A 47,145-nucleotide genomic window follows, 5' to 3' on the forward strand; every position below is an offset into this window, starting at 1 on the left:
TCTACACCGTGGAGCTGTCCGTGCTGATCCTGACCATGATGACCGCCCTCTTGGGGCCGTCGGCGCAGGGCGAGCGGGCGTTCCGGCTGCTGCGTTGGATGGCCAACCGGCCCGAACCTCTAGCCCCGCCAAACGACAGAGACCTACCACACCTTTGTGGGCGCGAAGACTGCGCCTCGCCCGCACCATCCGCAGTGCGCTCGCGGACGGTCGAAAGCCCCAGTCCGGCTCTCCGGTCCCGAACGCGGCCCCAGCCGCCATCTGGCCCGTGATCGCATAGAACATGCGCTCTGTCCGGTACCCGCGATCGCTGGGCCGCAGGTCAGCGTGATGGGGGCTCCCAAGCCACCATTCCGGTCATCTTCGGACGGGCGACGGCTGCCGAAACGGGCCTGCCACCCAAGGTCCTGACCTGCGGCAACGATCTACCTTGGGGCTGGGGCCACGTTCGGGAACGGGACGCCGTAACGAAGTGACGCTGCCGGCCGTCCGGAGCCGCGGACGCCGCCGAGATATCGCACTCAGGCAGCGCCGCGCTCGTTGAGCCCGTTATCCGTCCTGGTGAGGATCATCGGCAGGCCCGCCACGACGGCGATCGCGACGACTGGCGCCAGGACGTGCAGCGCCAGCCCTCCGAGACTGAACGCGTCGTCGACCCAGGGCAGGTGGGGCCAGCCACAAAGCATGAGCATCGCCGCGAGAAAGAACCGCTCGATCCGTATCAGCTTCGGCGAGCGGATCGGCTGACCGCGCGTGATCAGGTAGACGCGGGCGCCGAACACAGCCAGCACGAGCAGCGACACCGCCGGCCCGATCAGCCACCCGGTCACCCACTCGCGCGTCCAAGGGGCGGACCCATCTGGCCCCCCACTCGGGTCCGTGTCATCAGCCGCAAAGTAGCTCTGAGTAACTGTCATTACTTTGTGTGGTCGCGAGGTTGGTCATCTCAGTGTCGAATAACGGTCGTTACTCGACACTGAGACGATCAATCTCATAATCACAAAAAGTAGCGGCGATTACGCAGCGCGACTTTGCGGCTGGGTGACGCGGACTCGAGTGGGGCTTAGGACGCTGCCATCGCGTCGCCCTCCACCACGAACCCGAGTCCGGGGTCGCTGAACTCCACCAACCCAGCACCGCGCAGGATGATCCAACGCCGTGATCGAACCGAGACGTCAGTCGGACGACGCTCCGTTATCGCAGGTCACGCGCTACTTCGTTGGAAATTTCTTCATTGCTACCGGGACCCCGTCAGGTGACAGTCGTATCTCGCCCGGCGGTCCGGCGGTGTTCCGAAAGCCGATCCCCCACCGGAACACCCGCTGGCCGAGACAGCGCCCCAGGTCGGGGTGTCCCGTATAGGTGTTCCGCGAACTGTTCCGGTGAAGGCTCCCTATCCGGAACACTTCAGAGCGTGAACGGAGCACGTGTCGGCTACGCCCGCTGCAGCACCGACGAACAAGACGTCATCATCCAGACCGAGCAGCTTCTCGCACTCGGCGTCCCCGAGGACCGCATCTACATCGATCGCGGCTTCTCCGGCACCACCCGTCGCAACCGGAACGGCCTCGACCAGGCCCTCGCAGCCGTCTGGGACGGCACCGTGTTCACCGTCACAAAATTCGACCGCTTTGCCCGCAACATGGCCGAAGCCAACGACATCCTCACCGACCTGTCCGACCGCGGGGTGCTGTTCGGGTTGAGCGCCTCCGTCTACGACTGGAACGACCCGTTCGGGCGCCTGTTCCTGCAGACCCTCGCCATGGTCGCCGAGTTCGAAGCAAACATCGGGCACCAGCGCACCCGCGAGGGCATGGCGTTGGCCAAGAGAAGGGGCAAGCTCAAGGGCAAGCAGCCCAAGCTGCCCGAACCGGCACGGCGTTCCATCCGCCGCCGCTACGCCGAAGGCGAGGTCTCCCTGGCCGACCTGGCCGCTGAATACAGCGTCGGCCGGTCCACCATCCACCGCATCATCCACGGAGCTCCAGAAACCCCCAGTTAGATAGCGGATCTACGCCCACCTCGCTACACGCCGTAGCCATAGGAACTCCAGGCCTCCCTGGGCAGGATCATCCGAATGGGGCCTGTGACCCGCGCCCATGAGCGGTCGCATCCAAACGACCAGTGGCGATAGCCCGAGCCCCCACGGGCTCGCTAACGCCACTGGCCGATTGGTTGCTGCTCAAGGGCCGTATGCACGCAACGTATGACCGACCGGTACGTCCGAGCCGTGATCGCGACGTAGCGAACCTGAGACGCAACTCTAAGTTACATTGCCACCGTCTCAAGCTGGCTTCCATGCCTGCGAGCCACTCGAACCACGATTACGCAGAGCTACTTTGCCCCTGGTGACGGCGACCCGAGCGCCGGGCCCTCTTGAGCGCGTGGTACACCGAGCCCGACGTGGCGGTGGACCACTCGTGCGCGCCTCACGACTCCAGATCCGCGCGGACCTGGCGAACGGGCCGCACTGGCGCTCGCCGAGGAGGGCACCCGGCTCGCCGACGCGCACCACGGCGTCTCCGACGAGACCTGGGCCGAAGTGCGCAAGCACTACGACGACGACCAGGTCGCCACGCTGGTCTGCCTGATCGCCCAGATCAACGCGGCCAACCGGCTCGGCGTGATGCTGCGCAATCCGGGCGGTTCCTACAAGGCCGGTACGTTCGCCAGCATGTCGAACTGATCCGCGGGCCCGGCCCTGATCACCCGATCCGGGCCGGGCCGCCCGGGTTCGGGTGAGCCGGTTGGGGGTTGGGCCGTCGCAGGCCTGGGCCACTCTTGATCTGTGGGCGCTGGGGCGCGCTCCGAGTGAGATCGGCGAGTCCTTCAGAGAGGCCCGGAACAATCACCGGCGGTGTCCACGAACTTCGTGCGGCCGCCGCCATGACCGTGTGACGCGGTTGCAGCCGGACCCGCCGGAAAGCCCGTGCAAGGGGGGCGAGTCCGTTCACTCTGGCAGGCGCGGCCGTCAGCCGGTGGCCTCTCTTCCTTACCGCTGTCGTCGTGGTGCCGCGCCGGTGTCCTCTTGTCGGTGGGGCCTGCGATCATCAGCGCAGTACTTGGGAAGGGCGATGCGCCCTGCATCGGCGGGAAGGGCCTTGATGTCTACCGATCTGTTCGGCGTGCGCGTCCTGGATGTCGACCGCGAGCGGCGACGCGTGCGTATCCGGGTTTTCGTCGTCTACTACGAGCCGTCCTGGGGGACGGACGATCTGCTGCCGAACGACGCGAGCTTCTTCTTCCGGGTGCTGTGGGAGGGCGCGGACGACGCTCGCGGGCACGATGGCGGGCCGCTGGCCGACCTGGTCGGGCTCGATGAGTTCCTCGACGAGGAGTGGGTCGACCGCCACACCCGCTTGTTCGTCGCGGGCGTGGAACGCGTGGTCACCCGCAACCACCCCCTGGACGACGACGCCTGGGACCGCCTGGCGATGTTCTACTACGAGCATGACGGCGGCTGGCAGGACGAGGACCTGCTCGCCCAGGGCGACTACGACGTCGAGGTCACCGATCCCCGCTGTCTGACCCCGCTGCGGCTCGGCCAGAGCTGGGGCTCCACGTCGTACGTGAGCAAGGCCGTGGAGGCGGTGGACGTCGAAAAGGAGTACGCCGCTCTGGCCGCGGGCGGGGACACACGTGCCGCGTTCGTCCTCGGCTGGTTCCGCCAGAAAGCGGGCGACGCCGCAGGCGCCGCCACGGCCTACCGGCTGGCGGCCGGCACGCAGGACCCGGACGAACGGATGAAAGCGCTGCTCTACCTCGGAGACCTGTACGCCGAGCAGGGCGACCCGCAGGCGGCCCGGGCGGCGTACGCGGAGAGCGTCGCCTGCCGGCCCGTCCCGGGAGACGGGCGATATGTCTCCCGGGTGGCTCTCAAGCTCGGCGTCCTCCTGCGGGCGAGCGGCGCGGAGGAGGAGGCGCGGGCCATGTTCACGCTCGCCGAACAGTCGGGCGGCATCGACCTGGTCCGGGAGGCCCGCCGGCTGGCCGGCACGGAGACCTGGGCCGAGCGGACCTGCCGCGCCCTCCGGGACACCGACCAGGACACGGCGTCGCGGGCGCTCACCGATGCCTGCGGGTCCGCCGCGGTGGCTCGGTTCGGCACGATACTGGCGCAACGGCAGTCCGATCGCGCCCGAGCCGCGCTGGCCTGTCTCACCGAACCCGCCGACTTGGAACGCGCCGCCGGTTTCGGCCTCGACCTCGCCACCGTCTGGACGCGCGAGAACGATGACTACGCCGTGAACATGGTCATCGACGTGGTGGTGGCGACCGGCAGGCCGGCCGAGGGATACCGCTTAGCCCTCGCCGAGGGCCTCATCGAGGCCGGGTCGGGACGCACGTCCTGCTCGGAGAAGGTCGCCTTCCAGCTGTTGCGCCTGCTGAAGGACAACAACGACCTCGACGGCCTCGCCCGGCTGGTACTGACGGCCGAACAGGCGCACCCGAGAGTGGCGGCGAACGCCTGCCACTTCCTCGGCCTCGCCGGCAAGGAAAGCAAGGACCTTCAGACGGCCGCCACCTGGCTGCGGCGCGGAGCCGCCCTCACCGAGCCCGACGAGGACGCGGCGGCGGGCCCCGCCTACGACCTCGGCATCGTCCGCGCGGAACAGGGCGACCTGGACGGCGCTCGCGCGGCGTTCAGCCAGGCCGAGAGGGGGTTCGTCTATCTCGGTGACCGCGTGCGGGCGGCGCTGAGCCTGGCGGGGTTGCTGGACGGGCGGGGCGAACACGTCGCGGCGGGCGCGGCCTGGACGCGGGCCGCGTTCCACCAGGCATGGCTCGACCTCGATATAGTGCAGGCTCAGTGGTCGATCCGCAGGCTCGGGGACCTTCTCGCCGGGGCCGGTGAGGAGGAGGCCGCGCGGACGGCGTACGAGCTGGCGGGCGAATCCCGGGAGCCGAGCACCGCGCCCGGAGCCGACGCCTGTGCCGCCTATCACTACGCCCGCTGGACCGTGGCCAGGGGCAACCGTGATTCGGCGCGCGCCATGCTGCGGACGATCGCCGATGGCGCCGGGCCGTACGCGGCGCGGGCAGCGGCGGTTCTCCGCAAGGCCGCGCGTTGACGGTTCGGCCCGGGCGAGCCGGTCAGTAGCCCGAACGCCCCACTCGGCCCAGCCCGCGGCGTGGCCCATGGCTGGTTCAATATCCACTCATGCAGACCCACGATGTGCAGATCGACGGCGACCTGGTGCGCAAACGCTTCATCGACGGCAAGCCTGGCGGCGCCGAACGGGAATGGCGGGCGCTGCAGCTGCTCGCGGAGCACGCGCCCGGGCTCGCGCCCTCACCCGTGGAGTACGGGACCGATCTGGTGGTGATGTCGCGCATCGAGGGCACGCCGCTCTTCCTGCTGCCTGCCGTACCGGAGAAGGAACTGGTGGAGGCGGTGGATCGGCTGCATAGCGCCGTGCCCCGGCAGGTACTCGACCAAGTACCGCAGCGGTTGTGGCCGGTGGAGCGGATCAGGGATCAATTGCTCGCGTGGGCCGGGCGATGGCAGCCGAAGAACGAGCTGGCAGACCAGGCCGTCAGAGAGGGCGCGCGGTGGCTGTCCGGGTGGGAGCCGGGCGAGCGTGGGGTTCGGCCGGTGTTCGGGGCCAGTGATGGCAACACGGCGAACTTCCTGTGGGACGGCGTGCGCGTCAGGATTGTCGATTTCGAGGAGTCGGGGCGCAGCGATCGGGCGACCGAGGTCGCGGAGATGGCGGAGCACGTGTCGTGCTGGGTCCATGGCGAGAGCGAGGTGTGTTTCGAACTCGACTCCGCCGAGGAGCGCAGGCTGTTGGAATGTCGCAGGCTGTTTGCGTTGCTGTGGGTCTTCCTGCTGAAGGACGAGGGGCCGAGAAATCCGCCCGGTACGTTCATGCGAGCGGTCGGGCGGGCTTTAGATCGCCTCGGTCGCCCAGGTAGGGGTCCCAGTAGCAATGGAGCAGAATCCAACGGTGTGCTGCTGACCTGCGGGAACTCCTTGAGAAACACGATCATGGGACGGCGGGCCCAGAGCCCATCCATGCAGGTCAGACCCATATCCGTTGGATTTTCCGCGATTGCTACTGGGGCCCCCTCCGAGCTGGCCTTCGGCGTCTTCCGGCTGCTGGGCTGGCAGTTCTCCCCACGGCTGGCCGATGTCGGCAGCGCCACCTTGTACCGGGCCGATCCGACCGCCTTCTACGGCCGTCTCAACACGATGATCAAAACCCGGGTGAACATCGGCCTCATCAACGACCACTGGGACGACCTGCTGCGCGTGGCCGGTTCGCTGCAGACCGGCAAGGTCCGCCCGGCCGAGCTGTTTCGCTACCTGACCGGCGGCGGCACCCCGACCCCGATCGGCCGCGCCCTGATAGAGCTGGGCAAACTGGATCGTTCGGTCTACCTGGCCTCCTACTTCAACGACGAACTGCTGCGCCGCCGGGTCAACACCCAGCTGAACCGGCAAGAAGCCCGCCACACCCTGGCCCGCAAGATCTTCCACGGGCAGAAGGGCGAACTGCGGCAGAAGTACAAGGAAGGCCAGGAAGATCAACTAGGGGCTTTGGGTTTGATGACCAACGTCTGCATTCTGTGGAACACGGTCTACACGGCCCGGGCGCTGGAGCAGATCCGTGCCGAGGGCAAGAAGATCGCCACCGCCGACATCGCCCGCCTGTCCCCGCTGGGCTTCGAGTGGCTCAACTTCCTGGGCCGCTATAACTTCTCCCTGCCCGAGACGGTCCGCGAGGGGAACTTCCGGCCGCTGCGCATCCCCGGCCAGCATTAATCCGAGGTCAAGGAGGAAGCCGTCCGCACGGTGGCGGACGTTATCTTGGGTGGCTCTCAGCGGTCAGGCATGTAAGGCATGTTGGCGTGTCCGAACGTACCTGACCGATATCTATGGGTTGTCAGGCATGTTGGTTCCGCACGAGACCCCTCCATGGGCACGTTCTCTCGTGCGGAATGGCAGCGCCTCGTCGCAGGCATTCTCGGATCCGCGTGTGCTCGTTTGCCGCCGTGTCTGCGGCGGGAGGGCGAGACTAGACCCATACGGAGCCCCGCCTTGTGTGTCGAACTGTCCTGAACGACTCGCGCACCGCAGGTGCCTCACACGGGCGGGCCCGCCTTGACGCGCCGCACCAGCCATTCCATCGACCCTCGGTGGCTGTGGAGGTGCTCCAGCCACCACGTGGCGCCGGCATCGGCGTAGGCCTGGACCGACGAGCCCGGCTCGCTTACCCCGATGACCGCCACCTCGAGGTCGCCTGCGTTTGCCCGGTACCGGCGCAGCTCACCGGCCTGGGTGGTCAGGGAGTCGGGTGAAAGCGTCATGCGGCCTTCCCGGTCGTCGCCGGCGACGATCCAGCCGTCCCAGCGCGCAGCACGCTGAAGCGCGCCCGGAGCCGTGCCGCCGATCCACACCGGCACCCGGGGCCGCTGGAGCGGCAGCGGCGCGAGCCGCACCCCGTCGACGGTGTAATAAGCGCCCCGGTGGTGCACCTCCTCACCGGACCAGAGCGAGGTCATCACGTCGAGTGCTTCGTCGAGCACGACCCGGCCGGGACGGGCTGAGCCAAAGGCGGTGAACTCCTGCTCCACGCCGCCCAGCCCGGCGCCCAGGATCGCGCGGCCGCCGCTCAGCCTGTCGAGCGTCGCCACCGTCTGGGCCAGACTTTCCGGACGATGCCGGGATACGGCCGTCACCGCCGTGCCGAGCCTGATGTGCGAGGTCACCTGCGCCGCCGCGGCCAGCGTCACCCACGGGTCGACCGATGGCATACCCCAGGTGAAGGCCAAGTGGTCCCACACCAGCACGGCGTCCCACCCAGCAGCCTCGGCCTCTCGGGCGAGAGTGACCAGGTGGGCCGGCTCCGCGAGGTCACCGAGGATCGCGACGTCGATGCCATAACGCATGAGGCCACCCAAGCACCCGGCACCGACAGTTTCTGGGGCCGCGATCGCGCACGCACCGAGTTCGACCCCATGACTGTCACACCGAGCGAGCTGCAGGTCGATCTACTTGCCGAACCTGCCTTACTGAGCTGACCAGCGGGAACGCTCAAAGACCCAAGATAACGATGGGCCCGCGCATGGCGGCCCCGATGGTATGGGAGCCTTCGGGTCAGTCGGCGGCTTGTTGGCGGTGGCGCAGCCAGTCCAGCTCTGACAGCCTCTGAAGCTCCCTCGGAGGCGATCAAACCCTATGTGAGCATTTCGTATATCGGTCTAGTGACCGACGCTCTGGTAGTGGTCAAGCTGACGCCTCCAAATAAGGTACGCCAGCGTGATCAGGACCACGCCCAGCAGCGGGCCGGCCAGCGCCCACGGGCTATCCAGCTTGCCCAGGACGACGCCGGCGGGCACGTAGGCCACGAAGGCGACCGGCAGCACGAAGGTGAGCAGCCACTCGGTCACGCCGCCGAACACCTTCATCGGATAGGAGCCGAACCTGCTGAAGACGTCGTCGACGAACACCCGCAGGGCGGAGGTGTCAACCATGCGCAGCGACAGTGCCGACAGTGCGAGGAAGAACGCTGCCTCGATGAGCGCGCCGCCCACGACGGCCACCACGCAGTAGGCGACCAACCAGGCGTTCCAGCCGACGGGCACGTTCCGGGCGGCGATGCTGAGCAGTGTCACGCCCACGAGCAGGTCGCCGAGTTGGCCCATGCCCATCTTATTGCCCATGAGCTGGACCAGGGGGTTGAGCGGGCGCAGGAGGAACCGGTCGAACTCCCCGTTGCGCACGACCCAGTGGATGTCGTGCACGCTGATCATGGGGATCATGGCCAGCGCGTGGGCCGTGAGGCGCAGGCCGTACAGGAAGGCGATCTCCGCCAGGCCCCAGCCCGCCAGTGAGGGGAAGGTGTTCATCACCACCCAGATGAAGGCGAATCCGGTGCCCTGCCAGAGCGCTCCGCTGAGGATGCCGATCCCGGTGTTCATCCGGTACTGCATGACACTGCGGGCGGAGGCCTGCTGGAGCAGGACGTACAGGCGCAGGGAACGCACGATATCAACCACCCTGGATCACCACCCTCCGATGCGCCCGGGACCAGGTCAGCGCAAGCAAGCCGCTCAGCGCAGCGATCCAGGCGACTTCGATCAGAACAGGGCCAGAGACGTCGGAGATGTGTCCGACGTAGATGGCCGCTGGCACGTAGCCCAGGTACTTGAAGGGCAGGATGTCGGCCAGCACGCCGAGGAAGCCGGGGAAGAAGGCGAGCGGCACCATCGTCCCGGCGAAGAACTGGTTGACCAGCCGGTAGAGCAGCGAGATTGCACCGGTCTCCATCGTCCAGAAGCCGATCAGGCTGATCAGCAGCGCCAATTGCACGGCGATCACGTATCCAAGCGCCAGCGTGATCAAGTAACCGAGCCCGTTGACCGGCACGGTGATCGAGCCGACCAGGAGGATCACCGGGATCACCGGGGCGAGCAGCAGCAGCCCGCCCAGGGTGTTGCCGACCTGGAAGGCGGCCATCTGTCTGAGGTAGCCGACAGGGCGGGCCAGGTCGAAGAAGACCATGCCGGTGCGGATGCGGTCGTGGATCGTCCGGGACACGAGAGTGTGGGTAGCAAAGGCTTGCAGGTTGGCCAGGGTGAGGTAGGCCAGCAGCGCCTCCAGCGTGAGTCCGGCGACGGCGGGGCGCGAGCCGTACACCGAGGTCCAGATCATGTGCAGCAGGAAGACCTGGGCGACCAGCGTCACGCAGGTCATGATGATGTTGCTGCGGTAGGCCAGGGCGAGGCGGAAGCCGATGCGCGTCATCGGGAGTAGATCCCTTTGATCACGCTCTCCAGGTCGGGTTCCACGATGGACAGGTCGCGGATGCTGTGTTCGGCGGAGATCGCGGCGATCATGCCGGGCAGGTCGTCGTGGATGTCGAAGACATAGCGTCCCTCGGTGTCCCGTGGCACGCCGCGCACCTCCTGCGGCTCGGATTCGAGCGTGACCATCAGCCGCCGGGGCTCGTTGACCAGAGCGTCGATAGCGCCGTCGAAGAGCACCTTGCCGTGGTCGATGAGGATGATCCGCTTGCAGAGCGCTTCGACGTCGGCCAGGTCGTGCGTGGTCAGGATGACGGTGGTGTGCTCGGTTCGGTTGGTCTCGACGATGAATTCGCGCACGGCCTCCTTGGCCAGCACGTCCAGCCCGACGGTCGGCTCGTCCAGATAGATCAGCCGCGGTTCGTATAACACGGCGGCGGCCAGGTCGCCGCGCATCCGCTGGCCCAGGCTGAGCTGGCGCACCGGCGTGTCGAGGAAGTCGTCCAGCGCGAGCAGGTCGCGCAGCTTCCTCAGCGACGTCTCGAACCGCGCGGCGGGAACGTCGTAGAGCGAGCCCACGAGCCGAAGCGACTCGATCAACGGCAGGTCCCACCACAACTGGCTGCGCTGGCCGAAGACGACGCCTACGTTGCGCGCGTTGGCCGAGCGGTCGCGCCACGGCACCAGGCCGCCGACCTCCACGGTGCCTCTCGTCGGGGTGAGGATGCCGGTGAGCATCTTGATCGTGGTGGACTTGCCGGCGCCGTTCGGTCCCAGGTAGCCGATCACTTCGCCCTCGTCGATCGCGAAGCTGACGTCCTCGACGGCGGTCTTCTCCTCGTACTGGCGGGTGACCAGCGTGTGCAACGCCCCCAGCGGACCGGAGAAGGTGCGTGGCCGACGGAAGACCTTGGTTAACCCCTCGACTCGGATCATGCAGAGATTCTTTTCTAAAGGGCACGCGCGATGTCAGTCATTTTCACGACCTTCCGGCCGGACTGAAGGGGTCGGCTCCTCTGTGGCCTTCCCCACTCGTGTCGCAAACGGACGCAATGTAGCGCTGGGTAGCCACTGGACTGCGCGTTCTCATAAATGATCTATTGCCAGAGAAGATCACCAGACGGCCCAGGAGGCCGGTTCCGATCGCCGGAGAGGGCCGATTTCTTCTCAGAACTCGTTCTCATGCAAGTCAGCCGATCGCCGGATTCCGGGAAATGTTTTTGAGAAAATCTGCGGCATGCCCCACGCCTCGAAACGTGCGGAAAGCGCCGAATCCACCTTGCCGTCCGATATCGGCGAGGAAATCACCCGCGACGCGGATGACGTCGAGCGTCATCCGTGCCCGCGATTCGCCGTCGCGGCCGGTTCGCCGTGCCGGTCGCGTTCGGGCGCGGTGGCCGGCACCTACCACACGGGCCGATTCACGAAAGTCGCCCGGCTGGCAAAGCTGCTGCGGGTTCTGACTCCGGCCAACCGCAACCCGGGCCAGCCGTGGCGGCCGGGTACCCCGCCGCCTCCGCCGCTCACCGACGACCGGCCGTCGGCGGACATCCGGATCGGCTACGCCCGCTGCTCCGCCCTCACCCAGGAACTGCAGTCACAGCTGGACGCGCTGGCCGCGCACGGGATCGGTCGCGAGAAGATCTTCTCCGAGAAGATCTCGACCCGGGTCAAGGTACGCCCGCAGTTCGAGGCGGCGCTCGCGCTGGCCCGGCAGATCAAGGCGCACGCCCCGCACTGCCGGGTCATCCTGACGGTGTATGAGATGAAGCGGCTGGGCCGCGACGCCGCCGAGCTGACCGCGCTGGCCGACCACCTGACCGCGCACGGCCTGGTGCTGGAGATGCTCGCCGGGCCACTGGCTGGCATCTACGATCCGGCTGGGCCGGGCCGGATGCTGTTCGCGTTCTTCGCCGCGATGGCCGAAACCGAACGCGAAGCCATCCGCGAGGCCACCCTGGAGGGCCTGGACGCCGCCGCCCGCAAGGGCAGGCACGGCGGCCGACCTGCGGTGATCACCGACGACATGCTGCACACCGTGCTGCGCCGCAAGGCCGCCGGGGAACGCGTCGAAGACATCCGCACGGACCTGATCATCCCCACCGGGAGGCGCAAGGGCGAGAACCCGTCGCTGGCCAGCATCTACCGGGCCCTGGCCGAGCACGACAAGATGCAGGCCTACCCCGAGGCCGTTGAGGCCGCCCACGCCGACTTCGCCGCCTTGCACGCCGCCGGTCGACCGAGGTGACGCCGTGAGGCCCTGGTGAGCCCGCTGGTGAGGCCATCTCCGCCCGGCGGGTGTGTGGTGCCCGGAAGATGGCTGGGAAATGCGGTGGCTGCGAAACCGGGCAGGACCGTAGCGTCTCATGATGTGGTTACTCAGGAAGAACATGATCTACGCCAGCTGGTGGAGTGGTTAGCCCGCATCGACCGCTGGCAGCACCTGACGGGCGAGCAGCCGGATGCCTGGCGGGTCGACCCGCGTAGCGCGTTGGCCGGCGACGACGCCAAGACCGACCCGTACCAGGTCTCGCACGCGGCCTGGCATGCGCTCACCGTGGCCGTCGATCACCTGGGCTGCCTGAAGTCCTCGCTGCTGGGCGACGTGAACGGGGAGCGCGCCGAGGTGCGCATCCACACCCACGCCCAGTCCTCACTGATCCGCGGCGCGATCGAGAACGCCGCTCGCGCCGTGTGGCTGGTCGGCCCGAAGGACCGCCTGACCCGCATCAGCCGGCCGCTGGCGCTGCAGGCCAAGGAGACCAGGGACTCCTTCCGGATGCGGGCCCTGGTTCAGCAGCCCGCCGCGCAGACCCAGGAACAGCGCCTGCAACGGCTGACCGGCCTGCTGATCGCCGCCGGCACGCCCGAGGAGCAGACCAAGGCGGCGCTGAAGAACCCCGCCTATAGCCACATCGTGCGCGGCGCCGGAGATCTGACGCCGCTGGGCGCCGATGTGGCCCAGGTGGTCTGGAGCGGCTGCAGCGCGTTGGCCCACGGCGACGCGTTCGGCACGCTGTCGATCCTGGATCGGCAGATCGTGGCCAAGGCCGGCGACGTGGCCACCATCCGCATCACCGGCTCCATCAGCAGCCTGTTCTGGTGCACCGTGACCGCCACCGTCATGATCGAGCAGGGCTTCCAGCTCTACCGGCAACGCAGCGCCTGCCACCGATGACCGAACCCGAGCTGCAGGTGAGCGCGGGCCGCCACAGCAGCGCAGCGCCCCGCACCCGGAGGTACCCGACGGCGCGCCCTACCTTCCGCGCGGGGGCCTGGCGCGCGCCCCATGTGGCGGTACGGGATCGTAGAGAGCCCGTACCGCGCAGACGGCGCGGACGCCGAGCCGACAGGAGTGTGGTGGGCGGTGAGGATGCGTACCGCCACCCTCTACAAGGTGCTCGCGGCGCTGATGGCGCTCATGGCGGCCGCCCTGGTGCTGCTCACTCACACCACCGCCCTGGGCGCGCTGTCCTTGCCCGGCCCGGCGCAGACCGTCGCCGGGGTCGCCGCCGGGTTCGGCATCGGCGTGGTCGCGGCCATCATGGGCGTGGCCGGCGGTGAGCTGCTGATCCCTGCGATCGTGCTGCTCTACTCCCTCGACATCAAGACCGCCGGCAGCATGTCCCTGGTCGTGTCCCTGCCCACCATGCTGGTCGCCTTCGCCCGCTACAGCCGCGACGGCAGCTTCGCCGTCCTGCGCGCCAACCTCCGCTTCGCCGCCGTCATGGTCGGCTCCATCACCGGCGCTCTGCTCGGCGGCCTCCTGCTCGGCGCCATTCCGGACCTGGTCCTCATCCCCGCCCTGGCCGTCGTCCTGCTGATCTCGGCCATCAAGATGGCCCGCCACACCTGACCATTTGCGACACACCGGCGCGAACACCGTCCCTCGTACCGGTTGGCCGCGCGGCGAAGAACACCTCCTCCCTTCCCCTCAGCTCCCTGCGTGCGATGGAACGGAATCCGGCGTTAACCACGTCTGGAAGACCGCAACGGCAGGGGTTCACTGACCTGGGAGAACCCCGTTAACGCCGGATTCCGTTCCAAATCTCTCTGACCCCCGCTTCTGCCGAGACCACCCAGCTGTACGCGCTGCTGGACGACAAGGTCACCGACGCCGAGATCCGCGCAGCCCGACGACGCCGAACCGCCGGGCGATGAACCGACGGATCACCAATACCCACGACCAAGATCATTCTCAGCGATAACCGCTGTCCGCAGGTTCCCCAGCCCCGTGGAAGTCGCCGACGGCGAGTCGGTCACTGAGGCCGCCCGCACGCTCGAGATCGGTCGCTCCACTGCGTACGAAGCGCTGGCTCAACGCTGACCTGCGGTTATGTCGTCCCGCGGCCCGTTTCCGCCGTATTCCGGTGGCACCCGCTGCCGGGGTGAGCTGCTCCTCGGCCGGGAGACGGACCCCCTCGAACGGTCGGACGCCCACAGCGCGGTCGCATTCCTCGGCCGTGACCCGGCCCAGCTGCCACGCGATCTTGATCACCTGGCGCAGCGCGGTCATGTGCTTGTTGCGGTAGGTAGGTGACCACGGACGGTGCTCACCGGTCCTGGAATCGAAAACGACCTGCTCCTCCAGGCGGGCGCGGACATAGACAGTGTGCTCGGCCCGCAGCACGCGTTGCTCAGCGCCACCGAGATCTTCCGTGGCGCCAGCGACGGCGAACATGACCCGGTACTCGACGGCTCCAGAACGAGGTTGAGCCCGGTGCGCCGGTCAAACAGATGGACGCCGGATGAGGTCTGGCCGAACCTTGAGCGGAAGCACCGAAATATCCTGCCAGAACCGACCTTGAGATGACCATGGCGCACGGCTGCCGTCCGCGTTATGCGAGGCCGGCTGGCGGTGCGTCGCCCGGCTTGGAGCCGTCTGGGGTGGGACTTCGACCGGATGACGGACGTGCCGATTCGATGACATCGGCGGTAGCGGCGGGATCACCTGTACCGGGGCCGGCGTGTTCGGGCAGGCGTGAGCTCTCCTGCTCGTGCAGCAGGGCCTGCGCCACCGCAGCGGCGGTGACGGCCTCCTCGCGCTGCCGCTGAGCGGTCTTCAGCGCGCTGGCGAGGCTGGCAAGTTCGCCACGCAGTCGATCGGCCTCTCCGGCGGCGTCGGTCCGGGCTTGGGCGGCGGCCTCGCGGGCCTGCTCGGCCACGGCGGCCGCAGTGACGGCTTGCTCGCGCCGCTGCTGTTCGGTGGCCAGCGCCTGGCGCAGCCGGTCGGCCTCCTCGGCGTGCACCCCGGCCATGCCGCGTGCTTGGTCGCGTTCCTGCTCGGCTTTCCGGGCCCGGGCTTCCTGTTCCTTCAGTTGGCGACGGAGGTTGGCGAGTTCGTGCTGCTGTTCACCGGTCTGCTGTTCCAGTTCGGTGATGCGCGCGGTCGCGGTGGCGTGCAGGTCGGTGAGTTCGGTGGTCCGCCGGTGGGCGGCGTCCCGGTCGTGCTCGGCCTGACGCTGCCGGTCGGCGGCTGCGGTGGCGAGCCGCTCGGCTTGGGTGCGGGCGTTCTGGTGCTCGCCGACCTGTCGCCAGGCGTCTTGCTCGCGCTCTTCGGCACGGTCGCGGGTGGTCTCGGCCTGGGCGCGGGCCTGGTCTGCGGCGGCGATCCGGGTGGTGGCGGTGTTGGCCGCGGTCGTGGCGCGTTGCTCGGCCGCCGCGGCGGCGGCGCGGGCTTCCTCGGCGGCCTGCTCGGCGGCCTCCACCTGGGCCAGCGCGCCGCTGTTCAGCTCAGCGAGCTGCGCGCTTAGCGCCTCCTGGGCAGCCTGCCACTGCTCGCCAGCCGCCAGCAGCGGGGCGAGCAAATCCTGAGTGCGCAGCAGCGCGTTCGCTATGGGGGCGGCCTGCGCGGTGGTGCGCGCCCGGTAAGCGGCCGCCCGGCAGGCGTCGCTGCAGTACCGGGCCCGGCTGCTGCGCCCGGGCAGGGCCTTGGCACAGCCCGGGCCGGCACACCGCAGCTGCTCGGTGATTCCGTTTGTCCCGCTATCGGCCTGGTCGTCACGTTCGGCCGGTACGTCCGCCGGCACAGTTTTCTGATCGTTTGCCACAAGCAGCAGGCTAGCGTTCGCAGCGTTCGATCGCAGCATTTACGGGCGTTCGCAAACGCTAATATTCGAGTGGCTGACCCATGATAACCTTCCTTATCGCGGGTCAGAAACGCGGCACCGGACCGGTGCCACAGCGGGCGGGAGACGGGGCGTGCACGACGAGCGGGAGGCGCTGCCGGCCCCGGTGGCGGGGGAGCGGCCGCCGATTTACCCGCTTGCAGAGAATACGGCGCACGACGGCGGGCATACCGCCGCCGACTACACGCTCAGCGCCCGCACCCGGGAGCGGATCGCCGACGGCGTGCCGGCCAACACCCGCCGCGCCTACACCCGGCAATGGGCCGCCTTCACCGCCTGGTGCGCCGAGCATGGCCGGATCGCGCTGCCCGCCACCGCGCACACGCTGGCCGAATACACCTCGGCGCTGTGCGAGGGCGGCCAGGCCCCGGCCAGCATCGAGCAGGCCATCGCCGCCGTGCGCACCATGCACCGGCTGGCCGGCCACCCCGCACAGCCCGCCACCGAAACCGCCCGCCTGGCGCTGCGCGCCTACAAACGCCAGCGCGCCGAGGCCGGCGGTCGCGGCCAGCGCGAGGCCCCGCCCGTCACCATCGACGCGCTGCGCGCCATGGTCAGCGCCTGCGACCTGACGACGCTGATCGGGCGGCGCGACCGGCTGCTGCTGGTGCTCGGCCTGGCATTGATGGGCCGGCGCAGCGAACTCGTCGCCCTGCAGCGGGAGGACGTGCGCGAGGTCGCCGACGGCATCGAGGTCACCATCCGCACCTCCAAGACCGACAAGGACTCGGCCGGCGAGACCATCGCCATCCCGCGCGGCAGCCATCCACTGACCGACCCGGTCGCCGCCTGGCGCGACTGGCTGCACGTGCTGGACCAGGCCGGACACGCCTCCGGGCGGCTGCTGCGCCGCATCGACCGGCACGGCACGATCGGGCCCTCGCTCGGCGCCGACGCCGTCAACACCATCGTCCGCGACCTCGCCGTCCGCGCCCGCGTGCCCTCGGCCGACACCTTCACCGCGCACAGCCTGCGTGCCGGCGGCGCCACCGTGGCCTACGCCGCCGGCGTCCCGGTCGCGGTCATCGCCAAGCACGGCCGCTGGGCGCCCGCCTCACCGGTGGTCTTGCGGTACATCAGGGCCGTGGACCGCTGGCGCGACAACGCCATGCGCAACGTGGGGCTCTGACCAGCAAAAACGCACAGAACAGCAGACGCGCAGACCGAGTCAGGCTCATCCACCGCCCCCATCGACACCACCGGTATCGTGCACCTGGCCTGACCCGGGCAACTGTCAACGGCCAAGTGCGTGTCGCCGCTGGTGGCCAGGTAGAAGTCCCCATCTCTTCGAAGTTGACTACTTCTTGGTCAGGCGTGCTGGTGTCCTGGTTCGTGCCTGTTTCATGCGGAAGGACTCGCCCTCGGTGACCACGACGATGCTGTGGTGCAGCAGCCGGTCCAGCAGGCTGACGGCGGTGGTGTGTTCGGGCAGGAAGCGTCCCCACTGGTCGAAGGGCCAGTGGGGAGCCGATGCCGAGGGCGCGGCGTTCGTAGGCGGCGGCGACGAACCGGAACAGCAGCCGGGCGCCGGTGTCATCGAGTGGGGCGAAGCCGACCTCGTCGATGATGATCAGGTCGTCGCGTAGCAGGTTCTCGATGACGCGGCCGACGGAGTTGTCGGCCAGTCCGCGATAGAGCGTTTCGACCAGTTCGGCCGCCGGCGGTGAAGTAGCGGACCTTGTGTCCGGCCTGGATGGCGGCGACGCCGAGTGCGATGAGGCTGTGGGACTTGCCGGTGCCGGCCGGGCCGACCGCGCAGTAGTTCTCCGCCGCGCGGATCCATTCCAGCGAGGCGAGGTAGTCGAACGTCGCTTTCGGGATGGAGGAGGCCGCGACGTCGAACTCCTCGATGGTCTTGAGCACGGGGAAGGCGGCGGCCTTCATCCGGGCGCGGGCGTTGGAGGCATCACGCGCGGCCAGTTCGGCATCGATGAGCGTGCGCAGGAACTCCTCAGGGTTCCAGCGCTGGGTGCGGGCGGTGAGGAGCAGTTCGGGCGCCAGGCGGCGGATCGTGGACAGCTTCAGGCGGCGCAGCCCGCCGTCCAGGTCGGCGGCCAGTGGCGCGGGCGTGGGGGCGGTCATGACACCTGTCCGATCTTGTCCAGGGTGTACTCGGTCAGCGACCGGGTCGGGACCGGCGGCAGCTCCAGCACCAGCGCCTGGCCGGCGGGCGCCGGTTGCGGGGTGCCTGCGCCGGCGGCCAGGATCGAGCGGACGTCCTCGGCTCGCCAGCGGCGGAAGGTCACCGCCCGTTCCAGCGCCGCGATCAGCTTCTGCTCGCCGTGTGCGGCCTTGGCCGGGCGCAGAAAACAATCTTCGTTGCCCGCCATCTCCGGCTTCGCGAGTTGCAGCGGGAGATTCAGGAAGGGCTCAACGTGGTGGGGTCCTCCAACGGAGCGAACTTGGTGATCTTCTACGGCAAGGGCGGCGACATCGCCACCAACCGGCGCGAGGAGCTGGAGATGAGCGTGTTGTGCCTGCGCATCCTGCAGGCCGCGCCCGTGTACATCGACACCCTGATGCTCCAGGACGTGCTCGCCGACCCCGAATGGGCCGAACTGCTCAAGCCCGCCGATCGGCGCGGACTGACCCCGCTGTTCTGGCAGCACGTCCAGCCCTACGGCGAGGTGCGGCTGGACGTGGCCAAGCGTCTACCACTGGGCAGCGGCGAGCGCGCCGCCCAGCGCGAACCGGAGTAGCCCAGATCTTGCGGTTCTTCCCCTGCGGGTCGGGCCGGGCGCGATAACGACAGTGGCGCTCTTGGCCACTACCTGGGCAGGAGCGCCGTGCCGATGTCTGAGCAGCGCGCAGATCCCGAGGAGGCGCAGTATCGGCCTCTTCAGCACGAACGTCATGACCAGCGCCGCTGTCGTGATGACCAGCGCAACCGGGTTGACCGTGCCGAGTTCGAGGACCTGCACGGTGAACGACCGCTCACGCCAGGTTGGCGATGACGCCCGCCACGGAGACGGTGATGCCGGTGGGCGCGGCGCTGACGGCGGTATTGTGCCGCAGCGTCTCCACGTAGGAGGCGCCGAGGAACGCGACGAACTGCCTTGACGCGCCGGGACGCTGTGAGCCTGTGCATCAAGCTGTCCTGAGCCACACGCGCACCGCAGGTACTTCACACGGGCGGGCCCGCCTTGACGCGCCGCACCAGTCGTTCCATCGACCCCCGGTAGTTGTGGAGGTGCTCCAGCCACCACGTGGCGCCCGCGTCGGCGTAGGCCCGGACCGACGAGCCGGGCTCGCTCACTCCGATGACCGCCACGTCGAGGCCGCCCGGGTCTGCCCGGTGCCGACGCAGCTCACTGACCTGGGCGGCCAGGGAGTCGGGTGAAAGCGTCATGCGGCCCTCCTGGTCGTCGCCGGCGACGATCGAGCCGTCCCAGCGGGCGGCACGCCGAAGGGCACCCGAAGCCGAGCCGCCGACCCACACTGGGACCCGGGGCCGCTGGAGGGGCAGCGGCGCGAGTCGCACCCCGTCGACGGTGTAATGAGCGCCCCGATGGTGCACCTCCTCGCCGGACCAGAGGGAGATCATCACGTCGAGTGCCTCGTCGAGCATGACCCCGCCGGGACGTGTTGAGCCGAAGGCGGTGAACTCCTGCCTCACGCCGCCCAGCCCGGCGCCCAGGATCGCGCGGCCGCCGCTCAGCCTGTCGAGCGTCGCCACGGTCTGGGCCAGCCGTTCCGGGCGGTGCCGGGCCACGGCCGTCACCGCCGTGCCCAGCCTGATGTGCGAGGTCGCTTGCGCCGCGGCGGCCAGCATCACCCACGGGTCGGCCGATGGCGTGCCCCAGGTGAAGGCCAGGTGGTCCCACACCAGCACGGCGTCCCACCCGGCGGCCTCGGCCTCCCCGGCGAGGGTGACGAGGTGTGCCGGCTCCGCGAGGTCACCGAGGATCGCGACGTCGATGCCATAACGCATGCCCCCACCCAAGCACCCGGCACCGACAGTTCTGGGGTGCCGCGATCGCGCAGCGCGGCGCCGACGAGCGGGTGAGCGCCGCCCGAGAGGAAGCCGTAGAGCAGATCCGGCAGACCCGCGAGCAGGCCGACGCTGCTGTCGCCGAGGCCAACCTCGCCGCGCGGGAGGCATGGAGTCAGGCAGCCGCTGTACAACACCAGGCAGAGCGAGAACTCACGAGAAGGTGGGGCCGCTTTCGCGCCTGGAATCAGGGGCCCGGCCACGGCTGATATCGAGCAGAGAATCTCGTACCGGCAGGTCCGGCCAGTCCTGAACGTGGACCGCCGATGTCGGCCGGGATAGGTTCGGCAGTGTGCTCAGACGAATCAAATACGACGACCGTCAGCACCTGGTGTACGCCCGCGGTCGAGCGCTGCCTCCCGACGTCATCGCCGCCTGGATGGCCGAATTCGCCCGGCACTCGCCGTCCCGGCGGCCGCTGACGGTCCTGGACCTGGGCAGCGGTACCGGCCGGTTCTCCCCAGCCCTCGCCGACACTTTTGGCGGCCCGGTGTACGGCGTCGAGCCCTCCGCACGGATGCGCCAGGTGGCCGCGGCCCTCACCGCCCACCCGTCGGTCAGCTATCTCCAGGGCACTGCCGAGAAGATCCCCTGCCCGGCAACGGGTGCGACCTGGCCCTGCTCTACCTGCTGATCCACCATATCCAGGATCTACCGGCGGCGGCCGCGGAGATCGCCCGCGTGCTGGCCCAGAGGGCCGGTTGCTCATCCGCAACACCTTTGCCGACCGGATGCCCGACCCGCTGTGGCACCGCTGGTTTCTCCGCGCGCGGACCATCAAGGAAGAGCTCTTTCCCAGCCTCGCCGAAGTGGCGCAGGCCTTCGCCACGGCCGGCATGCACCCGGTTGCCCTCACCTCGGTCCGGCACCGTCTCGCAGACCGCCCCGCCGACTACGCCGCGCGACTGCGGCTGCGCGCCAGCTCGATCTTCGACCAGCTGACTGAGCAGGAAATCACCGAGGGATTCGCCGCGCTGGACGCCGACCTCGCCACACATCCCGACACCGGCCCCATCGAGGAAGACCGCGACCTGCTCATCCTGGCCGGCTGACGGTTGGGTTCGCGCTGCTGGTCAGGCAGTCCCCGCCGACCAGAGCGGTGACCCTGACGTCCTCGATGAACGGCTCACACCCAAAAGTCCTCGAGGTCGAGCACACCATCCTGGACGCCGGCAGAAGATCACCCGCTTCGAACCTCGTGGGGGGCGGACTACGCGTGCTGTTCGCCCCGCGCACGTGATCGAATCGGTGTTAATGAGCGGGCAGAAGCCAACGGCTCCAGGAGCTGTTCATCGGCAGGAGAAGAGCCAAGCCGATGGCAAACAGGGCTGTCATCCCTTTGATGGGTCCGATCGCCGCAGGCTCCGAGGGGCCTCTCAAGCTCTCTCGGCGGCGATCAACCTGTGTCAGCATTTCGTATCTGGGTTTAATGCCTGTCAGGTGCCGGACGGTCGCGCGCTCACCCCGTCGAGCAGCACCTTGAGCGAGCTCTCCAGGGTGCCCCGCGCGGCGATGTCGGTCAGCTCGCCCGCCAGGGTTCGCACCCGTTCGAAGCCGCGCAGACCTGCGGTCGCCGCCATCGCGCGGCCGGCCTCCGCCTGCGCCTCGGCGTCGATGTCGCGCCGCGGCCGCTCGAACACGATGTGGCCGAAGGTGAAGGAGAAGATCCGCCAGAACGTCCGCGCCGCCTCCTCGCCGGTGATGCCGCCGTCCTCCAGGTTCGCCAGAACATGCTCGGCCAGCCGCCCGAGACCTTCGGAGTGGGCCGGAACGCGCCTGTTCACCAGCATCTGGACCACGCTGGGATGGGCGAGGAGCAGCTCCCGCCAGGCCACCATGATGTCGATGACCCGCTGCCGCCAGTCCGAGGCGCTGCTGTGCGGCACCTCCATCCTGCTGAGCGCGAGGACGAGCATGGCGTCGATCAGCTCGTCCTTGGAGTCGACGAACCGGTAGATCGTCATCGGGGAGATGCCCAGCTCGGTCGCGACGCTGCGGATCGTCACGGCGTCGAGCCCGGACTGGCCGGCCTGCCGCAGCGCCGCGGCGGCCACGTCGTCCAGGGTGACGGAGACGGCCTGCGTGCGTGACCCGCGGCGGGCTCGCCGGGGATCGCCGGGCTCGGGACGTCCTTGGTCTGGGGCGGGTCGGGAGGTCACGCCTCCCACCGTACCGCAGACGGATACGTCGTACAGGAGATTAAGATCTTTTCACCAAGCTATTTACAACGTATATGAAATCTCTACGCTGTATCGCCAGGAGGTGTCATGACCCACATCACCACCGGCGATCCGGCCGCCCTGCGCTCAGCCACCCGTAAGGCCGCCGTCCGGCTCATCCCCCTGGTCGCGCTGATGTACGTCATCAGCTATCTCGACCGGGTCAACATCGGCTTCGCCGCCGCCACCATGAACGCCGATCTCGGGCTGTCCAGCACCGCGTACGGCCTGGGGGCGGGGCTGTTCTTCATCGGCTACGTGGCGTTCGAGGTGCCCTCCAACGTCATCCTGCACCGGGTCGGCGCCCGGATCTGGCTCGCGCGCATCATGGTGACCTGGGGACTGATCTCGGGGGCCATGGGATTCGTGCAGTCCGAGCTCGGCTTCTACGCCGTGCGCGTCCTGCTCGGCATCGCCGAGGCGGGGTTCGTGCCGGGCGTCATCTACCTGCTGACGCTCTGGTTCCCCGCGCCGGTACGGGCCCGCATGGTCGCGCTCTTCCTCATCGCGATCCCCGTCGCGGTCGTGATGGGCGCGCCCCTGTCGGCGCTGCTGATCGAGCACGGGCACGGCCTGTGGGGCCTTGAAGGCTGGCGGTTCATGTTCGTCGCCGAGGCCGTGCCCGCCGTGGTCGTCGGCGTGCTCGCGTTCTTCGTCCTGCCGGGCTCGCCGAAGCACGTCCGGTGGCTCAGCGAGCACGAACGCGGCGCGCTCCAGGCCACGCTGGAGCGTGAGGCCGGCGCCGCCGCCAAGCACGGCCCGTCGGACGTCCGGTCGGCGCTGAAGGACTGGCGCATCTACGCCGTCTCCTTCATCGGGCTGTCGGTGAACATGGGCGGCTACGCCCTCTCCTTCTTCCTGCCCCAGGTCATCGCGAGCCTGGCGCCGCGCTCCGGCCGGCCGTTCTCGATCTGGGAGACGGCGTTGCTGACCGCCGTGCCCTTCGCGACGGCGGCGCTGGCCATGTGGCTGGTCGGCCGCAGCTCCGACCGGCACCAGGAGCGCCACTACCACGCCGCCGTCCCACTGCTCGTGGGCGCCGTCGCCGTGTCGGTGGCGCTCTACCTGCCCGGCACGACGCTCGTGATGGTCGCGATCTCCGTCGCCGCGGCCGGCAGCTACGCGGTGCTGCCCGTCTTCTGGCAGCTGCCGCCGCGCTTCCTCAGCGGCGCCGCCGCGGCGGCGGGCATCGGCGTGGCGGGCGGGCTGGCGAACGTGGCCGGGTTCGTCGCCCCGTACATGACCGGCGGCCTGTACGGGGCGACCGGCAGCTACCGGCCGGCCATGTTCGTCGTCGCCGCCGTCATGGTGCTCGGAGCCGTGGTCGCGCTGCTGCTCAGGCGGCGGCCCGAGTTCGCCGGCCCGCCGCGCGCATAGCCCGCTCACCCGAAAGGCCGAACCCTTGCCAGAGATCATCGGACAGTACGTCGACCAGATCATGACCACCGAGCTGCGCCCCCTCGGCAACATGCCCAGAGGCGTCGCCCACCAGCTGTACGAGGCCGTACGCCGGCACACCGGCAAGCCGCTCAGCACCACGATGGCGCAGGCGATCGTGAACCGGGTCGAGCCCGGCGACCGCGTCGTCATCCTCTGCGGCGCGGGAGGCCCGCCGAGCCTGCCCACCGGCGAGATCGACGGCCTCCTCGGCGCGGTGGCCATCGCCCGGATCCTCTCCCTGGGCCTCGGGGCCGAGGTCCACCTCGCCTCCGTCGAACGGTTCATGGAGCCGCTGGCCGAGGTCGTACGCGCCGGCGAGCTCAACGTCCGGCTCGGCGAGGACGACCACCGGCCGGGCACGGTCACGCTGCACGTCTCACCGCAGGACGACGAAGCGGGACGGGAATTCAGCCGCGCCATCCTGGACGACCTGCGGCCCTGCCTCGTCCTGGCCATCGAACTGCTCGCCCCGAACCGCGCGGGCGTCATCCACGGCGCCACCGGCAACCCCTGGCACGACGTGCACTTCGACAGCGCGGCGCTGTTCGAGCGGGCACGTGCTCAGGGCGTGCTCACCTGCGGCATCGGCGACGCCGGCAACGAGGCAGGCTTCGGCGCCATCCCCGAGGTGGCGGCCATCCAGCCCGCGGGCGGAACGTGCCGCTGCCCCTGCGGCGCAGGAATGGCCGCCGCGGTGACGACCGATCACGTGCTCACCGCCGCCATCTCGGACTGGGGCGGGTACGCGGTCACAGCGCTCATCGCCTACCTCGTCGAACGGCCCGACCTGATCGCGGACGCCGACTACGTGGAGAACCTGCTGCGCGCCGCCGTGCGCGCCGGGGTCGTCTGCGGCTGGCACGCCCGACCCACGCTGAGCGACGACGGCGTGCCGCTCGACGCCCAGCGCGCCGCCGCCACCCTCATCCGGACGGCCGTCACCCAGGCCCTGACCAGGGCGCCCTCCCCGTCACACTGAGCACACCCGAGAGGCCGTCACGATGACGACGAACCCACCTGCCACCGGATACGCCGACGTCGGCCGCATCCAACGCCTGCTCGACGCGGGCCCGTTCGACGCGATCGTGTCGACCTGGCCCGAGAACACCCACTACCTGTCCGGCTTCTACCACCCCGACATGCGGCTCACCTGGGAGCGGCTGCACATCGTCGTGTGGCCCGCGAACGGCGCGCCGCCCGTCTACGTCGTCCCGGCCCCGCGCGCCGACGCCTGGAACGGGGCCGGCACCTGGGCTTCCGAAGAGCGCCGCCCACGCATCCAGGACATCCGGGGCTACCAGGGGGAGCACGACCACATGATCGACGTGGTCGCCGAGGCCCTCACCGGCCTGGGCATCACCTCCGGCCTGATCGGCGTCGAGCACCGCGCCACCCCGTACAAGATCGTCGATGGCCTGCGGCGCCGGCTGCCCAGGCTGCGGTACGGCGACGCCTGGCCGCTGCTGAACGAGATGCGCAAGGTGAAGACGCCGGCCGAGGTCGCACTCCTCACGCACGTCAACCGGATGACGGCCCGCCACCTGGAGAACGGGCTGCGGAGCATCGTCGCGGGCGAGAGCGAACGGGCCGTCGCCGCGCGCGTCACCGACGCGCTCATGCGCGAAGGAGCGCAGGAACTGACTCATTCGATCTTCGGCGGCGGCTGCCGCGCCGGGCAGTGGCACCCGTGGCCCGGCGACCAGGCGCTGGAGGCCGGGATGCTGATCCGAACCGACTGGGGCGTCCGCATCGACGGCTACTGCTCCGACATCGCCCGTACGGCCGTCGTCGGCACCGCGAGCCGGGCGCAACGCACCCGCTTCGACCGCATCAGCGCCGTTCACGACGTCATCGTCGAAGCGGCCCGGCCGGGTGTCGTCGCCCGCGAGCTCGTGGACCTCGCCCGGCGCGCGTACGAGCGCCAGGGCGAGGAGTTCCGCTGGAGCATCGTCGGGCACGGCATCGGCCTGGTCCTGCACGAGGAGCCCCAACTGACCGTCGAGTACGACGAGCCGCTCGTCGAGGGCATGACCCTCGAGATCGAACTCGGCTGGACCGACCCCGCGCAGGGCTTCCACATCGAGGACTTCGTCCACGTCGGCCGCGACGAGACCGTCAACCTGACCACACCCCCCGGCACCCGCGTACTGATCGAGAGCGCACGATGACCCACACCCCATCGGCCGGCTCGGCCGACGTCCTCGCCACGGCCGGTCGCAAGGCGGCCAGGCGCCTCCTGCCGATCCTCATCGCCCTGCTGTTCGTCAACTACCTCGACCGCGTCAACGTCGGCTTCGCGGCCCCCCACATGAACCCCGACCTCGGCATGACCGCCACCGCCTACGGGCTGGGCGTCGCCCTGTTCTTCGTCGGCTACGTCGTGCTCGAAGTGCCCAGCAACTACCTGCTCTACCGGGTGGGCGCGCGCAAGTGGCTGGCCAGGATCGCGGTGACGTGGGGGCTGGCCGCCGCGGCGCACGCCCTGGTCACCGGAGCGAGCTCGTTCGCCGCGATGCGCGTCCTGCTCGGCGTCGCCGAGGCGGGCCTGCTGCCCGGGATCCTGTTCTACCTCACGCTGTGGTTCAGCGGGCCGCAGCGCGTCGCGGTGCTCGGCGTGTACTACGTCGCGGTGCCGCTCTCGACGGCTCTGGGCGGCCCCGTCTCCAACTGGCTCATCCACCACGGGACCAGCACGTTCGGGATCGAGGGCTGGCGCTTCATGTTCGCCGTCGAAGGGCTGGCCGCGGTCGTCCTCGGACTCGTCGTGCTCAGGGCCCTGCCTTCGACGCCGCGCGAGGCGACGTGGCTGACCCCGCAGGAGCGGGAGGCCCTCGAACGGTCCGGCCCGGCCCGGGAGGCCGGCGAGCACCGCTCGTTCCTGGCGGCCCTGCGCAGCCCGGTGACGATCCGGCTGGCCGGGATCTTCTTCCTGCTCACCTTCCCGATGTTCGCGATCAGCTTCTTCCTGCCCCTCGTCACCGCCGCCCTCCCGAGTGGTGACAACGCCACCGCCCTCAGCCTCGTGACCTTCGTGCCGTTCACGCTCGGCGCGATCGCCTGCTGGGCGTGGAGCCGGCGCTCCCGTACGCGGGGGCTGCGCGCCTGGCGGTTCTCGGCGCCCGCCGTGCTCGCCGGCTTGGCCGTCCTCATCTGCTCCTACGCCGGCGACTCCTTCCCGCTCCTCATGCTTGGCGTCTCGATCACGGCCATCGGCATCTACGCGGCCATCCCCATCTTCTGGAGCATCGCCGGCGAATCCCTCACGGGCGCGGCCGCCGCGGCGGGCCTGGCCCTGATCAACACCGTCGGCAGCCTCGGTGGCTTCGCGGCCGGCTACTTCACGGGCTGGCTGCGTGACCTGAGTGGCGGCTACCAGGCCCCGTTCACCGCGATGGCCGTCTGCCTCATCCTGAGCGGCCTGCTCGCGCTGACGACGTCCGCTTCCCGCCGCGAGGCCGTCACTTCGATCTCTCCGCCTTGAGCCCTCAGGTGGTGCGCTTCGACCGCCCGTTGAGGCTTTTCGCGCACCACGCCCAGGCAGGGGTCCGGCCTCGTGGCGGGAACTGCTGGGCCCTGAGCACGCCGGGGCGGCGATCGTGCCGGCCGTCGGGGTGCTCGTCGGCGCGATCAACATCTACGACGTCGGCGCCTACCTGCGGCGGGGCCTGTCAGCCCTGTTGTGGACCCACCTGAACCTGTACGGACGCTTCGAGCTCGACATGAACCGTCACTTGGAGCTGGAAGCCGCTCCTGCCGGCCCACCGCGGTGAAGCCAGATAGGTGATCGTCGGTACAGGGCGGGGCCAAGTAGGCCGAGACGAAGTGGGCTAGCCTTTGCGTGATATTGGTCGCGCCCTGGAGGTGCTGATGCAGCAGAGCAAGGTCACGGTCACCGTTTCGACGCGAGGGCGCGCCCGCTAAGCAGCAGGTCGACGCTCCTCGCTTCGAAACGGTCTCCGATCTCTGACCGTTTCCTTTGCTGAGGAGCTCTGTTTTGCGTGCCCTCAAGTCCGCGCGGTCAAGCGCGGACTTCTCCAAGCTGTGGACCGCTTCGGCGCTGCCATTCGCGGCCGACGCATCAACCTTCCTCATCGCGGCGGCACTGACCCCGGCCGTCCGCATCCCCCCCGGCCAGATCGACAGGCGGCAGCAGGCCGGGATCCGCTGGCTGTGGCGCTGCCACCATGACCGCCATCACCATGGTCGCCTGGCGACCGCTGCGCGCTGCTGAGCCCGGGAGACATCGATGATCACTCTTCCGGCCGCCAGGCGGCCACCACTATCTGGCCATCTCTACGGCACGTCACCGTGGTCGAGCGCGACCCGGCCGTCATCGGGCTCGGCCGCCGACTCGCCGACTCGCCACCTCGGCCACCCACCCGGCGGTCAAGGACGCGATGTGGCGCAGATCGGAGATCCGGGCCGATCTCAACACGCCACCAGCAGATCTCATCTCGCTGTCCTACGTGCTGGGAGAACTGCCGGCGGCTGTGCGCGATCCGGTCGTACGGCGGCTGGCCGGTCGGGCCACGACGGTCGCCGTCGTCGAACCCGGCACACCGGCTGGACACGCTCGCGTTCTCGCCGCCCGCGACCAGCTGATCGGTCTCGGCATGCGCGTCGCGGCGCCGTGCCCGCACGCTGCCTCGTGTCCGCTTGCGGGGGAAGATGGGTGTCACTTCTCCGCTCGGCTACCCCGCACCGGGCTGCACCGCCGGCTCAAGTCAGCGGAGCTGGGGTTCGAGGACGAAAAGTTCTCCTATGTCATCGCGACGTCCGCGTCCGCGATACCTGCGACAAGCCGCGTTCTTCGGCATCCACGCACTCGCAAGGGTCTGGTCACGCTGACCTTGTGCGCGGACGGGCTACGCGAGGAGAACGTGTCCAAGCGGCACGGCGACCTCTACCGTGCTGCTCGAAGCGTGACATGGGGTGATCCCTGGCTGTAGGCGTGACCATCGGCGATCAGCACACCCAGTTGCGACACCAGCATGAAGCGCGGCGTGTGGTACGTCGGGGCGACCTTGCCGCCCCGGGCCCTACAGGCGCTGCCCGCCGGCGCGAGAGTTCTGAGAACGAAGATCGAGGACAAACCGGACACGTAACAGGGAGTGATCGGCTCTCGCAGACCTGACCATTTCTGCGAACGCGCACAGTAGCCATCATTACACAGAGCATCGAGGGGGCGGTTTCGGGCCTGGTCCGAGGTGATACCACCAGTTGCGGTGGAGTACGTGGCATCGCTGGTGAAGATGGAGGCGGGGCTGCCGGCGAAGCACTCCTGGCGTCGACCGTCAGTGGTGGAACGCCGTGCGCTCGGCGTTGCTCGCCGGACCGCCGGTCAACCGGTCGAGTGCGTGCCTGAGGTCGGCGACCAGCAGTGAGATCTCATCGCGGCCGATGCCGTGCCGGATCATGACTCGCTGGATGACGGTGTCCTGCTGGTCGGCCGGCAGGCGGTAGGAGGGGACCTGCCAGCCGCGCATGCGCAGCTGATCGCTGAGGTCGAAGAGGCTGAAGGGGGCGTTCGCCGGGTCCTTGAGCGTGTACGAGACGGCCGGCAGCGCGCCCTTCCCGTCGTACAGAAGCCGGAAGGGACCCATCGCGGCGATCTCCTTGGCGAGGTACTGTGCCGTGGCGGCGCAGGCTTCGGCAATCTGGCGGTAGCCCTGCTTGCCCAGGCGCAGGAACAGGTAGTACTGGGCGATGATCTCCCCGCCGGGCCGGGAGAAGTTCAGCGCGAACGTGGGCATGTCGCCACCGAGGTAGTCCACGTAGAAGATCAGGTCCTTGGGCAGCATCTCCGGCTGCCGCCAGATGATCCAGCCGACGCCCAGCGGTGCCATGCCGTACTTGTGCCCGGAGGAGTTGATGGAGACGACCCGCTCGACGAGGAAGTCCCAGGGCAGCTCCGGGTGGAGGAACGGGGCGATGAACCCACCGGAGGCGGCGTCCACGTGGATGGGGATGTCCAGGCCCGTGCTCGCCTGGATGCGGTCGAGCTCGTCGGCCAGGGCCTTGACCGGCTCGTAGTCGCAGGTGAACGTGACGCCCAGAATGGCGACGACCCCGATCGTGTTCTCGTCGACGTACTGCTCCAGCTGGTGTGGGCGCAGCCCGGTCGCGCCGCGCTCCAGCGGCACCTGGCGGAGTTCGACGTCGAAATAGCGGGCGAACTTCTCCCAGCAGACCTGGACGGGCCCGCACACCAGGTTCGGCCTGTCGTACGGTTGGCGTTCGGCCTTACGCCGTTCCCGCCACCGCCACTTGAGCGCCAGACCGCCGAGCATCGCGGCCTCGCTGGATCCCGTCGTCGAACACCCCATCGTGTCGTGCCCGCCGGGGGCGTGCCAGAGTCTGGCGAGGATGGCGACGCAGCGCGACTCGATGGCGGCCGTCTGGGGGTACTCGTCCTTGTCGATCACGTTCTTGTCGAGGCATTCGGCCATGAGCCGCCGTACCTGGTCCTCTGACCAGGTCGTGCAGAACGTCGCGAGGTTCTGGGCCGCGTTGCCGTCCAGCGACAACTCCTGGTGGATGGCCTCGTAGACGGCGTCGGGCCGTGCGTGTGCCTCGGGCATCGCGTCCTTGGGCAGGGGTTGAGAGCTCACGGGGCCGACGAACAGATCGCTGGAGTCGTCGATGTCCTCGGTGAATTTGACGCGGTGCAGCGCCACCAGTGCCTCCCCTGTCTGTGACCGCTAAGCGAGCGATGCCCCGATCTTGAGCAGCAAAAAGCTACACACAGGCAAAAACCGGACGATCGCTGTGAGGGCCGCCGCCATGGCGGACCGGCCCGGCGAAGGCCTCGGTACCTCGACGTCGAGCACGACGTGCGCGCGGGCAAACCGAGTCGGCTGATCGACGGCGACGGCGCCGAGACCGCCGTCAGTTACGACCCGCTCGGCAGGGTGCTCACCATCGCCGCGCCCGGGCGGACGCCATTTCCCGGCTCGACAGTGAGCTGCCCGGACCGGACGGCGCGCCGCTGCCGTTCGACCGCGAGCTTCATACCGGCCGCCTCAAAGCATTCCGTGCGGGATCCGGTCGGCCTCCGGGACCGGCTGCAGGACGTCCCAGTGTTCGACGACCTGCCCGTCGGCCAGCCGCCAGATGTCGACGACGGCGACGCCACGCGGGTCGTCGGCGGTGGTCATGAGGTAGTGCATCACCACGAAGTCGTCTTCGGCGATGACCCGCTTGAGGTCGAGGCGGGCGCGGGCGACCGGGGCCTGGGTGATGTATGCGATGAAGGCGTCCCGCCCCGAGGGGTTGCCGGGGCTGTGCTCGATGAAATCTTCGTGCAGGAGGGTTCGGAGGACCTCGGTGTCCCCGGCGGCGAAGCGGGCGAAGCCGTCGAGGACCAGTTGCTTGTTGCTGTTCATGACGGCAACCGTCGCAGCCGCCGCCCGGCGGTGTCGATTACATGGCATGTAATCGTGCAGGTCGGGGCGGTGCCGGGATAATCATCCGCGTGACTTCCGACCAGCCGATCGGTGCGCTGCTGCGCGAGTGGCGACACCGGCGCGGGCTCAGCCAGCTCGATCTGGCACTGCAGGCGGAGGTGTCGGCCAGGCACGTCAGCTTCGTGGAGACCGGGCGGACGATCCCCAGCAGCGCGATGGTGCTGCGGCTGGCCGAGCACCTCGGCGTGCCGCTCCGCGAACGCAACCGGTTGCTGGTCGCGGCCGGTCACGCGCCGGTCGTCCGCGAGCGGCCCCTGCAGGATCCGCAGTTGGCCACAGCGCGCAAGGTGCTCGAACGGGTGTTGCGCGGGCACGAACCGTATCCGGCGCTGGCCGTGGACCGCCGCTGGAACCTGTTGTCGGCCAACACGGCGATCGACGTCTTCCTGGAGGGCGTCGACCCGGCGCTGCTGCGGCCGCCGGTCAACATGATGCGGCTCGGCCTGCACCCCGGCGGATTCGCGCCGCGTCTGCTCAACCTCGGCCAGGTCCGCGGCTTCCTGCTGCCTCGGCTCGCCCGCCAGGTCGCGCACAGCGGTGACGCAGAGCTGAGCGTCCTGTATGAGGAGGTGCTGTCTTACGGGGCCCCAGCAGAACCGCCGCCGCCCGATCCGGCCGAGATCGCGCTGCCCATCCGCATCCGCCATCGCGGAGCGGAGCTGTGCTTCATCAACACCATCACGACCTTCGGCGCCGCCTTCGACGTCACCCTCGAGGAGATCGCCGTCGAGGCGTACTTCCCCGCCGACGACGCCACCGCCCGCTTCTTCGGGACGGGGGGCGCAGTGACCTCACCCTGATATCTCACTGGTAAGTACGGGGACGGTGCGGCAGGCCACGACCGCCACGGCCTCCACCATCACCGCTTCCTCGAGCATCTCATCGGCCAAGCGCTTGAGGTTGACATGCACTGGGATGCCGATGGGCAGTTGGCGGCAAGGGCAGCGACGCCGTCCACTCCGACGGCCGGCATGACATGCACCTGCACGCCCGCATCCGAGGCGACGAGCAGGTCACCTGATGCCGACTTGACCATCAGCTGAGCCGTCTACGACGCGGCCCCAGGCCGCGCGCCCACCACCGCCGGGGTCCGCACCCTTTCACTTCCCCTTCTTGCACCCCTTCGGGGGAGAAGTCGGCGGCCCGGTCCAGCCGGACTCGGAGCCGCGGGCCTGGTAGCCCATGACTTCACCCTTGGTCGCCCCCAGAGCGGTGCGGGCCGCGTAGGAAACGCGCGAGAGTGTCTCCCCCGTCTCCGGGTCGAGGATCTGCCTGTGGTAGACCGGCAGCTCCTTGCGTGGCTTGTTGGAGTACACCAGGGCGCCTTCCGCCTCGCCGAAGTCTACGGATAGGCCCCTTCTGCCCAGCGGATCCGTCACTGTGCCCACGACCTTGGTGGTCGGCAGGCCGGCCAGGACGCGGATGATCGCGGCACGCTGGGCGGGGCTGAGCGGCATGCCCAGGAGGTTCACGGTGGTAGGCAGAAACGTCTCGAACGGCTGCGTGAAGCCGCGGCCGTTCCAGATCTCGTGGTAGGCGCGGAGCTGCTTCGTGAGCTCGGCCGGATCGGTGGGGATCGCCGCCAGCTCAGCCATGGTGAACTCGCTGATCGTCGTGTCGGGATAGGTTCCCGCGGAGTCCAACCTCAAGGTGTACCTGCAGTCCTTCGGCTCGTCGGCGACCGGAATCGAACCGCACGGCCCGCTGGTCTCGCAGTGCCCCTTGACCCGGGCGGGAGCTCCCGCCCGCCTGCCAGGCGCGCTCGTCCTCGGCCGTGACCGGGCGGGCACTGACCTGCCGCCACACCTGCGTGAGCACCAGATCAGCGGGGTCGCGCGGCAGCCGGGTCTCGCGGCGGCCGACCACCATGACCCGGTAGCCGCCGGTAGACAGGTGGTTACCGTCGATCCTCACATCGCGCCAGTAGGCGCCGCCCTCTGCGGGGAGCTTCTCGATCCTGTCGGCCAGGTCGAACAGTTCCTGATTGGTCCTCGGCGGACTGAGCACGGCAGGGGCCGATGCCAGGTTCGTCACCAGCGCGAAGACCAGGGCCACGATCGCGGCCGTGGCCAGCGGCGCCCACAAGGCCCACAGGCTGGGCGGTCTCGGGCGCAATGGCCTGCGCGAGGGTTCTCCTGGCGCCTCTGCGGTGGCCATCGACAGCTTCGATCGCCGACTGCAGTCGGCGGCGCGCTCGATGCAAGCGGACGAAGAAGGCGGTCTTGGTGCAGCCGAGTACCTTGGCCGCTTCTGTGGTGGACAGGCCATGCCAGGTGGTCAGGGTCAGGATCTCTTTGTCGGCTTCGGACAAGCCGACCAGGGCACGGAGTACGGCGACTCGCTCGGTGGCGTGTTCACCCACGTCGGTGCGCGGTGAAGCGCTCATGGGGGTTCGGCAAGCCGGTTCCTTCGGTTGGGGGACAAACGTTCATTGAGCAAGTGGTCCGAAGGAAGGCCTTCTTACATCCCGATTCCGCATCTTCCCAGCAGTTCGACCTCGGGCCCCTGCGCGGACCCGACCCCGAGCGGGGCCGGCTAGCCGCCCCGTCCGCTTACGGCCTCTCCTGGGCCTTCCGCGTCCGGCGGGGCAGGCTGAACAGTTGCATGGCGACCAATACGTTTGTATAGACTCTTGGACGTGCGACCAATTTCTGAAGAGGACCTGACGACGCGCGCCCGCATCCGCGACGCTGCGATGGCGCTGTTCGCCGAGCAGGGGGTCAAGGCCACCACCATCCGTGGGATCGCCGAGGCCGCAAAAGTCTCGCCCGGCCTGGTGCAGCACCACTTCGGCACCAAGGAAGCGCTGAGACAGGCTTGTGACGAGTACGTCCTCGGCTACCTGCGCGAGCAGGCCACCGTAGGCGTCACCGACCACAACCTGGAGAAGCCCGAATTCATCGAGAACGTCCATCGAACCGCGCCGCCCCTGATGAAATACCTCGGCCGCGCGCTCGTGGACGGTTCCCCCGCAGCCGCCGCCATGTTCGACGAACTCGTCCGTGTGACGGAGGAGCATCTCGCCGACGACGACCGCTCGGAGGCCGACCATCGAGCCCGCGCGACCGTGCTGACCGCGATGAAGCTCGGCATCACGGTGCTGCACGAGCACGTCTCCCGCGCGCTGGGCACGGACCTGTACGCCTCACAGGGCGCAGTACGCGTCGGCAAGGCCCAGCTCGATCTGATCAGACCGGAATTCCTCGGCCGCGAGCTGTTCGACCAGGCGCGGACGGGCCTCCAGAAGTTCGAGGAACAACGATGAACGCCGCAGTGCACGTGGGCGGTCTGGTCAAGAGCTTCGGCCGGGCCAAGGCCCTGGACGGGCTCGACCTCACCGTCAAGACGGGCGAGGTGCACGGCTTCCTCGGGCCCAACGGCGCCGGCAAGACCACCACCATCCGTATCCTGCTCGGCCAGATGCGCGCCGACGGCGGCCAGGTCGCGTTACTCGGCGGCGACCCCTGGCGCGACGCCACCGAACTGCACCGAAGGCTTGCCTACGTGCCCGGCGACGTCACCCTGTGGCCCTCGCTGACCGGCGGCGAGGTCATCGACCTGATGGGCAGGGCCCGCGGCGGCCTGGACCCCGGGCGGCGCGCCGAGCTGCTGGAGCGCTTCGAGCTCGACCCGCGCAAGAAGTGCCGTACCTACTCCAAGGGCAACCGGCAGAAGGTGGCGCTGGTGGCCGCGTTCGCCTCCGACGCTGAACTGCTGATCCTCGACGAGCCGACCTCGGGTCTGGACCCGCTCATGGAGGCGGTCTTCAACGAGTGCGTCATGCGGGAGAAGCGCAGCGGCCGCACCGTGCTGCTGTCCAGCCACATCCTGTCGGAGGTGGAGACGCTGTGCGACCGCGTCAGCATCATCCGCGCCGGCCATACCGTCGAGTCCGGCAGCCTGGCCGACCTGCGCCACCTCACCCGCACGTCGGTGACCGCCGAGCTGATCGGGCCCGCTCCCGGGCTGGCCACCCTGCCCGGCGTACACGATCTGAGCGTGGACGGCGCGCGGCTGCGCTGCCAGGTCGACGGTGACGCGCTCACCGCCGTGCTCGCCGAGCTCGCCAGAGCGGGCGTACGTACGTTGACCACGCAGCCGCCGACGCTGGAGGAACTGTTCCTGCGCCACTACAAGGGAGCCGCCAGATGACCGGCACCATGACCGGCACAGGGACACTGATCCGGCTCATCCTGCGCAGGGACCGCGTGCTGCTGCCGGTGTGGATCGTGATCAGCGCACTGCTGCCGGCGGGCATCGCCTCCGCCACCACCGACCTGTACGCCGACCAGGCCGCCCGCGACTCCTTCGCGACCGCCTCGGCGGGCAACCCGGCGCAGCTGGCCATGCGCGGCCCCATCTACGACGCGAGCGTCGGCGGCCTGACCGCCTGGACGCTCGGCGCCTCCCTCGCGCTGTTCGGCGGGCTCGTCAGCATCCTGCTGGTGATCAGGCACACCCGGGCCGAGGAGGAGACCGGCCGACGCGAGCTGCTGGCCTCGGGTGTCATCGGCCGTCATGCCCCGCTGGCCGCCGCGCTCGTGGTCGTGCTGGCCGCCAACCTGCTCCTGGGCCTGCTGTCGGTGCCCGCCCTGGTCGCGGACGGCCTGCCTGCGGGTTCCTCGCTGCTGTTCGGGCTGTCCACCGCCGGGGGCGGCTGGGCGTTCGCGGCCGTGGCCGCCGTCACCGGGCAGCTCACCGCCTCCTCCGGAACGGCGCGCGGCATCGCGATCGCGGTCGGCGGCCTGCTGTTCGCGCTGCGCTCGCTGGCCGACGCCGGTCATGTCGGCTGGCTGGCTTGGGTGTCGCCGTTCGGCTGGGTCCGGCTGACCAGACCCTACGCCGGGGACCAGTGGTGGGTGCTGGGGCTGATCGCGGTGTTCGTCGCCGCCCTGACGGCGGTCGCGTTCGCGCTGTCCACACGGCGTGACGTGGCTGGCGGCCTGATTCCCGTCCGCCCCGGACCCGCCGGCGGAACCCTGCCGGGCGCGTTCAGCCTGGCCGCTCGCCTGCACCGCAGCACGCTCGCGGGCTTCGCGATCGGATTCGGAGCGCTGGGCGCCCTGCTCGGCGTGGCGGCACGCGGGCTGAACACCCAGGTGGACACGCCGCAGTTCCGTGAGCTGGCCGCGACCCTCGGCGGCGCCGAGGCCCGGCTCTCGGACGTGTTCTTCACCTTCGTGATGTACGTGCTCAGCCAGCTCGTCGCGGGAGCGGCACTGGTGTCGGCGCTGCGCGCCCGTACGGAGGAGGCGGCGGGCCGGGCCGAACTGCTGTTGTCCACCCCTGTCGGCCGGCTGCGCTGGGCGCTGAGCCACCTGGTACTCGCCGTCGTGAGCCCGGTGCTGCTGCTGACCGTGCTGGGCGCGGCGGCGGGATTCACCTTCGACGGCGACGTGGCCCGCGTCACCGGGGCCACGCTGGCCTACCTGCCCGCGGTCTGGACCATGACCGGGATCGCGACGCTGATGTTCGGCCTGCTGCCACGGCTGGCGGCGGCCGTGAGCTGGACCGCGCTCGGCCTCTTCCTGGTCGTGGACCTGCTGGCGGAGTTCAAGCTGGCCACCGGGATCGTTCTGGGCCTTTCGCCGTTCGTACACGTGCCGGCGATGTTGCTGAGCGGCGCCTCGTCACCGGTTGCGTCGCTGCTGGGGCTGACCATAGTAGCCATCACCCTGACCACGGCGGGGCTGGCGTTCCTGCGCCGCCGCGACCTGATGCCCTCCGCCTAGGCGGTGAAGCCGCCGTCGATGGCGAGGGTGGCGCCGGTGATGAAGGCGCCCTCTGGTCCGACGAGGTGAGAGACCAGGGCGGAGACCTCTTCCGGCGTGCCGATCCTGGGCAGTGCCAGCCATTTGGTCATGGCCTGGGCGGCGGGACCGTCGGCGCTCATGCTGTCGTCGGCCGTGGGGCCGGGTTGCACGTTGTTCACGGTGATGCCGCGTGGCCCGAGGTCCCCGGCCAGGCCGCGCACCAGGCCGGCGACGGCCACCTTGGTCATGCCGTAGGCGGCGGCCCCGGCGAAGGGTGCCCGCGCGGCGTTCACGCTGCCGATCGTCACGATGCGCCCGCCGTCGCCCATGTGGGGCAACGCGGCCCGGATGGTGTACACGACGCCGCGTACGTTCACGTCGATCATCCGGTCGATGTCTTCGGCGGGGAGGGTGTCGATGCCTCCCGCGGGGGCCACGCCCGCGTTGGCCACCACGACGTCGAGCCGCCCCAACGTCTGCACGATGTACTCGGCCGCCCTGGCCATGGCGGAGGCGTCGGCGCTGTCGGCCTCCAGGCAGAGCGCGTGGCCCTGGTGCGCGGCGACTTCGCCGACGACCTGCTCCGCCCGGTCACGCCTTACCGCTCTCCATGTCATGACCCCGATTCGATAGGTAACGAACACGTCGATGAGCATCGAACTGTACGATAGCCTTCGAAGTGAGGGCAAAGCGACGTATCCGAGGAGCACCGTGGTGATCGACGAGGCCCATCCAGCCGCTGCCGACCTGCGGCTGCCGAAGGTCCTCGCGGCCCTGGCCGACCCGGCGAGACTGCTGGCCGTGCGTGCCCTGGACCAGGTGGGGGAATCGCCCTGCACCCGGCTCCAGCAGGCGGCCGGCCTGACGATCAGCCGGTCCACCTTCTCCCACCACCAGCGGGTGCTGCGCGAGGCCGGGGTGATCCAGGTCAGGGTGCGCGGCTCCCAGCGCATCCTGAGCCTGCGCCGCGACGACCTGGACGCGTGCTTCCCCGGCCTGCTGGACGCCGTGCTCGACACCGCCCCCGGACTCATCGAGACCTGACCCGGACGATTACGAGAGATCGAAGGGGGCGGGGGAGTGGCCTTCCCAGATCTGGCGGGAGGCTTGTTCGGGGTAGGGCAGAGTCTTCGACTCGGTGTCCAGGACGCGGGTGAGGTGCTCGCCGGGCCGATGGGCGGACCAGCCCGCGTCGCCGGTGGTGACGAAGCGGACCCACGTCTCCTGGAGTTCGCGGGAGAGCGCGACGGCCTCGGGATTGGGCTCCTCGCCGATGAGCTGGGTGGCGACGGGGCTGTCCAGCGTGCCGAACGCCAGGGGCACGTCGAGGCTGTGGCAGGCGCCCAGGATGCCGCCGAGGGCCGGGGCGACCCAGCGCAGTTCGAACAGGTACGAGGTGCCGCCGGCTGCGGCGTTCGCCTCGGCCAGCTGCTGTGACGGCATGCGGAAGAGGGCGTCGGAGTACACCGTCTCCACCAGCTCCTCCGGGCCTGCCTGCGGGAACGCGGCACGGTAGGCCCTGGCGCCGTCCGGCTGCGGGGCGAGCAGTTCCAGGGCTGCGTGGGCGTCATCCTCGGTGAAGGTGCCGTACCGTCCGCTCATGACACTGAAGTACCGGAATTCGTCCCGGGCGTGGCCGACGAGCAGTTCGGTCCCGCTCGCGCGCGCGCCGGCCAGCGCGGGCCAGGGCGTTTCCGGGAGGACCTCGCCGTCGACGACGGGGCACAGCGCGGTGCCGGCCTCCGTGAGGCGTCCCCAGCTCTCCCGGTGCGCGTGGAGGCCGGCGTTGAAGGAGGTGAGTTCGGCGGCCAGGTGCCATGGGTCGATGTCGCGCAGGGCCTCGGCGGTGGGGGCGGCCGCGCCGAGCCGGTCCGCGAACGCGGCGGTGACCTGCCGTGCCAGCGCGGGGGTGCTGTGCAGCCCCGGCACCGAATGGGCCATGGCCCGCCGGAACAGTCCGCGCGCGGACTTCATCGTCAGCAGGGCGGCGACCGACCCCGCCCCGGCGGACACCCCGGCCACGGTGACCCGGCCGGGGTCGCCTCCGAAGGCGGCGATGTTGCGCTGCACCCACTCCAGCGCCGCGATCTGGTCGAGGAATCCGCGGTTGGGCGGCGCGTCGTCGAGGAACGCGAAACCCTCCGCGCCCACGCGGCAGTTGATGGTCACCACGACGAGTCCCGCCTCGGCCAGCGCTGCCGGGTCGAACATCGGGTCGCTCGACGCCGCCGAGAGGTAGCCGCCCACGGGGATCCACACCAGCACCGGCAGTCCCGCCGCGCCGGGATCCGGAGTGCCGACGTTGAGCGTCAGCCAGTCGGTGCCCTGCGGGGGCACGTCGATCGGCAGGGACAGCGGCACCACGGGGCCGAACTCGACCGCCTGCCTCGTCCCCTCCCAGCGGTGCGGCGGCGCGGGCGCGGCGAAGCGGAGCGCGCCGACCGGGGGCTGGGCGTAGGGGATGCCGCGGAACACCACGTGCCCCTGCCGCCGGCGCCCCTGCACCACGCCTTCCGTGGTCCGTACCTTCGGCTGTTCGGACATGACGATTCCTTCCCTCGAGTGAACCCAAGGATTATAGGTCAGGTGTATTATGTCAACTGTATTGGAACAGTTCCGGGGGTAGGGAGTCGGCGATGCCGAAACAGGTGGATCACCGCGAACGCCGCGAAGCGATCGCCCGCGCACTGTGGCGGGTGGTGGAGCAGCGCGGTGTCACACAGCTGACGATGCGCGTGGTGGCGCAGGAGGCGGGCATGTCACTCGGGCAGCTGCAGCACTACTTCGCCTCCCGGACCGCCATGCTCTCCTTCGCCATGGACTTCGCGTCCGAGCAGACCTCGGTGCGCGTACAGCAGGGGCTCGAAAAGCTCGGTGACCGTCCGCACCCCCGTGACGTGCTGCGACTGACGCTCGCGGAAATGCTCCCCCTGCATGCCGACGCCCGCGCGACCAGCCGGATGAGCGCCGCCTACGTCCTGGAGGCGCTGCACGACGAGGCCGTGCACGAGCAGGCGCGCCGCGGCCTCGTCCAGGGGCGGGCCCTCGTCGAGCAGTTGGTCCGCCAGGCGATCGCCGACGGGCACATCGACTCCGGCCGCGACCCGGCGACCGAGACCAACCTGCTCCTCGCCCTCACCGGCTTCACCTCCCTGATCGAACTCGACGTGATCGAGCCCCAGGACGCGCTCGCCGCGATCGACGTACATCTGGACCGGCTGTTCAGGAGTGCGTGACCTGTCCCCGGACACGGGGCAGGTGCAAACAAGATCCGGCGTGGGTGGGCCGGCTCATGGGTTGGGTCGGGCAGCCGGCGTAGCCAGGTGATGCGTGCGTCGAGCATGGGATAGAACAGCATCTGGCCGAGCGCCGACGGCCCCTGCCGGCCTCGGGCGAGCAGGCGCGTGCTTGAAGTCGTTGGTCCGCCTCCGTGCACGGTCACGTCGCGCCCGGGGATACCAGCCCGGTCTCGTACGCGAGCACGACGGCCTGGACCCGGTCCCTGAGCCCGAGCTTGGCCAGGATGCGGGCCACGTGGGTCTTCACCGTCGCCGGGCTGAGGGTCAGCCGTTCGGCGAGCTCGACGTTGCTCAGCCCGGTGGCCAGCAGCCGCAGCACCTCCAGCTCCCGCGCGGTCAGCTCCGACAGGTCACGGTGCGGGGCCGGAGGACCGGCGTCGTCCCGGCGGGCGAAGCGCTCGACCAGGCGCCGGGTGATGGCCGGGGCGAGCAGGGCGTCGCCGGTGCGCACCAGGGTCACCGCGGCCACCAGATGCTCGGGGGTTACGTCCTTGAGCAGGAAGCCACTGGCCCCGGCGGCGAGCGCGGTGTAGACGTAGTGGTCGAGGTCGTAGGTGGTCAGGATGAGTACGCGGGTGCCGCCCGCCGCGTCGTCGGCGAGGATGCGCCGGGTGGCCTCGATGCCGTCCATGCGCGGCATCCTGATGTCCATGAGGACGACGTCCGGCCTGGTACGCCGGGCCGCCTCCACCGCCTCGGCGCCGTCTGCCGCCTCGGCCGTCACCTCGACGCCATCAGCGGCCAGGATCAGCCGGAACCCGGTGCGTACCAGGGCCTGATCGTCGGCGATGATCACGCGGAGAGGGTGGCTCATGAGGCTCGCCACAGTACACGGGCCAAGATTCGGTAGCCTCCCGCAGGGGTGTGTTCCGCGTTCAGGGTGCCGCCGTAGACGGCCAGCCGTTCGCGCAGCCCGATCAGCCCGCGCCCGCCCGGGTGCGACGGGCCGCGCCGCGCACCGCCGGTGTCGGTGACCTCGATCTCCAGCCGGTCGCCCTCGTGGCGGATCGAGACGGACGCCGCCGCGCCCGCCGCATGCTTGATCGTGTTCGTCAGGGCCTCCTGGACCACGCGGTAGGCGGCCAGATCGACCCCGGCGGGCAGCGGGCCGGTCGGCAACGACAGCTCGACGTCGACCGGAATCCCGGCGGCCCGAACCCGGGTGACCAGCGCGTCGAGCTGATCGAGCCCGGGTTGCGGACCGGGGGGCCCGCTCTCCTTGACCTCGTTCTCCATCCCCCCGTGGCCCATGGCCTCGTTCTCGGTGGCCAGCAGGCCCATGACGTGACGGAGCTCGGACATGGCCGCCCGGCCGCCCGCCTCGATCGCGAGCAGCGCCCGCTTCGACTCCGCGGGCTCTGCGTCCATGACCTTGCGCGCCGCCCCGGCCTGGATCACCATCACGCTCACGTTGTGGGTCACGATGTCGTGCAGTTCGGCGGCGATCCTGGCTCGCTCCTCGTCGACGGCCGCGCGCATGGCCTCCGCCTGGGCCCGCTGGAGCGCGTCGATGCGATCCCGGCCGGCCCGCAGCCGCCCCTGCCAGAAGCGGACGGCCACCGCCAGCACTCCCGCCCCCGCCAGCACGACGGTGGGGCCCAGCCAGGACGGCAGCGCGGGGACGACGTCCTGGAAGACCACGCCGGTCAGCACGGCCGCCGCCGCCAGCCCGCCCGCCGCCGCCAGCCGGTGACGGCTGTAGGCGAGCGTGCCGTAGGCGGCCACGGCGCACGCGAGCACGTTGATCCACGTCGCGGCCTCTTGGGTGGCCAGCGCGGCGAGCACGACCGTCCAGAAGACGGCCAGCGGGTACCGGCGCCGCACCGCCAGTGGCAACGTGGTCAGGACCACCAGCAGCGGGTGCGGCCCCTGTTCTGAGCCGGACCGCGGGCTCGGCGGGGCCGGGCTCACCGGCCGGGCGGGTGGATCGGGACGCAGCCGCAGGGACACGGCCGTCGGCCCCTGCCGTCCCTCGGTGGACGCGTCGTGCAGATCGGCCACCGCGGCCACCGCGAGCACGGTCAGCAGCAGCGCGAGCACGACGTCGACCACCAACGCTCCGCGTGACGGCCGGGCGCGCGCCTCCTCCGGACGCAACACCTCCCGCACGTACTGCCGCCACATCCGCCACCTTCGTTCCACCGTCATCGGGACATTGTCACGGCTGCGCGACCGGCCACGCATCCGTCCCGATGACGGCAGCGCCGTCCGCCGGGACTACATCGCAGTGATGACACCGGGCTCGGATCGTTCCTCGGAGCTACCCAGATTCGGTACGACGGGCGACGCGCCCGCCGCATGACCGCGCCTAGCGTCGTCCCGTCCGCGGACGACCGCGGCCTCCCGAGAACAGGCGACACACTGATGCATCTTGCGAGAACGACGGCCCTCGCCCTGGCCGGGCTACTCACCCTCACGGCCCCCACTCCCGCCGCCGCTGCGGCGCCGGCGGCACCGCGGCTGCCCGCGCCGACGGGCCCCTACGCGGTCGGCGTCACCTCCCTCCATCTGAAGGACGCCTCCCGGAGCGACCCATGGGTCCCGGCGGCGAAGTCGAGGGAGCTGATGATCTCCCTGTGGTACCCAGCGGCCGGGACGCGAGGCAGGCACCAGGCCCCGTACGTGACGCCGAAGGAGTCCGAACTGCTGATCAAGGACGCGGAACTGCCCGTCGCGCCAGACACGTTGAGCAAGGTGCGGGCCAACGCCTTCACCGACGCCGTGCCTGCAGGCCGCAAGCACGGCCTGCCCCTGGTGGTGCTCTCCTCCGGCCTCGGCTCCCCGCGCAGCTCACTCACCAGCCTGGCCGAGGACCTGGCCAGCAGGGGCAACGTGGTGGTCGGGATCGACCACACCTACGAGAGCGTCGCCACGGCCTTCCCCGACGGGCGGGTCACCACGTGCGTCGCCTGCGGGAACAAGGACCCGGACTTCGGGGAGCAGGTGGTCCGCAGCCGCGCGGCGGATGTCTCCTTCGTCCTCGACCAGCTCACCGGCGCAAAGCCGAAATGGCGGGGAGCCGCGCTGATCGACCGGTCGCGCATCGGGATGGCCGGTCAGTCCGTCGGCGGCGCGAGCAGCATTGCGGCCATGGTGCGCGACAAGCGCATCCGCGCCGGGGTCAACCTGGACGGCACCACCTTCGCCCCGATCCCTGAGCGCGGCCTGGCCCGGCCGTTCCTGTTCATGGGATCGCCGACGATGCACAGCCCCGGCGGCAAGGACGGGAGCTGGGGACGCGACTGGAAGCAGCTGACCGGCTGGAAGCGGTGGTTGGTGGTGACCGGAGCCGAGCACGCGTCCTTCACCGACGTCCCGCTGCTGGCCGAACAGCTCGGCATCGATCTCGGCTTCGCCATGACCGGAGCCCGCTCCGTGGAGATCACCCGCACCTACGTCGCCGCCTTCTTCACCCGCCACCTCACCGGGAAGCCGCAGCCCCTGCTGGACAAGCCGTCCGCCCACTATCCCGAGGTGACGTTCGGCGGCCAGGCCTGATTTATCCAAGCCGGGGCCGCCGGGGTGGTCGATGGAGCGGCTGGTCAGCGCCCGCAGCTTGGTGAGGCGGGTGGCGGACCGTGTTGCGGTGGCGAAACATCGCCTTGACCGCGGCGGACGCCAAGCCGGCTACTCCGCCATTTTGAGGTGGCGGTCCAGGTCGTCGAGGGTCAGTGGCTGCCGGCGCAGCGGCTCGGAGGCGTCCAGCGCCGTGGCGTGGAGGCTGCCGAGGAGCAGCTCCAGTTGCTGGTCGGTGATCAGCTCGTTGAGCTCGGCGCCGATGACGGGTAGCGGGCGGGACAGTTTGATGACGCCGAGCCAGATGTCGATGGGGTTGATGCCTTGGCGAAGCTGCCCGTCCCGCTGGGCGGCACGGGTGAGTCGTTCCATCTGCTCGTAGAGCTGGTTGCGTCGCGCCTTCAGCGCTCCCCCCTCACCGCGCGCGTCCTGCTCCAGGCCGGGGAGCAGCACCGGCATGATGACGTTGAGCCGCAACTCCACCAGGCGGCGTATGAGCTGCGTGAGCGCGCCCCAGGCGTCGGGGTGCGCGGCGGTGGCGCGGTCCAGTTCCTCGCCGACCAGGGTCAGGTTGTCCAGGGCGACCTGCCGGACAAGTGTGTGGCGGTCGGGGAAGCGGCGGTAAAGGGTGGCGATGCCGATGCCGGCGCGGCGGGCGATCTCCTCCAGCGGCGCGTGGATGCCCTGTTCGAGGAAGACTTCGCGGGCCGTGATGATGATCTGCTCGCGGTTACGGCGGGCGTCCGCCCGCAGCCGGGTCGTGTTCTCGGTCAACCGGTACCCATCTCCTTGGAATGCGGAGGGAAGTCCTTCGGTTGTGCTAGCTTATCGTCCACAGCAATCGAAGGGTTTTCCTCCACTTATTGAGGAGAGGCTGATGTCCGAGACCCCCACTCCTGACAGCCGGAGCTTCCCGCTCCAGCGGCAGTGCCCGTTCGCCCCACCGCCGGAGTACGACCGGCTGCGCGTCGAGGAACCCGTCTCCAAGGTGCGGCTACCCACCGGCGGCGCCGCCTGGCTGGTGACCCGGTATGAGGATGTCCGGACCGTGCTGAGCAGCCCGGCGTTCAGCGCCGACGGCACCCGCCCCGGCTTCCCCACGCTCCTGCCGGGGCAGACGCAGGTCCTGCGGCGCCCGCCGTTCATCCGTATGGACCCGCCGCAACACAGCTTCTACCGGCGTATGCTCATCCAGGAGTTCACCCTCAAGCGCGTCAAGACGATGCGGCCCGGCATTCAGGCCACCGTCGACCGGCTGCTCGACGACCTGCTAGCCATGACCCCGCCGGTGGACCTGGTCGAGGCGTTCGCGCTCCCCATGTCCTCGCTGGTGATCTGCCAGTTGCTCGGCGTGCCCTACGACGACCACGACTTCTTCCAGAGCAGGAGCAAGGTCGGCGTGTCAGGGCAGAGCACCGCGGAGCAGTTCGCGGCCGCGCTGGGTGAACTGCGCGCCTACATGGATGGCCTGATCACCCGCAAGCAGCAGGAGCCCGGCGACGACCTGCTGAGCAAGCTGGTCACCGAGCACCTGGAGCCCGCCGGCGAACTCCGCCGCGATGAGCTGCTCATGATGTGCCTGATGCTGCTCAACGCGGGCCACGAGACCACCGCGAACATGATCTCGCTGGGCACCGTGACGCTTCTGGAGCACCCCGGCCGGCTCGCCGCCCTGCGCGAGAACCCCGAACTCCTCCCCGACACCATCGAAGAACTGCTGCGCTACCTCAGCATCGCCGACCTGGTCACCACCCGGATCGCGGCCGAGGACACCGAGCTCAGTGGCACCCGGATCCGTGCGGGCGAGGGAGTCTTCGCCCTGCTGGCCGCGGCCGACTGGGATCCCGCGGTGTTCCCCGAGCCCGAACGGCTCGACGTTCACCGCGGCAACCGGCACCACGTCGCCTTCGGCTACGGCGTGCACCAGTGCCTCGGGCAGAATCTCGCCCGGGCCGAACTGGAGATCGCGTTCGCCACCCTCTTCGAGCGCATCCCCACCCTGCGGGTCGCCGTGCCGGTGGACGAACTGCCCTACAAGCACGGCAATCTCGCGTACGGCATCCACGAGCTACCCGTCACCTGGTAGGTGGAGCATGCGGATCACCGCCGACACCAGCGTCTGCGTCAGCGCGGGCATGTGCGCGCTCACCGCGCCGGGGGTCTTCGACCACGGCGACGACGACGGACTGGTCGCGGTACTCCTACCGGACCCTCCCGAGGAGCAGCGCGAGGCCGCGGCCGAGGCCGTCCGGCTGTGCCCCAGCGGGGCGCTCGACATCAGACCTCGTTTTCGATGACTCGGCTCGACGAATCGACGAACAACAGAAGGGGACGAGTATGTCTGGTCTGCGGGAAAAGGTAGTGATCGTGACAGGTGGCGCCCGCGGGATCGGTGCAGCCGTGGCCACCCGCATGGCTCGGGACGGAGCCACGGTGGTGGTCAGCGACCTGCTCGACGGACAGGGCGCGAAAACCGCCTCCAAGATCCAGAGCCTGTTCCTCCGCCACGATGTGACCAGCCAGGATGACTGGAAGAGCGTGGTGGAGGCGACCGTCGAGCGCTACGGCCGGGTGGACGGCCTGGTCAACAACGCCGGGATCGCCGCGGGACTGCGCCATGACCATTCTCAGCGCCAACCGCTGTTCCTGGGCCGTACCACGTTCGTCGCCCGCTATCTACGAGACCGCGACCTGCAGCGGGAGATCGAGGAAGGGCTGAACGTGGTCGAGGCGTGGAACCGCGCCAACTCGGTGATCTGCTACGGCCGCGGTGGTGCGATCTCCACCAACCGGCGCGATGAGGTGGAGATGACCGCGCTGTGTCTTCGGATCTTGCAGGCCTCGCTCGTCATGGTGAATGTCCTGATGCTTCAAGACGTCCTCGCCGAGCCCGAGTGGGCCGCCTGCTCACCCCGGTCGATCGGCTCGGCCTGACCCCGCTGTTCTGGCTGCATGTCCGCCCTTACGGCGAGGTGCGCCTCGACCTGAACGCCCGGCTGAGTATCGGCGACCTCGGTTCGCCCGGAACCGGCACGTGACCCTCGACGCTCGGGTCTACTGATCGGTGGCAAGCTTGGCGACCGCGGCCTTCAGGTCGCCGTGGGTGGGCAGTAACGGTGGAGTCGGGTATTGGAACTGTCCGAATGCCTCCATCAGCTCAACACTTGGCGTCCCGAACGTCTACTTTCCGAATGGGCACCACGTCCGATGCGTTATCGCGCAATCACATTGTGCGATCTTGTCGGGTGGTCGATGATGGCTGGTATGCGCGGACGTGTGCTGGTACGGGCTGGGGCGGCGGTCGCGGTGGCCGCAATGGCGGGGCTGGGCGTCTACTTCGCGAAGGTGGGGCTGGACGAGGCCGACAAGCTGGCCAGCGTGATCGGGGTGTTCCTCGCCTTGGTCGGGCCGGCGATGTCAGTCTATGGGCTGGTCGTCGGCCGGCGAAGCGGCAGCGTCCAGCAGGAGGCGTCGCGTGCCTCGACCTCAGAGTGCGTTCTGCGAGTTGATGTCCCTTTCATCGGTGGGGTTGGGTTAGGTCGGCTGGTCGGAGACCCGCCGGTCGGACTACGGGCGTGGC

At 69.6% G+C, this 47,145-nt stretch carries 48 protein-coding genes and 5 pseudogenes; 29 read left to right on the forward strand and 24 right to left on the reverse strand.

All coding sequences use genetic code 11. The features are described from left to right. Window positions 1-521 precede the first annotated feature (521 nt). A complete protein-coding gene (locus AB0C27_RS42285; RefSeq protein ID WP_357857004.1) occupies window positions 522-830 on the reverse strand; it encodes a hypothetical protein in 309 nt (102 codons plus the stop codon). 584 nt (window positions 831-1,414) lie between these two features. Here AB0C27_RS42285 and AB0C27_RS42290 point away from each other — a divergent pair. Continuing rightward, on the forward strand, window positions 1,415-2,002 hold the full coding sequence (locus AB0C27_RS42290; RefSeq protein ID WP_103964819.1) for a recombinase family protein: 588 nt from the start codon (window positions 1,415-1,417) through the stop codon (window positions 2,000-2,002). A 370-nt stretch (window positions 2,003-2,372) separates the two neighbouring features. Here the strand turns inward: AB0C27_RS42290 and AB0C27_RS42295 are convergent. Continuing rightward, window positions 2,373-2,456 (reverse strand): annotated as a pseudogene (locus tag AB0C27_RS42295) (PadR family transcriptional regulator); the annotation flags it as partial. An 86-nt stretch (window positions 2,457-2,542) separates the two neighbouring features. Here AB0C27_RS42295 and AB0C27_RS42300 point away from each other — a divergent pair. The 3 genes from AB0C27_RS42300 to AB0C27_RS42310 all read left to right on the forward strand — a co-directional run bounded on the left by AB0C27_RS42300 (window position 2,543) and on the right by AB0C27_RS42310 (window position 6,769). Then, window positions 2,543-2,686 (forward strand): hypothetical protein, encoded by a 144-nt coding sequence (locus tag AB0C27_RS42300; protein ID WP_357857008.1) that lies wholly within the window; start codon window positions 2,543-2,545, stop codon window positions 2,684-2,686. 418 nt (window positions 2,687-3,104) lie between these two features. Further along, window positions 3,105-5,072: a tetratricopeptide repeat protein gene (locus tag AB0C27_RS42305; RefSeq protein ID WP_357857010.1), complete on the forward strand. Its 1,968-nt coding sequence runs from the start codon at window positions 3,105-3,107 to the stop codon at window positions 5,070-5,072. A gap of 89 nt (window positions 5,073-5,161) precedes the next feature. Next, complete coding sequence (locus AB0C27_RS42310; RefSeq protein ID WP_357857013.1) at window positions 5,162-6,769, forward strand: Tn3 family transposase; 1,608 nt, start codon at window positions 5,162-5,164, stop codon at window positions 6,767-6,769. A 320-nt stretch (window positions 6,770-7,089) separates the two neighbouring features. Here the strand turns inward: AB0C27_RS42310 and AB0C27_RS42315 are convergent, their stop codons facing one another. The 4 genes from AB0C27_RS42315 to AB0C27_RS42330 all read right to left on the reverse strand — a co-directional run bounded on the left by AB0C27_RS42315 (window position 7,090) and on the right by AB0C27_RS42330 (window position 10,689). Continuing rightward, entirely contained in the window at window positions 7,090-7,896 is an 807-nt protein-coding gene (locus AB0C27_RS42315) for an LLM class flavin-dependent oxidoreductase (RefSeq protein WP_357857016.1), read from the reverse strand. Window positions 7,897-8,208: 312 nt separating this feature from the next. After that, complete coding sequence (locus tag AB0C27_RS42320) at window positions 8,209-8,994, reverse strand: ABC-2 family transporter protein (RefSeq protein ID WP_357857019.1); 786 nt, start codon at window positions 8,992-8,994, stop codon at window positions 8,209-8,211. A gap of 4 nt (window positions 8,995-8,998) precedes the next feature. Continuing rightward, complete coding sequence (locus tag AB0C27_RS42325) at window positions 8,999-9,754, reverse strand: ABC-2 family transporter protein (protein ID WP_357857022.1); 756 nt, start codon at window positions 9,752-9,754, stop codon at window positions 8,999-9,001. Continuing rightward, a complete protein-coding gene (locus AB0C27_RS42330; protein ID WP_357857025.1) occupies window positions 9,751-10,689 on the reverse strand; it encodes an ATP-binding cassette domain-containing protein in 939 nt (312 codons plus the stop codon). The genes AB0C27_RS42325 and AB0C27_RS42330 overlap by 4 nt, the downstream gene beginning before the upstream one ends. A 301-nt stretch (window positions 10,690-10,990) precedes the next feature. On the opposite strand from AB0C27_RS42330, the gene AB0C27_RS42335 reads away from it, so the two are divergent. From AB0C27_RS42335 to AB0C27_RS42345, 3 genes are all read left to right on the forward strand, one after another. After that, entirely contained in the window at window positions 10,991-12,001 is a 1,011-nt protein-coding gene (locus AB0C27_RS42335) for a recombinase family protein (protein WP_357857028.1), read from the forward strand. A 159-nt stretch (window positions 12,002-12,160) separates the two neighbouring features. Further along, window positions 12,161-12,931 carry a hypothetical protein gene (locus AB0C27_RS42340; protein ID WP_357857031.1) on the forward strand — a complete coding sequence of 257 codons (771 nt, stop codon included), beginning with the start codon at window positions 12,161-12,163 and terminating at the stop codon, window positions 12,929-12,931. A gap of 111 nt (window positions 12,932-13,042) precedes the next feature. Beyond that, window positions 13,043-13,609: a sulfite exporter TauE/SafE family protein gene (locus tag AB0C27_RS42345; protein ID WP_357857034.1), complete on the forward strand. Its 567-nt coding sequence runs from the start codon at window positions 13,043-13,045 to the stop codon at window positions 13,607-13,609. A 342-nt stretch (window positions 13,610-13,951) separates the two neighbouring features. Here AB0C27_RS42345 and AB0C27_RS42350 read toward each other — a convergent pair whose 3' ends face one another. Further along, a complete protein-coding gene (locus AB0C27_RS42350; protein ID WP_357857037.1) occupies window positions 13,952-14,434 on the reverse strand; it encodes a hypothetical protein in 483 nt (160 codons plus the stop codon). A gap of 157 nt (window positions 14,435-14,591) precedes the next feature. After that, entirely contained in the window at window positions 14,592-15,803 is a 1,212-nt protein-coding gene (locus AB0C27_RS42355) for a hypothetical protein (protein ID WP_357857040.1), read from the reverse strand. 151 nt (window positions 15,804-15,954) lie between these two features. Between AB0C27_RS42355 and AB0C27_RS42360 the strand changes: the two genes are divergently transcribed. Continuing rightward, window positions 15,955-17,010: a tyrosine-type recombinase/integrase gene (locus tag AB0C27_RS42360; RefSeq protein WP_357857043.1), complete on the forward strand. Its 1,056-nt coding sequence runs from the start codon at window positions 15,955-15,957 to the stop codon at window positions 17,008-17,010. 168 nt (window positions 17,011-17,178) lie between these two features. On the opposite strand, the gene AB0C27_RS42365 is transcribed toward AB0C27_RS42360, so the two are convergent. The 4 genes and pseudogenes from AB0C27_RS42365 to AB0C27_RS42380 all read right to left on the reverse strand — a co-directional run. After that, window positions 17,179-17,418 (reverse strand): ATP-binding protein, encoded by a 240-nt coding sequence (locus AB0C27_RS42365; RefSeq protein WP_357857046.1) that lies wholly within the window; start codon window positions 17,416-17,418, stop codon window positions 17,179-17,181. Continuing rightward, window positions 17,393-17,530 (reverse strand): annotated as a pseudogene (locus AB0C27_RS42370) (ATP-binding protein); the annotation flags it as partial. The pseudogene AB0C27_RS42370 and the gene AB0C27_RS42365, both read right to left, overlap by 26 nt. A 22-nt stretch (window positions 17,531-17,552) precedes the next feature. Beyond that, window positions 17,553-17,963 (reverse strand): annotated as a pseudogene (locus AB0C27_RS42375) (ATP-binding protein); the annotation flags it as partial. Next, a pseudogene (locus AB0C27_RS42380) lies at window positions 17,960-18,172 on the reverse strand (IS21 family transposase); the annotation flags it as partial. The pseudogenes AB0C27_RS42375 and AB0C27_RS42380, both read right to left, overlap by 4 nt. Between AB0C27_RS42380 and AB0C27_RS42385 the strand changes: the two are divergent. Then, a complete protein-coding gene (locus tag AB0C27_RS42385) occupies window positions 18,164-18,580 on the forward strand; it encodes a Tn3 family transposase (RefSeq protein WP_357857049.1) in 417 nt (138 codons plus the stop codon). The pseudogene AB0C27_RS42380 and the gene AB0C27_RS42385 sit on opposite strands and share 9 nt — an antisense overlap. A gap of 425 nt (window positions 18,581-19,005) precedes the next feature. Here the strand turns inward: AB0C27_RS42385 and AB0C27_RS42390 are convergent, their stop codons facing one another. Beyond that, window positions 19,006-19,812, reverse strand: a complete 807-nt coding sequence (locus AB0C27_RS42390; protein ID WP_357857052.1) for an LLM class flavin-dependent oxidoreductase — start codon at window positions 19,810-19,812, stop codon at window positions 19,006-19,008. A gap of 352 nt (window positions 19,813-20,164) precedes the next feature. Here AB0C27_RS42390 and AB0C27_RS42395 point away from each other — a divergent pair, with 352 nt between their 5' ends. Together AB0C27_RS42395 and AB0C27_RS42400 are read left to right on the forward strand one after the other, a co-directional pair. Further along, window positions 20,165-20,506 carry a methyltransferase domain-containing protein gene (locus AB0C27_RS42395; RefSeq protein ID WP_357857055.1) on the forward strand — a complete coding sequence of 114 codons (342 nt, stop codon included), beginning with the start codon at window positions 20,165-20,167 and terminating at the stop codon, window positions 20,504-20,506. A gap of 67 nt (window positions 20,507-20,573) precedes the next feature. Continuing rightward, window positions 20,574-20,924, forward strand: a complete 351-nt coding sequence (locus tag AB0C27_RS42400; protein ID WP_357857058.1) for a hypothetical protein — start codon at window positions 20,574-20,576, stop codon at window positions 20,922-20,924. A gap of 384 nt (window positions 20,925-21,308) precedes the next feature. Here AB0C27_RS42400 and AB0C27_RS42405 read toward each other — a convergent pair whose 3' ends face one another. Further along, window positions 21,309-22,031, reverse strand: coding sequence for a TetR/AcrR family transcriptional regulator (locus AB0C27_RS42405; protein ID WP_357857060.1), 723 nt, complete (start codon window positions 22,029-22,031; stop codon window positions 21,309-21,311). Between the two features lie 108 nt (window positions 22,032-22,139). On the opposite strand from AB0C27_RS42405, the gene AB0C27_RS42410 reads away from it, so the two are divergent. From AB0C27_RS42410 to AB0C27_RS42440, 7 genes are all read left to right on the forward strand, one after another. Beyond that, window positions 22,140-23,468, forward strand: coding sequence for an MFS transporter (locus AB0C27_RS42410; protein ID WP_357857063.1), 1,329 nt, complete (start codon window positions 22,140-22,142; stop codon window positions 23,466-23,468). Between the two features lie 25 nt (window positions 23,469-23,493). Further along, window positions 23,494-24,510 carry a glutamate cyclase domain-containing protein gene (locus AB0C27_RS42415; RefSeq protein WP_357857066.1) on the forward strand — a complete coding sequence of 339 codons (1,017 nt, stop codon included), beginning with the start codon at window positions 23,494-23,496 and terminating at the stop codon, window positions 24,508-24,510. 22 nt (window positions 24,511-24,532) lie between these two features. After that, complete coding sequence (locus AB0C27_RS42420) at window positions 24,533-25,699, forward strand: Xaa-Pro peptidase family protein (RefSeq protein ID WP_357857069.1); 1,167 nt, start codon at window positions 24,533-24,535, stop codon at window positions 25,697-25,699. Continuing rightward, the gene (locus tag AB0C27_RS42425; RefSeq protein ID WP_357857072.1) at window positions 25,696-27,012 is read left to right on the forward strand and encodes an MFS transporter; all 1,317 of its coding nucleotides are present in this window, start codon (window positions 25,696-25,698) and stop codon (window positions 27,010-27,012) included. The genes AB0C27_RS42420 and AB0C27_RS42425 overlap by 4 nt, the downstream gene beginning before the upstream one ends. 115 nt (window positions 27,013-27,127) lie before the next feature. Further along, window positions 27,128-27,301 carry a hypothetical protein gene (locus tag AB0C27_RS42430; RefSeq protein WP_357857074.1) on the forward strand — a complete coding sequence of 58 codons (174 nt, stop codon included), beginning with the start codon at window positions 27,128-27,130 and terminating at the stop codon, window positions 27,299-27,301. 224 nt (window positions 27,302-27,525) lie between these two features. Further along, a complete protein-coding gene (locus tag AB0C27_RS42435; RefSeq protein ID WP_357857077.1) occupies window positions 27,526-27,762 on the forward strand; it encodes a hypothetical protein in 237 nt (78 codons plus the stop codon). A 58-nt stretch (window positions 27,763-27,820) separates the two neighbouring features. Further along, window positions 27,821-28,480 carry a small ribosomal subunit Rsm22 family protein gene (locus tag AB0C27_RS42440; RefSeq protein ID WP_357857148.1) on the forward strand — a complete coding sequence of 220 codons (660 nt, stop codon included), beginning with the start codon at window positions 27,821-27,823 and terminating at the stop codon, window positions 28,478-28,480. Window positions 28,481-28,825: 345 nt separating this feature from the next. Here the strand turns inward: AB0C27_RS42440 and AB0C27_RS42445 are convergent, their stop codons facing one another. Further along, complete coding sequence (locus AB0C27_RS42445) at window positions 28,826-30,208, reverse strand: glutamate decarboxylase (protein ID WP_357857079.1); 1,383 nt, start codon at window positions 30,206-30,208, stop codon at window positions 28,826-28,828. Between the two features lie 345 nt (window positions 30,209-30,553). Further along, the gene (locus AB0C27_RS42450; RefSeq protein ID WP_357857082.1) at window positions 30,554-30,916 is read right to left on the reverse strand and encodes a nuclear transport factor 2 family protein; all 363 of its coding nucleotides are present in this window, start codon (window positions 30,914-30,916) and stop codon (window positions 30,554-30,556) included. Between the two features lie 89 nt (window positions 30,917-31,005). Here AB0C27_RS42450 and AB0C27_RS42455 point away from each other — a divergent pair, with 89 nt between their 5' ends. Beyond that, window positions 31,006-31,797 (forward strand): helix-turn-helix transcriptional regulator, encoded by a 792-nt coding sequence (locus tag AB0C27_RS42455; RefSeq protein ID WP_357857085.1) that lies wholly within the window; start codon window positions 31,006-31,008, stop codon window positions 31,795-31,797. A gap of 300 nt (window positions 31,798-32,097) precedes the next feature. On the opposite strand, the gene AB0C27_RS42460 is transcribed toward AB0C27_RS42455, so the two are convergent. The 3 genes and pseudogenes from AB0C27_RS42460 to AB0C27_RS42470 form a co-directional block, all read right to left on the reverse strand. Further along, window positions 32,098-32,640 carry a hypothetical protein gene (locus AB0C27_RS42460; protein WP_357857088.1) on the reverse strand — a complete coding sequence of 181 codons (543 nt, stop codon included), beginning with the start codon at window positions 32,638-32,640 and terminating at the stop codon, window positions 32,098-32,100. Continuing rightward, complete coding sequence (locus tag AB0C27_RS42465) at window positions 32,585-33,082, reverse strand: hypothetical protein (RefSeq protein WP_357857152.1); 498 nt, start codon at window positions 33,080-33,082, stop codon at window positions 32,585-32,587. The genes AB0C27_RS42460 and AB0C27_RS42465 overlap by 56 nt, the downstream gene beginning before the upstream one ends. A 154-nt stretch (window positions 33,083-33,236) precedes the next feature. Beyond that, window positions 33,237-33,383, reverse strand: a pseudogene (locus AB0C27_RS42470) (RNA polymerase); the annotation flags it as partial. A 252-nt stretch (window positions 33,384-33,635) separates the two neighbouring features. Between AB0C27_RS42470 and AB0C27_RS42475 the strand changes: the two are divergent. Genes AB0C27_RS42475 through AB0C27_RS42485 form a run of 3 tightly spaced genes read left to right on the forward strand, consistent with a single transcriptional unit; the run spans window position 33,636 to window position 36,729 of the window. Next, window positions 33,636-34,262: a TetR/AcrR family transcriptional regulator gene (locus tag AB0C27_RS42475; RefSeq protein ID WP_357857091.1), complete on the forward strand. Its 627-nt coding sequence runs from the start codon at window positions 33,636-33,638 to the stop codon at window positions 34,260-34,262. Then, window positions 34,259-35,149 carry an ABC transporter ATP-binding protein gene (locus tag AB0C27_RS42480; RefSeq protein ID WP_357857094.1) on the forward strand — a complete coding sequence of 297 codons (891 nt, stop codon included), beginning with the start codon at window positions 34,259-34,261 and terminating at the stop codon, window positions 35,147-35,149. The genes AB0C27_RS42475 and AB0C27_RS42480 overlap by 4 nt, the downstream gene beginning before the upstream one ends. Continuing rightward, window positions 35,146-36,729 carry a hypothetical protein gene (locus tag AB0C27_RS42485; RefSeq protein ID WP_357857097.1) on the forward strand — a complete coding sequence of 528 codons (1,584 nt, stop codon included), beginning with the start codon at window positions 35,146-35,148 and terminating at the stop codon, window positions 36,727-36,729. Before AB0C27_RS42480 ends, AB0C27_RS42485 begins: the two co-directional genes overlap by 4 nt. Here the strand turns inward: AB0C27_RS42485 and AB0C27_RS42490 are convergent. Continuing rightward, window positions 36,726-37,367, reverse strand: coding sequence for an SDR family oxidoreductase (locus AB0C27_RS42490; protein WP_357857100.1), 642 nt, complete (start codon window positions 37,365-37,367; stop codon window positions 36,726-36,728). The two genes, AB0C27_RS42485 and AB0C27_RS42490, sit on opposite strands and share 4 nt — an antisense overlap. A gap of 94 nt (window positions 37,368-37,461) precedes the next feature. Here AB0C27_RS42490 and AB0C27_RS42495 point away from each other — a divergent pair, with 94 nt between their 5' ends. After that, window positions 37,462-37,794: an ArsR family transcriptional regulator gene (locus AB0C27_RS42495; RefSeq protein WP_357857103.1), complete on the forward strand. Its 333-nt coding sequence runs from the start codon at window positions 37,462-37,464 to the stop codon at window positions 37,792-37,794. Between the two features lie 9 nt (window positions 37,795-37,803). On the opposite strand, the gene AB0C27_RS42500 is transcribed toward AB0C27_RS42495, so the two are convergent. Beyond that, the gene (locus AB0C27_RS42500) at window positions 37,804-39,294 is read right to left on the reverse strand and encodes a carboxylesterase family protein (RefSeq protein ID WP_357857106.1); all 1,491 of its coding nucleotides are present in this window, start codon (window positions 39,292-39,294) and stop codon (window positions 37,804-37,806) included. Window positions 39,295-39,386: 92 nt separating this feature from the next. Between AB0C27_RS42500 and AB0C27_RS42505 the strand changes: the two genes are divergently transcribed. Then, window positions 39,387-39,986, forward strand: a complete 600-nt coding sequence (locus AB0C27_RS42505) for a TetR family transcriptional regulator C-terminal domain-containing protein (RefSeq protein WP_357857109.1) — start codon at window positions 39,387-39,389, stop codon at window positions 39,984-39,986. A 202-nt stretch (window positions 39,987-40,188) separates the two neighbouring features. Here the strand turns inward: AB0C27_RS42505 and AB0C27_RS42510 are convergent, their stop codons facing one another. Beyond that, window positions 40,189-40,863 (reverse strand): response regulator transcription factor, encoded by a 675-nt coding sequence (locus AB0C27_RS42510; RefSeq protein WP_357857112.1) that lies wholly within the window; start codon window positions 40,861-40,863, stop codon window positions 40,189-40,191. Further along, a complete protein-coding gene (locus tag AB0C27_RS42515) occupies window positions 40,860-42,197 on the reverse strand; it encodes a histidine kinase (RefSeq protein WP_357857115.1) in 1,338 nt (445 codons plus the stop codon). The genes AB0C27_RS42510 and AB0C27_RS42515 overlap by 4 nt, the downstream gene beginning before the upstream one ends. Before the next feature lie 216 nt (window positions 42,198-42,413). Between AB0C27_RS42515 and AB0C27_RS42520 the strand changes: the two genes are divergently transcribed. After that, complete coding sequence (locus AB0C27_RS42520) at window positions 42,414-43,547, forward strand: alpha/beta hydrolase (RefSeq protein WP_357857118.1); 1,134 nt, start codon at window positions 42,414-42,416, stop codon at window positions 43,545-43,547. 129 nt (window positions 43,548-43,676) lie between these two features. Here the strand turns inward: AB0C27_RS42520 and AB0C27_RS42525 are convergent, their stop codons facing one another. After that, a complete protein-coding gene (locus AB0C27_RS42525; protein ID WP_357857121.1) occupies window positions 43,677-44,339 on the reverse strand; it encodes a helix-turn-helix domain-containing protein in 663 nt (220 codons plus the stop codon). A gap of 103 nt (window positions 44,340-44,442) precedes the next feature. Between AB0C27_RS42525 and AB0C27_RS42530 the strand changes: the two genes are divergently transcribed. The 4 genes from AB0C27_RS42530 to AB0C27_RS42545 form a co-directional block, all read left to right on the forward strand. Continuing rightward, the gene (locus AB0C27_RS42530; protein ID WP_357857124.1) at window positions 44,443-45,651 is read left to right on the forward strand and encodes a cytochrome P450; all 1,209 of its coding nucleotides are present in this window, start codon (window positions 44,443-44,445) and stop codon (window positions 45,649-45,651) included. A 7-nt stretch (window positions 45,652-45,658) separates the two neighbouring features. Further along, window positions 45,659-45,862 carry a (4Fe-4S)-binding protein gene (locus tag AB0C27_RS42535; RefSeq protein WP_357857127.1) on the forward strand — a complete coding sequence of 68 codons (204 nt, stop codon included), beginning with the start codon at window positions 45,659-45,661 and terminating at the stop codon, window positions 45,860-45,862. A 40-nt stretch (window positions 45,863-45,902) separates the two neighbouring features. After that, a complete protein-coding gene (locus AB0C27_RS42540; protein ID WP_357857130.1) occupies window positions 45,903-46,499 on the forward strand; it encodes an SDR family NAD(P)-dependent oxidoreductase in 597 nt (198 codons plus the stop codon). 195 nt (window positions 46,500-46,694) lie between these two features. Continuing rightward, window positions 46,695-47,145 (forward strand): hypothetical protein (locus AB0C27_RS42545; protein WP_357857133.1); only part of this gene is annotated, 451 nt, incomplete at its 3' end.

The organism is Nonomuraea sp. NPDC048882 (assembly GCF_040649755.1).
GTDB classification, from domain to species: Bacteria; Actinomycetota; Actinomycetes; order Streptosporangiales; family Streptosporangiaceae; genus Nonomuraea; species Nonomuraea maheshkhaliensis.

Bases quoted from the DNA above. Each gene is read 5' to 3' on its own strand.
- AB0C27_RS42305 (WP_357857010.1), top strand. From the start codon at position 3,105: ATGTCTACCGATCTGTTCGGCGTGCGCGTCCTGGATGTCGACCGCGAG.
- AB0C27_RS42310 (WP_357857013.1), top strand. From the start codon at position 5,162: ATGCAGACCCACGATGTGCAGATCGACGGCGACCTGGTGCGCAAACGC.
- AB0C27_RS42315 (WP_357857016.1), bottom strand. From the start codon at position 7,896: ATGCGTTATGGCATCGACGTCGCGATCCTCGGTGACCTCGCGGAGCCG.
- AB0C27_RS42325 (WP_357857022.1), bottom strand. From the start codon at position 9,754: ATGACGCGCATCGGCTTCCGCCTCGCCCTGGCCTACCGCAGCAACATC.
- AB0C27_RS42330 (WP_357857025.1), bottom strand. From the start codon at position 10,689: ATGATCCGAGTCGAGGGGTTAACCAAGGTCTTCCGTCGGCCACGCACC.
- AB0C27_RS42335 (WP_357857028.1), top strand. From the start codon at position 10,991: ATGCCCCACGCCTCGAAACGTGCGGAAAGCGCCGAATCCACCTTGCCG.
- AB0C27_RS42345 (WP_357857034.1), top strand. From the start codon at position 13,043: ATGTGGCGGTACGGGATCGTAGAGAGCCCGTACCGCGCAGACGGCGCG.
- AB0C27_RS42350 (WP_357857037.1), bottom strand. From the start codon at position 14,434: ATGTTCGCCGTCGCTGGCGCCACGGAAGATCTCGGTGGCGCTGAGCAA.
- AB0C27_RS42365 (WP_357857046.1), bottom strand. From the start codon at position 17,418: ATGACACCGGCGCCCGGCTGCTGTTCCGGTTCGTCGCCGCCGCCTACG.
- AB0C27_RS42390 (WP_357857052.1), bottom strand. From the start codon at position 19,812: ATGCGTTATGGCATCGACGTCGCGATCCTCGGTGACCTCGCGGAGCCG.
- AB0C27_RS42410 (WP_357857063.1), top strand. From the start codon at position 22,140: ATGACCCACATCACCACCGGCGATCCGGCCGCCCTGCGCTCAGCCACC.
- AB0C27_RS42420 (WP_357857069.1), top strand. From the start codon at position 24,533: ATGACGACGAACCCACCTGCCACCGGATACGCCGACGTCGGCCGCATC.
- AB0C27_RS42425 (WP_357857072.1), top strand. From the start codon at position 25,696: ATGACCCACACCCCATCGGCCGGCTCGGCCGACGTCCTCGCCACGGCC.
- AB0C27_RS42450 (WP_357857082.1), bottom strand. From the start codon at position 30,916: ATGAACAGCAACAAGCAACTGGTCCTCGACGGCTTCGCCCGCTTCGCC.
- AB0C27_RS42480 (WP_357857094.1), top strand. From the start codon at position 34,259: ATGAACGCCGCAGTGCACGTGGGCGGTCTGGTCAAGAGCTTCGGCCGG.
- AB0C27_RS42485 (WP_357857097.1), top strand. From the start codon at position 35,146: ATGACCGGCACCATGACCGGCACAGGGACACTGATCCGGCTCATCCTG.
- AB0C27_RS42490 (WP_357857100.1), bottom strand. From the start codon at position 37,367: ATGACATGGAGAGCGGTAAGGCGTGACCGGGCGGAGCAGGTCGTCGGC.
- AB0C27_RS42500 (WP_357857106.1), bottom strand. From the start codon at position 39,294: ATGTCCGAACAGCCGAAGGTACGGACCACGGAAGGCGTGGTGCAGGGG.
- AB0C27_RS42505 (WP_357857109.1), top strand. From the start codon at position 39,387: ATGCCGAAACAGGTGGATCACCGCGAACGCCGCGAAGCGATCGCCCGC.
- AB0C27_RS42510 (WP_357857112.1), bottom strand. From the start codon at position 40,863: ATGAGCCACCCTCTCCGCGTGATCATCGCCGACGATCAGGCCCTGGTA.
- AB0C27_RS42515 (WP_357857115.1), bottom strand. From the start codon at position 42,197: ATGACGGTGGAACGAAGGTGGCGGATGTGGCGGCAGTACGTGCGGGAG.
- AB0C27_RS42520 (WP_357857118.1), top strand. From the start codon at position 42,414: ATGCATCTTGCGAGAACGACGGCCCTCGCCCTGGCCGGGCTACTCACC.
- AB0C27_RS42530 (WP_357857124.1), top strand. From the start codon at position 44,443: ATGTCCGAGACCCCCACTCCTGACAGCCGGAGCTTCCCGCTCCAGCGG.
- AB0C27_RS42535 (WP_357857127.1), top strand. From the start codon at position 45,659: ATGCGGATCACCGCCGACACCAGCGTCTGCGTCAGCGCGGGCATGTGC.
- AB0C27_RS42540 (WP_357857130.1), top strand. From the start codon at position 45,903: ATGTCTGGTCTGCGGGAAAAGGTAGTGATCGTGACAGGTGGCGCCCGC.